We start from the raw sequence: 56,625 nt of genomic DNA, 5'->3' as shown, positions 1-56,625 counted from the left end.
CGCGAAGGTTCCACAGCCCCCCGCGGCTCCTGTGCCGGATGCCGCGCCCAAGCCTGCCTCCATCCCGGCTGCACCGCTGGCACCAATCAAGCGCGATGTGGCTTTTGAGGAGATCCGAGGTGAAGTTGGCGGTTGCGAGGTCATCGCAAACTGGGCCAACACGCGCGAAAAGTCTGCCGTCTGGTTGGCAAGGCTGGATGCATCCAAGGCCGAGAACAAGCTTGCTGGCCTGTCGCTAAACGCAAACTGGACGCCTGAGGCTGTGAATTATCCAAGGCCATCCTATCCTGCCGACGCGGCCAAGAAACGACTCAGCGGTGGCTGCATGGTCCTGTTCGATCTTGGCACTGATGGCGTTCCGCAGAACATGCTCGCAGAATGCACCGATCCGGTCTTCGAATCTTCGGCGGCAGCACTGAAGGGCGCGACGTTCAAACCGCTTACCAATAAGGCAGGCAAGCCTGTCGACGTCAAAGGCATCACATATCCGATGGAATTCTGTATCGCCTAGCGCGGACTGGATGACGATGCTTGGAACTTTCTGATCCGCCGACGCGTCTAATAGCAGGCGCGTCGGCTGTCAGGAGGATTCTCGATCATGGCAAACCCCAAACCGGTCGGGAAATCCACTCCAATCATTGGGGGTGTACTGACATTTGCCCTGTTTGGCATCCACCGTCTGTTCGTCGGTCAGATATATTCCCGATCCGAGGCGGTGAGCCTTGTGGAGGCGCTGTCGGATTCGTCCCTCTATTTCGGATCGGCTATCGCCAGCGCGTCGGCCACGATCCTTGCCCTTATGCTCACCATGCTCGGGATGATGCACAACAGCAGTGCCGACATCGGCATCTGGTTGTTCAAGCGCGTGCGCATGATTGCCTGGTTCGCCACGATCAGCCTGTGCAGCGCTGTGGCGCTTTTGACATTCTCATCCATTCCAATCGGGGAATTCGAAGATATCCCGACGAACTGGTATGTGATGTCGTATTACGCCATTGCCACGCTGATGGCTGTGCTGGCGGGTTTGCTGGTGACGAGCATCCTGTTGATCCTCGGCGCGGTCCGGTATTTGGTGAATCGGCTGGCGCCTGAAGTCGACTAGTGAGTCCTAGCGATCGAACAGTTTCGAAACGCTTTCCTCGTTCGCGATACGGCGAATGGCTTCGCCCAATAGCGGGGAAATGGGCAGGATGCGGATAGATTCCGATTTGATCGCATCTTCGGACGGCTGAATCGAGTCGGTCATCACCAATTCGTCCAGCACCGATTTCTCGATCCTCTGAACGGCATTGTTTGAAAGCACGCCATGCGTGACATAGGCAGAAACCGATTTGGCACCATGCTCTTTCAGGGCGGCGGCGGCGTTTGCCAGCGTGCCCCCGGAATCACACATATCGTCCAGCATGATGCAGCGCTTGCCGGACACATCGCCGATAATGTTCATGACTTCTGACTTGCCAGCTTCGGGGCGGCGTTTGTCGACGATGGCAAGGTCGGCCTCCAGTCGTTTGGCCAGCGAGCGGGCGCGCACCACGCCGCCAACATCCGGAGAGACCACCATGAGATCCTTGTTCCCGTAGCGCTCCTTGATGTCATCGACCATGACGGGGCTGCCGAACAGGTTGTCTGTTGGAATATCGAAGAAGCCCTGGATCTGGCCGGCATGCAGATCGACGGTCAATACGCGGTCGGCGCCCGCGCTGCAGATCAGGTTTGCGACCAGCTTGGCGGAGATGGGCGTACGACCATCCGTTTTACGATCCTGCCGGGCATAGCCGAAATAGGGGATGACGGCGGTGATGCGACGGGCCGAGGCGCGCTTCAGCGCGTCCATGCAGATCAGCAATTGCATCAGATTGTCATTGGCGGGGTAGGACGTGGACTGGATCACGAAGACATCTTCGCCGCGGACATTCTCGTCGATGCGGACAAATATTTCCTGATCCGAGAAGGTCTTCACCTCAGACCGCGTCAGGCGCGTGTCAAGATAATCGGCGATGGCTTCCGCCAATGGCCGGTTTGCGTTGCAGGAAAGCAGTTTCATGATGGAGCGCCCGTGCTGCCCAATTGGTGTCGCTTTTGTAACATAGGGCGGCGAGTCGCAACCGGACTCTTACGACTTTTTCAGAAAATTACAGCGCAAGCATGATGACTGAGGCATTTCGGCCATAGTCTGGCTCGCCCCGCTGATTGCGCCGCCGGTTGGAAAAATAGGAGTCTTTCAGCGCGCATGTGTCCAGCCCGGTGTCGTGAACGCTGTGGATGCCGAGCCCATCCAGCCTTTGTCGACAATAGCCCGGCAGGTCGAACTGAAACCGGTCTCCCTTGCCAGGCAAGAACAAGGCCGCGTTATGGGGGGAGGCGTCCAGGAAAGTGTTTCGGAATTCGGGGCCGACTTCATAACTTGCCTGCTGGATCGTGGGACCAATGGCTGCGCGAATCCGGCCAGCTTCGGCGCCAAGTTCAATCATCGCCGCAACAGTGGTGTCGAGCACACCTCCGATGGCGCCTTTCCAGCCCGCATGCGCCGCACCAATCACGCCCGCTTCGGCATCGGCAAACAGAACCGGCGTGCAGTCGGCCGTCAGGATGCACAGGGCGATTCCCGGAATTTTCGTCGCCATCGCATCGGCCTCCGGGCGCACGCTCCACGGTTCGGTGACATGTGCCACATCGGCTGAATGAATCTGGTAGCAGGAGAGCAGCGCGCGCGCGGACATGGCGGTGCGGATTCGCTCGCGATTGGTCGCGACGGCGCCGGGCACATCCCCTGAGCCTTCCCCGGCATTCAAACTGGTATAGAGACCACCCGAAACACCGCCCTTTCGGCCAAAGAATCCATGGCGGATCTCCGGCAGGCCTGAAAGATTATCACTCGTTTCAAAGGGGGGCGTATCGGTCATTGCCCTAGCCGTGGTTTGCTGCGGCGCGCCTGTCAAGCGCGCCGCCGCGATACCATTCAGAAGTGATAGGCGGACTCACCATGAGTTGCTGAGTCGAGGCCATTCTCCTCATCCTCGGTAGAAACCCGCAAAGGAATGAACAGCTTGATGACGAACAGGATCGCTCCGGTCATGATGGCCGAATAAACGGCGACGACTGCTACACCGAGCAGTTGCACACCAAACTGCGCACCGGTGGACATCTCCAGTCCCGGCGCCAGCGGACCTGCGGCTGCGAGGAATGGGATCAACAAACTGCCGAGAATACCGCCAACGCCATGCACGGCGAACACGTCGAGGCTGTCATCGATCTTCAGACGTTGCCGGATCAGGCCAACGGCTGCGTAGCAGACGCCTGCGGCCAGGATGCCGATAATGATGGCACCGACCGGGCCGACGGATCCCGCCGCCGGGGTGATCGTCGCGAGGCCTGCGACCATGCCGGTTGCGATGCCGACGAGTGTGGGTTTGCGAAAGCTGACCCATTCGATCAGCATCCAGACAAGTGATGCTGTGGCGGCCGAGATGTGTGTGACCAACATGGCCTGCGCCGCGCCATCATTGGCACCGAGGGCCGAGCCAGCATTGAAGCCGAACCAACCGACCCAGAGCATGGCCGCGCCAAGCATCACGAATCCCGGACTGTGGGGCGGACGCATATCCTTCGGAAAATGGCTACGACGTCCCAGCATCAGTGCGAAGACGAGTGCGGAGATGCCGGCTGTCGTGTGCACCACGATACCCCCTGCGAAATCGATCACGCCTTGCTGGGCCAGCCAGCCTCCACCCCAGACCCAATGGGCAACAGGCGCGTAGCAGAGCACGAGCCAGAGCGCGGAAAAGATCAGCACAGCCGCAAAATTCACGCGCTCCACGAACGCGCCGACAATCAGCGCCGGGGTGATGATGGCAAAGGTCATCTGGAACATGAAGAACAAGGGTTCGGGAATGGTCTGCCCGTCGAGTGGCGCGCCGGTGACGTTTGCAAGCATGCTCTTCGCGAACCCGCCGAGATAGCCCGTCGCGCCCGGACCGAAAGCGATGGAATATCCACACACCAGCCAGACCAGACTGACCAGGCAAGCAATGGCAAAGCACTGCATGAAAATGGAAAGCAAATTCTTCGCTTGAACGAGGCCGCCATAGAACAGGGCAAGTCCCGGCAGGGTCATGAACAGGACCAGCGCCGTGGCGGTCAGGATCCAGGCTGTGTCTCCGGTATCGGCATGGGCGGGCAGGGCAAGTGCCCCGATGGCGGCCACAACTAAGCCTGCGCGTGCAGCGCCTTTTATTGATTTCAGCATTTCACTCCCCGTTTTTTCGTCATTTCTGACGAAGCTCGAACGGTTCGTCAATCAACGAGCACCTGTCTCGCAGGGACAGGGAGTGTGCAGATATCCACGCGCTTTGGAGGTGTAACCACAAAGGCATCATAGATGCTGTAATCGCGTTTGGAGGTCTTCAGGTCTTCCCATTCTGCGCCGGGCGTTGCCATGACTTCCCAGCGTGGGCGCAAACTTTCGGGCATGTCAGCTGCGAGCCCGACAGACAGGATCTCATTGGCGGAGAGGGCCTGCGCGCGCGCCGCAAATGCTTTTTCGGATGTGTCCGGATTCTGGAAGGATTCTATCTTGTCCTCCTGCACAGGCTCCACGCGTTCCAGTCGGTTGATATGGGCCATGCCCGAAATGACCCGGCCAAATATCGTATAGTTCCGATCAAGATACCGGCGCTGACCGATGGGAACAAAGAATTCGGTCGAGCCGGTCTCCGGCGGGGAATTGCGCGCCATGCCAAGGGCGCCGGGACAATGCAGTAACCATTCCTGTCCGCTCTCTCGGCCAACTGCGAAGCCATTCCGGTGGCCCACCTGACCGGCGAACAGGTCCTCATTGCCCAGGGGCACGAAGCCGTCTGCGTCCACGGCCCGCTCGGCTTCCAGCGGTAGCTCGGCCCAATCTTCCAGAAGGTGTTCGAATTCGAGTCCTGCCTGCGCCACATGGCCATCGATCACGCGATAGAAATATTCGCCATTATAGAGATTGCTCCGGATCGCCTCACGAAACTGTGCCACATGTTTGGGGGCTGCCTCAGGGGCGAGTTCGATCATGACATCCCCTGTCACCGTTTTCACGACCACAAGATTTTCAGGGGCCACCTCACGCCATGGCGCCACAGGGGCCGGAGCGTCTACCATCTCGGAGGCGGGGGCAGTGCTCGGATCGGGCGCTGTTTCGCAAGCGCCCAATAAGGAGATGCCGATGGCAACTGCCATGAGAGATATCCGCACCATCTTTGTGTCCTTCCCAAGAAATCATCCGCCTGCTAAGCGCCGCTCATGTATCAGATAAGTGCAAAAGGCGCGCGGGCGCCAGTTGAAACGGCGTGGGACGCGCTGGCCTGGGCCGATCCGTCGCCAGCGGGCGCGGTTGATGCCAAGGAGGACAGCCGGACCAGTTGGCGGCTCGATGCGTTCGCGGAAACGCTCGAAGACGCCGAAGCCTGCGTTGTCATTATCGAAGAAGCCGCGCCGGATCTTGTCGCGCGGATCGAACAGGTGATCGAGCAAGACTGGGTGACGCTGTCACTCGAAGGCTTGCCACCGGTCAAGGCCGGACCGTTCGTTGTGGCGGGCAGCCACGCCCTCGCGCGCCAGTCACCGGGAAAGATTTCCGTGCTGATCGAGGCCGGCCCTGCGTTTGGAACGGGCCATCACGGCACGACGCTAGGCTGCTTGCTGGCGCTGGATGATGTGCGCCGCCGCCGGTCCATCGGCAAGGTGCTTGACCTTGGCACGGGCTCCGGCGTTCTCGCGATTGCTGCCCTGAAGGCGGGGGCATCCTCGGCGATCGGTACGGATATCGATCTCGATAGCGTGCGTGTGGCGAATGAGAATGCCCGCAAGAATCATGTCAACGGCTTCACCGCCTTGCATGTCACCGGTGCGAACACGCCGCGCATTCGTCAGGGCGGGCCGTATGACACCGTGTTTGCGAACATCCTGATGCGGCCCCTGATCGGGCTCGCACCGGATATTGCGTCTCTCACGGCGCCGGGCGGCACAATTATCCTGTCAGGACTGTTGCACCACCAAGCGCCGCCAGTCCGGAACGCCTTTACGTCCCGCGGGCTCGACTTCCAGACACGTATTCGCGAAGACGGGTGGTCGACGCTGGTGTTCCGGAAGCCGGGTTAAGCCCTGCAGGATCAGTAAGCGGCGCGGCGCGCCCAGCGCGCAGAACGGCGTGCCAGGATTTGCGGACGCTGGCTTTCGGCGCTCTGCAGCGCGTTCACGAAGGCTGGCTCAGCCATCTCGTTGACCATCAGCGAACGGCCCTGGCCGTTGAGGATTGCCATTTCTGGCGCAGTAATTGTGTTTTGACGTCTCATAGTGCGTCCCTCTTTTTGTATTGTGCGGCGCACAATTTTTTGTGTGGGCGCTATGTAGCGTAAAAACATAAACAAAAAAGCATAGAAAAGCGGAAATTTGCATGTATAAATGCATAGCTACGATGCGGCTTTCTATGGTCAAAACCACGCTTTCGCACTAAGTAGGGGACATGAGACAGACATTTGATATCAAGGGCGGTCCGCAGGACGGCCGGGCGCATCTGCCCCTCGTTCGCGAACAGCTTTCCACGCAGGGCCTCGACGGCCTTTATGTTCCGCATGATGATGAATACCAGAACGAATACCTGCCTGACGCCAATGAGCGCCTGGCTTGGGTGAGTGGGTTTACCGGTTCGTTCGGTTCTGCATTCGTCTTCACAGACCGCGCGGTGATCTTCGCCGATGGCCGCTACACGCTACAGGTCGCTGACCAGACCGACCCGGATCTCTGGGAAGTTCAGGCTGTGCCGGAGCCCGGCCCGTTCGGCTGGCTCAAATCGCAGGACATGACCGGCAAGCGCATCGGCTATGACCCGAAACTGATGAGCCCGAACGATGTCGCGGCCATGGGCACGGCCGCCAAGGCGGCTGGCGCTGAACTGGTCAGCGTCGCGAACAATCCTATCGACCTCGCCTGGGCCGACCGGCCAGACCAGCCCGCCGCGCTCGTCGTGCCGCATGAGGTAAAATTTGCAGGCGTCGCGCATGACGAAAAGCGTGTGCAGATTGGCCACGATCTCAAAGCCGAAAAGCTCGACGCGGCTGTGATCACGTCGCCGGCGTCCATCGCCTGGGCTTTCAACATTCGCGGCGGTGATGTCAGCTGCACGCCGCTGCCGCTCGGCCGCGCCATTCTGTTCGCAGACGGGTCAGCTGACCTCTTCCTTGATGAAGTGAAAGTGTCCGACGCGCTCCGACAGCATCTCGGCAACAGTGTCACGTTGCGCCCGTTGGCCGATCTCGAAAAGGGCCTTTCAGACCTGAAAGGCAAGACGGTCAGCGTTGATCCGGATGTGGCCTCAGCCTGGTTCTTTGACCAGCTCGAACAGGCTGGTGCAACGCCTGTACGCCAACGCGACCCGGTCGCTCTGCCCAAGGCTTGCAAGAATGACGCGGAACTCGCAGGCTCGGCCGCCGCCCATCTTCGTGATGGCGTGGCCCTGACGCGCTTCCTGCACTGGCTTAATACGGACGCGCAGAGCGGCGAGATCACCGAGATCGACGCCGCCATCAAGCTGGAGGAATTCCGCGAAAACCTTGGCGGCCTGAACGATTTGTCTTTCCCGACAATTTCCGGTGCCGGCCCGAATGGCGCGCTGCCGCATTACCGCGTTTCGACAGCCTCGAACCGAAAGCTGGAACGTGGCAGCCTCTATCTTGTCGACAGTGGCGGCCAGTATCTGGACGGCACGACAGACGTGACGCGTACGGTTCCCATCGGTGATCCGAGCGCGGACATGCGGCGTCACTACACGCTGGTCCTGAAGGGGCATATCTCGCTGGCTATGGTGCGCTTTCCGAAAGGCACGACCGGAACCCATCTCGACATTCTCGCGCGCCATGCGCTCTGGCAGGCCGGGCTCGACTACCAGCACGGCACCGGCCATGGGGTCGGCGTCTATCTCGGCGTCCATGAAGGCCCGCAGCGCATTGCCAAGGCGTGGAATTCCGTGCCGCTGGAAACCGGCATGATCGTCTCGAATGAGCCGGGCTATTACCGCGCCGGACAGTACGGCATCCGGATCGAGAACCTTCAATATGTCACGCCACCGGCGGCCATCGAAGGTGGCGAACTCGACATGTATGGCTTTGAATGCCTGACCTTTGCGCCCCTCGCGCGGGACCTGATCGATCTGGCTCATCTGACCAAGGATGAGCGGGACTGGGTCGATGCCTATCACGCGCAAGTCTACGAATTGCTGGCCGACCGTCTGGACGGGCCGGTAAAGGACTGGTTGCGCGCGGCCTGCATGCCGCTTTAGGCAGCCTATGAAAATCGGGCTTGTTCCTGTTTTGTTCTAGTGATAAATCATGGGCAGTAGACTCTTTGGAGACTGGCCATGATCCTTTCATTGTCGATACGTGATTTCGTCCTGATTGACCGCCTGGACATCGAACCGGGCGCCGGGTTTACGGCGCTGACCGGGGAAACCGGGGCGGGCAAGTCCATCATTCTCGATGCCCTGTCGCTTGCGATGGGGCACGGGTCCGACCGTGGGATGATCCGGGCGGGGCAGGACCAGTCGAGTGTGGCGGTTGAGTTTTCGCCCCCAGTCAGCCATCCAGTCTGGTCTGCACTGGCCGAAGCAGGCATTGACGCTTCGCCGGACGAGACCCTGATCATGAAACGCGTGATCCGCCGCAACGGCCCCGCGCGTGCCTTTCTCAATGACCTGCCGGTCAGCGCGGCGCTCCTGTCGGAGATCGGGGACCTCTTGGTCGAGATTCACGGCCAGCACGCGGCCTCCACCCTGCTGAAGCCATCATCTCACCGCCGTTTGCTCGACCAGTTTGCAGGCAATGAAAAGCTTTTGGACATGTGCGCGGCCACTCATGCTGCGATGGCGGAGGCCAGCGCCCGGCGTCAGGAACTTGAAGACGCGCATGCCGAAGCCATCGAACATCGCGAATGGCTGGCCGAGGCTGTGGCCGAGCTCTCCAGCTTGAATCCGCAGGAAGGCGAAGCCGCCATCCTGACAGAGCGTCGGACCCTGTTGATGCAGTCGGAACGCGTCACCGAGGCCGTGCGTGAAGCCGAAAATGTGTTGGAAAAGTCCGGCGTGGAAGATGCCTTGTCCAAGGCGGCGCGTGCCACCGAACGGATTTGCCGCTTGCCGGGATTTGAATCCTCTCAGGACACGCTGCCGGTTGCCGCACGTGCCGCCGCCGAAGCAGTCGAGCGGGCCTTGATTGAAGCGCGCGAAGCAGCAGGCGCGATCAGCCAGCTCGAACGGCTTGTCGATCATGATTCTGCTGAACTGGACGGCGCCGAGGCGCGGCTGTTCGCCTTGCGGGCAGCGGGCCGGAAGCATGGCTGCGATCCCGATCTCCTGCCAGACATGCTCACTTCATTGAGTGATCGGCTCGACCTGGTTGAAGCGGGCGAAGACGCGCTGATTGCTGCCCGCAAGGCTGAAGCATCTGCCCGGGCCGACTGGCATCAGGCGGCGGGCAAACTGAGCGCCGCCCGGCAGGCGGCCGCGTCGCAATTGGAAAAAGCCATCGCGCGCGAGCTGAAGCCGCTGAAACTCGGCCGCTCGGTGATCCGGGTTGCGATCACGCCGCTGGCAGAGGGGGAGGGCGGCCCGAACGGAATCGACTGGGTCGAATTTGATGCCGAGACCAATCCGGGCGCGGGCTTTGGCCCGCTTCGAAAGATTGCGTCCGGCGGCGAACTTGCCCGCGTCTCGCTCGCCCTGAAATGCGCCCTCGCCGAAGCAGGCTCTGCGCTGACGCTGATCTTTGACGAGGCGGATCAGGGCGTCGGCGGTGCGGTGGCGGCGGCCATTGGCGAACGCCTGATCTCGCTGGGTCAGACCCGGCAGGTCTTCGCCATCACGCACAGCCCGCAAGTGGCCGCGTCCGCTTCAGCCCAGTGGCTTGTGGAGAAGGAGCAGGATGGGGCTGGCGGCTCACGCATACGCGGGCTAGATGACAGCAGCAGGCAGGAAGAAATTGCCCGAATGCTGTCAGGCGCCGAAGTTACCGCTGAGGCCCGCGCAGCCGCCGGGAGGTTGTTGGAGGGTGCATGAGCGAGGCAACACCGGTCGAGAATCTGACGCCGGACGAGGCGGCCGCTGAACTCGCGCGCCTTGCGGCCCTCATCGCCGAAGCCGATGCGGCCTATTATCAGGAAGACGCGCCGGTCCTGACCGACGCCGAATATGATGCGGCTCGCCAACGCAACCTCGCCATCGAAGCCCGCTTCCCAGAGCTGAAACGTGAAGACAGCCCGTCCGACCGTGTGGGCGCGGTCGCGCAAGACGGCTTTGCCAAGGCAACCCATGCCGCGCCCATGCTGTCGCTGGACAATGCGTTTTCAGACGAAGACGTCACCGAGTTTGCCGGGCGCATCCGGCGCTTCCTCGGACTGGACGAGTCCGAGACACTGGAACTCACCGCCGAGCCGAAAATTGACGGTCTGTCGCTCAGCCTGACCTATGAAAAGGGCAAATTGAAACGTGCTGCAACACGCGGAAACGGGCTGGTCGGCGAAGACGTCACCGCGAACGCGCTGACACTGAATGACATCCCGACGAAATTGGCTGGCAAGGATTGGCCCGATTTCATCGAGATCCGCGGCGAAGTCTATATGAGCCATGCCGACTTTGCGGCTCTCAATGCGCGCGAAGACCAGGCGGGCCGCAAGACTTTTGCCAATCCGCGCAACGCAGCCGCCGGCAGCCTGCGCCAACTTGATACCGAGATCACCAAATCCCGGCCGCTGAATTTCTTTGCCTATGCCTGGGCGGCTGAAAGTGCGCCCTTCGCGGAAACGCAAAGTGAAGCGGTCGCCAAGTTTGCAGAATGGGGATTTCATACCAATCCCCTGATGGCCACCGCTGCAACCGTGGGCGACCTGATCGCAACCTACCGCAACATCGAGCAGCAGCGTGCCACGCTCGGCTACGATATCGACGGTGTGGTCTACAAGGTGAACCGGCTGGACTGGCAACAGCGCCTAGGCTTTGTCAGCCGCGCGCCGCGCTGGGCCATCGCTCATAAATTCCCGGCCGAGAAAGCCACCACGACGCTGGAAGAGATTGACATCCAGGTCGGCCGCACTGGCTCCCTCACGCCGGTTGCGCGCCTCACGCCCGTTACGGTTGGCGGCGTTGTGGTCTCGAATGCGACGCTCCACAATGAGGATGAAATCGCCCGGCTTGGTGTGAAACCGGGTGACTCGGTCGAGATCCAGCGGGCAGGGGACGTCATTCCGCAAGTCCTGCGCGTGGTGCAGGATGGCGGCGGCAAGGTCTGGCATATGCCGGACACGTGCCCGGTCTGTGGATCGGCCGCTGTGCGCGAGATCGACGACAAGGGCGAGGCCGATGTGCGCCGTCGCTGCACGGGCGGGCTCGTCTGTCCGGCGCAGGCAGTCGAGCGACTGAAGCATTTCGTCTCCCGCAAGGCGCTCGACATTGATGGCATCGGCGCGAAACAGGTCCAGCTCTTTCAGGAGAAGGGCGTGGTGAAAGCACCGCAGGACATTTTCCGATTGGCCGCGCGCATTGAGGCGGAAGGCCTGCCGCCACTTGAAGAATGGGAAGGCTTCGGAAAAGCCTCAGCGAAGAAATTGTTTGACGCGATCGATGCGCGCCGGACTGTGCCATTCGCGCGCTTTCTCAACGGGCTCGGCATCCGCCATGTCGGCCAGACCACGTCCCAGCTCTATGCCCGGCATTTTCTGAATTGGGCGCCTTTCTGGGAAACGGTCGTGCGCGCAGCCGAAGGCGGACAGGAATCCGAATCCTTTGCAGAACTCACTGGCATTGATGGCGTCGGCAAGGCGGCGGCGGGCGCGCTCGTCGATTTCGAGGCGGAGCCCCACAATCGCGACATGCTGAGCGCGTTGCTTGAAGAAATCAGCGTCGAAGCCGAAGAAGCTGCCTCATCGGACAGCCCTGTCGCCGGCAAGACGATTGTCTTCACGGGCACACTGGAGCGGGTGACGCGCGACGAAGCCAAGGCGCGAGCCAATGCGCTGGGTGCAAAAGTGTCGGGGTCTGTTTCGGCGAAGACGGACATCCTCGTCGCCGGTCCGGGCGCGGGCTCAAAGCTGAAAAAAGCCGAAAGCCTCGGCGTTCAGACGCTGACGGAAGACGAATGGTTTGAACTGATCGGCGGTTGATCCGCCGGGCGGTTATTTGCCGCCGGGAATAATCCGCTGCAACAGGGTGCGGCGGGTCTCGGCGTCCAGCGCTTCAGGGTCCAGCCCTTCATTGGTCAGCAAGCGATAGCTCATCTTGTACCAATCGCTATTGGGATAATTGTAGCCAAGCGTCGATCCGACCGCGAGCGCCTGATCCCGCAGGCCAAGCGTCAGATAGGCTTCGACCAGACGGTGCAATGCCTCGGGGGCGTGAGAGGTCGTGTCATAGGTCTTCACGACCGTGCGGAAGCGATTGACCGCAGACAGGGTCTGATTGTTGCGCAAATACCAGCGGCCAACCGTCATTTCCTTGCCAGCCAGCTGGTCGCGAACCATGTCGAGCTTCACGCTGGCATCACGGGCATACTGGCTGTCTGGGAATCGGCGGACCACGTCCACCAAGGCATCACGCGCGCGTTCCGTTGTTGCCTGATCTCGACCGACATCCGTGATCTGGTCGAAGTAGCTCGCCGCAATCAGGTAATACGCATACTCGGCCTCGGAGCCGCCAGGATGAAGCGCAAGATAGCGCTGGGCGCCACTGATCGCTTCGTCATAATTGCGGGATTGATAATGGGCGAAAGCCGTCATGACCATCGAGCGGCGGGCCCATTCAGAATAAGGGTGCTGGCGCTCGACTTCGTTGAACAGCAGGACCGCCTGATCAAAGTCGCGTTTGTCGAGTTCGCTAGCCGCCTGATTGTAGAGCGCCTCCACGGGGCGTTCGACATAGGCCAGTTCTTGACGGCGCTTGTCGCGCGACTGGCACGCCGTCAGCGTGAGGGCTGCAGTGGCAATGAGGAGGATCGGGAACTTGGAGGACAGTCGCATGGCAGGGCAGGCGCTTTCTGCTGTGATGATCTGGCTACCTGCTTAGCGCGAACCAGCGGGGTTTTCCAAGCAGGTTTCTCAGGGATCGGCGGGGCAACGCCTCAGACGGCGGCCGACCGGCGCGTGTCTATGCGGGTTGCGTCTGCCGTATCGGTTTCCCAGCACCAGGCTGAAGGCGTATCGAGCAGCTTGCGGACCAACAGATTGTTGATCGAGTGACCGGGTTGAACCGCTTCATAAATCCCGGCAATCGGTGCACCCGCCAGCATCATGTCGCCAACGGCATCAAGCATCTTGTGACGCACGAATTCGTCCTCTGAGCGCAAGCCCTCAGGATTCATGACTTCACCATTGTCCACAACGACCGCATTTTCCAGCGACCCGCCCCGGGCAAGGCCCATCGAGCGCAGCATATCCACATCGCGCGCAAAACCGTAGGTGCGGGCAAAGGCCAGGTCGCGGGCAAACATGCCTGGCGCGAGTTTAAGCGCCATCTCCTGCACGCCGATCAACGAGTCGTCATATTCAATGCGCGCATTGAGCGTCAGAAACTTGTCGTCGGAAGGCGACAGGCGTGCCCGCTTCGGGCCGTCTTCAATCTCGATCGCTTCCAGGATGCGAATGCGGCGTCGCGGCGCGGACTGGCGTTGCAGGCCAGCCTGCATCAACAGTTCGCAATAAACTGCCGAGGAGCCGTCCATGATCGGCACTTCCGGCCCGTCGATTTCGATGAGGAGATTGTCGATGCCCATGCCCGCGAGTGCGGCCATCAAATGCTCGACCACTGCCACAGAGACGCCATCATCATTGGTCAGCGTGGTGCCGAGTTGGGTGTCGGAGACGTATTCGGCATCGGCCTGAATGGCGGTATCGCCGCTTTTCACGTCGGTCCGGCGGAAAACGACACCTGTGCCAGCAGGGGCAGGCTTCAGGACGAGCTTCGCCTTCTTGCCGCTATGCACACCGACACCTGCACATACTGCAGGCCGCGCGATCGTTTGTTGAAATTCTACACTACCGGACAACACACCAACCTCCAGTTTCGGAGCTTAGTTTGGGGTGTATGTCTCCAGGATACAAAACACGGGTTGTTTCGGCGTATTACAAAGCGGGCGAAGACACCCGCCTCCGCCCTGTAATCATTGGTGATTTATTGTAACAATTCGCGGTCGCTGAGACTGCAATCGAATGCGAAATCAGTGATTGGCAGACCGGCGCAGGAAGGCCGGTATTTCGAGGTCTGCATCATCGAACGGGGCGGGTTCGGGGTGATCGTCCGGAGAGGACACGATTTGCGAGCCGGATTCGGCAGACGGAGCGTGATCATTCTCGCCCTGAGCGCCGCGGCGCCAGCCGAAAAGGTTCGAGAAGCCGGACGGACTCGGGCGGCCGTCTTCCTCGGCCGGAGCTTCGGTCTGCTTGCTGAAAACGGCGTCGGCCTGGATCTGGTCTTCGCCTTCACTGCCTTCAAAATGTTCTGCGGGCAGGGACTGTCCCGTGAAGTCGTCCCGCGGATCGACATCGCCTGAACGGAGCGGGGAGGCATGATGCAGGATCACTTTCGGGCGATCGTCTTCTTCTGCAGCCACTTCCACTTCGGTCTCCGATTCAACTTCGGCGACGGGCTCCACATGCTCTTCCTCAATCGGCTCTGCGATGGGCTGGCGCACAGTCTCTGCGACCGGTGCATCCTGCTTCAGAGATGGCATCACGGCATCGACGCCTGCGGCGACGACGGAGACGCGGATCTTGCCTTCAAGTTCGGTATCGAAGGCAGACCCCAGAATGATATTTGCATCCGGGTCGACCTCGCGGCGCACCTCATTGGCGGCCTCGTCGAGTTCAAACAGCGTCATGTCATAGCCGCCGGTAATATTGATCAGCACGCCCTTGGCGCCGCGCATCGAAATATCGTCGAGCAGCGGGTTGTCGATGGCCAGCTTGGCAGCTTCGAGAGCGCGGTTTTCGCCTTCGGCTTCGCCCATGCCCATCATGGCTGCGCCCATGCCGCGCATGATCGAGCTGACGTCGGCGAAATCGAGATTGATCAGGCCGGGCATGACCATCAGATCGGTAATGCCTCGGACACCGGAATACAGCACATCATCTGCCATGCGGAAGGCTTCGGCGAAGGTCGTACGGTCATTCGCGATGCGGAAAAGGTTCTGGTTCGGCACGACGATCATCGTGTCGACGTATTTCTGGATGCCAGCGAGGCCTTCTTCCGCAAAGGTCATGCGGCGCGTGCCTTCAAAACTGAACGGCTTGGTGACCACGGCGACGGTCAGAATGTTCATTTCCTGCGCGGCCCGCGCAATCACCGGGGCTGCGCCGGTTCCGGTTCCGCCGCCCATGCCAGCGGCGATGAAGACCATGTGGGCGCCTTCGAGGCGCTCGCGGATCTCATCCATGGATTCTTCGGCGGCTTTCGCGCCAATGTCCGGGCGGGCGCCTGCGCCAAGGCCAGAGGTCGTTTCCGGGCCGAGCTGGATGCGGTTTTCCGTTTTGGAACGGGAAAGGGCCTGAGCGTCAGTGTTGGCAACGATAAACTCGACACCTTGCAGGTTTGCCTCGATCATGTTGTCGACGGCATTGCCTCCGGCACCGCCAACACCAAAGACCAGGATCCTGGGCTTGAGTTCATGTGTCATTCGTCGTCCTCACCTTACCGCCATAAGCCCCATGCTGAAGCGCTAAAATGACGCGTTGCAGCTAAGAAGCGGTTAAGTGATTCGCGATTGGCATCAGAAATTTTCTTTCAACCAATGGAACGCCTTGTTCACGGCTCCGCTTCGGGCTTCTGCTCCGTATTCCTTTGACGCAATGCCAGCCCGTACTGCGTCTGCGAACCCCAACTCGGGATACAGTAGCAGACCTGAAGCTGTAGAAAAAGCTGGTGTTCCCAGTGTTTCGCCAAGGAACTCAGCATTTGTCGGACGGCCGAGCCGCACCTGCGCTTCAAGGATGCGCGTGGCGACGTCGCGAACGCCCGGCAACTGGCTCGCGCCGCCGGTCAGCACCACGCGGCGCGGCAGTACTTTGCGTACACCACTGCCTTGCAGGGTTTGCTGAACATATTCGAAGATTTCCTCGACGCGCGGCGCGATGATTTCAGCGAGCTTGCCCCGTTCCATCCGGGTGGCTTGCAGACGGCCATCATCACCCAGGCGAGGGGCCTCAATCCGTTCTGCCAGGCCCGGGCCTTCGAGGTTGGCGGTGCCATAGACACTTTTGAGGCGCTCGGCGGCGGCGAATGTCGTGCCGATGCCCTGCGCGATATCGGAGGTCACATGTGTGCCACCAGCTGGTATAAGGCCAAGCCATGCGGGCGAGCCGTTCAGATAGACCGAGACCGCCGTAACGCCGGCGCCCATGTCGATACAGATGGCACCATTCTCGATTTCGTCGTCGATCAGCGTGCCTGCACCGCTGGCAATGGAGGAGGGGATCAGGGCATCGACGCTGAGATGCGCGCGGCCGACGCATTCCACCAGATTCCGGACGATGGACTTGGGCGCGGTGACCACAGACAGCATCAGGCCGAGTGTGTCTGCGTACATCCCGGCGGGCTCACGCACGCCTTCCTGCGCATCCACGCGATAGGCAACCGGCCAGGCGGCAAGCACATCGGAGCCCTTGGTTGAGATCTGCGCCATGGCCTGAGCCTGAACCCGGCGGATGTCCTTGGGGGTCACCTCGCGGGCGCCGATCTCGGTGGTCGCGGTGACCAGTTGGCAATTCAGTTTCGGCCCAGTTATGCCCAGCATGACCTGATTGATCTGCTCGCCCGCTTCGCGCTCGGCATCTTCGACGGCCAGACGGATCGAGCGCTCGAGACCCTGCATGTCGGTAATCGTGCCGCCACTGAAACCGCGAGATTGTTGGCGCCCTGCGCCAAGGATCTGGAAATTGCGGGGGCCGGTGCCGTCATTTCGGCCTATCAGGCACGTGATTTTCGAACAACCGATGTCCAGCGCCGCAACGGGGCTGGACGTGCGCGACCCCACAAGAGGCTTACGCCGGGCCTGAACGTTTGCCATCAGCTCCGGGCCGCCTCTTTGCGTGCTGTGAAGTCAGGATCGTTCACCGGGTCCAGATAGACCCGGCCTTTATTGCGCAGGTCGATGGTCTCTAGCGGGCGCTGCATCAGCGCTGTGCGCACCTGCAGGGTCGACAGGCTGTCCAGCGCAGCCACCATCTGGTGATCTTCCGGCATGCGGACCGTTGCGCCGGAGACAAGACGCATGTCCCAGCGGCGATCATTGATGCGGGTAGCGATCGCGATGCGCGGCGCGACGTCCGGCTCAGCTTTGAGGGCAGTTACGAGGGCCGGGGCGGCCTTGGCGGCGCCGCGACCCGCCAGACGGATGAGGTCCTTGTGGTCATCGGCGCGGGCGTCCGGAATGACGCGACCCAGACCGTCAACGACGGTCCATGCTTTGCCGTCATGCCACAGCGCAACCGGCTCGGCGGCGTCCGCGATGATTACGACCTGGTCGGGCCAGAGTCGATGGACGCGCACATTCAGCACCTTGTGGGTGCCTTCGACCCGGCGACGGATGACATGCGGGTCTGCGCGAAACATGTTCTCGCCGGGCTCGATCATGGCGGCGGCGCGAATATCCTGTGCGAGGGCCGGATCCTGTTCCAGCCCGATGATGGACACGTCATTGACGGAAATGCCGACCGTGCGCGCCGTGTCGTCCATGAAGCTGGCAAAGCGGTTCTCGACCTGGGATATCGAGCCGCCCATCCAGGCAGCGGTTGCCACGACAATCGCCACAAGCATGACAAAACCAAAGACGACAGACGAAACGCGAACCTCTTCACCCGTCACTTCATCTACGATGACAGCAGGGCGGCGGCTCGCCTTCTTCTTGGACTTTGGCACAGTCTGATTGCGGGTTACCTTTGGCATGAAGCATCCTCGATCATCCAGGCGACCAGCTGTTCGAAGGACATACCAACGAAAGCGGCCTGTTCGGGGACAAGCGAGGTGGGCGTCATGCCGGGTTGTGTATTTGTTTCCAGGATCACGAGCCGGTCTCTCTTGTCGTCATAGCGAAAGTCGGACCGCGTCGCGCCCCGGCAACCGAGCGCCTGGTGTGCCTTGAGCGCAAATTCCATTGCGGCTTGGGTCACAGGGGCAGGCAGGTCTGCCGGGATCACATGCTGCGATCCACCAGCTTCATATTTTGCATCAAAATCGTAATAGTCTCTTAAGGTCGTGATCTCTGTGACAGCCAGTGCTCGGTCGCCCAGCACGGCCACGGTCAACTCACGGCCGGGGATGAATTCCTCGGCCATCAGATGGTCGCCATAATGCCAGTTCGGCCCGGTCAGCTCCTTGGCCGGCCCATTGGCACCCTCGCGCACGATCAGCACGCCAAAACTCGATCCTTCCGCGACCGGCTTGATCACATAAGGGGGCTTGAGGGGATGCGCGGCAGCCGCTTCTGCGCGGGTCACCTGCTTGTCTTCCGCAATCGGAATGCCAGCTTGCCGGAAGACCGCTTTCGACTTCAGCTTGTCCATGGCGAGCGCCGAGGACAATACACCCGAATGGGAATAGGGCAGGCCCAGCACTTCCAGTACGCCCTGCACACACCCATCCTCGCCCCAAGGTCCGTGCAGGCCATTCAGCACCGCGTCCGGTTTCGCATCGGTCAGTTGCGCAGCGAGGTCACGACCGGCATCAATTTCAACAACATCATACCCGGCCGTGCGCGCCGCACTTGCCATCTGCTTGCCCGAGGTGAGCGACACGTCCCGCTCGGACGACCAGCCTCCATAGATCACGGCAACACGTTTCATGAGATTTTCCTGCAAGCTGGCGTTCTGACTATACATCGCGTCTGCAGGGTTAAAGCGGCCTTAGCGTGGCAGCTACAAAACCTTTTCTCGGCAGGATGACAAAAAATATAGGTTTGGGCCTGTTGCTATATTTAGACTACGTATGTAGTCAATATCGATATTCGAGATAGACGCGGTGGTGAGACACCGGATTTTTTTCCAGACATCTGCGGGGAGGATACGCAGCGTGATCCCTTTCACACGGCTTGCCGCCAGTGCATGCTTCAGCTTGGCCACATCATTCATCGCCCTGTCGGCTGTGGCGGATATGGCACCGGAAACCACACCCGGTGCAACCATCTACACGATGGACGATTTCAGTCAGTATGCACCGCGCACGGCGCTCGAAATGGTTTCGCGCATTCCGGGATTTTCGATCCAGGGCGATGATGACGGCTCTCGCGGATTTGGTCAGGCCAGTGGGAATGTGCTGATCAATGGTCAGCGCGTATCTGGAAAGTCCAATGGGGCGACCGAGTCGCTGGACCGGATATCCGCCTCCAGCGTTGTGCGGCTCGAACTGGTCGATGCGTCAGCCTTTGAAATTGCCGGCCTGTCCGGGCATGTCGTGAATGTCATCACCAATGGAGATGGGGCGGTCTCAGGCACTTGGCGCTGGCGTGCCCGGTTCCGCGACAACCTCCCGCCGTTCTACAACGGCCTCAATCTCACACTATCCGGCGGGCAGGGGGATATCAGCTGGTCATTCAAGGCCGAGAGCAGCCCGGAGCGCGGCGCCTCCAACGGTCCTGAATTTGTCACCGACGGCGTCGGCAACCTGATACAGCGCCGTGAGGAAGACTTCACCTATGCCGCCGAATATGTCTCCGTATCCGGATCGGTTGGTTGGACGCCAGCCTCGGGGGCTATCGGAAATCTCAACGCAAAGACCACACTGTTCCAGCCAGACAGGAAAGAAACCTCGAAACTCTTTCCGGTTAACGGGCCAGAGGGGCGGCGCCTGTATGAGGGCGCTGAGGATGAAGTATTCGTGGAAGTCGGTGGCGATTATGAATTTGGCTTTGGGCCGGGCCGGCTAAAGGCAATCGGCCTGGTTCGCCGAGAGGACAGCCCCATCATTGACCGCGTATTCCGCGGTAATGTTGATGGGACGGATATTTCCGAAAGCCTGTTCACGCGCGATATTGAAGAGGGCGAATATATTCTCCGGACGGAGTATGGTTTTGCATTTGAGAATGGAAACGACTGGCAATTCGCGCTGGAAGGAGCCTTCAACTATCTGGACCAGCAATCTTCTCTTGCCAGTTCCGAAGGTGGCGGTCCGCTGGAGCTGCAGACTCTGCCGAACGCGAATTCACGGGTTGAGGAACAGCGCGGAGAAGTCTCCGTGACGCATGGTCGTCGGCTTTCCCCCTCAGTGACCGGGCAAGTTTCCATAGGCGCCGAAATATCGGAACTTTCCCAGTCCGGCGATGCGTCCAATGTGCGGACCTTCACCCGCCCCAAAGGCTTCGCCAGCCTGTCCTGGCAGGTGGATCCGTCATTGAAACTAGTCACTCGCCTTGAGCGGGAAGTGGGACAGCTGGACTTTTTCGATTTCGTCTCATCGGTCAATCTGAGTGCCGGGAATGGCGAGAATGGTAATCCCGAAATCGTTCCGGAGCAGAGCTGGCGACTGAGCGCCCAGGCCGAGAAGAATTATGGCGGCTGGGGCGCCGCGACGCTCGAAGTCTTCTATTCCGATATCGAGGACATTGTTGACCGTGTACCCATCGGGACGGGCGACGGTCCCGGAAACCTCGACTCGGCCTGGCGGGTCGGAGCGGAGTGGGACGCCACGTTGAAATTAGACAAAGTCGGTTTTGCCGGCGCGGAATTGTCCTTTGAAGGCGAGTATTTCGAGTCGGAAGTGAGCGACCCGCTCACCGGAGAGGTGAGGCCGATCAATGACAGTTCGAAATACTGGATGCTCGCCGAGATGCGCCAGGATGTTCCGAGAACGGATTGGTCCTGGGGTGTCGGGTTCGAGCGCTGGGAACGCAATCCGTATTATCGCCTGTCCGAGACAGGGCAGGAAGGGGCGCGCCCAGGATTTGGGTTCGCCTATGTCGAGCACAAGGATCTTTGGGGCATGACCGGTCAGGCCATGATCGGGAACGTCGCGAACCAGAATGACACGTTCCGCCGGCAATTGTACGACACCAATCGCCTTGGCAATGTCGTGCGCGTTGAAGACCGCGCGCGCGATTTCGGCCCGATCTTCACAGTCCAGCTGGAAGGCAAGTTCTAGGTTCGCGGTGCCCGATCAGGGGAGGGGAGGCTTGATGCGGCCGATGCGGCGCACTTCCCAGCGCAGCTTTACGCCCTGAGAGTCCCATACTTGCGCGCGAACAAGCTCGCCCAGCGCTTCGAGGTCTGCGGCTGTGGCATCGCCGGTATTGATCAGGAAGTTGCAGTGCTTTGGCGAAACCTGTGCGCCGCCGACCTTCAGGCCGCGGCAGCCCGCAGCGTCAATCAGTTTCCATGCGGACCGCTGGTTTGGCGTGCCGGGCGGGTCGGGGTTCGCAAACGTGGATCCGGATGTCTTGTCCTTGATCGGCTGCGTCTCGGCCCGGCGGGCCTGTAGGGCTTCGATTTCTGCAAGGATCGTGTCTGGTGCGCCTGTGCCGCTGCCTTCCAGGGTCAGCTTGGTGACGATCAGGTCAGTGGGCAGGTCGCTGTGTCGATAGGAAAACTGCGCTTCCGGCAGATTGCTGGCCCGGCCCGGCCCGCGATAGGCGATATGGGTGCCATCGCGCAGGTAGCCTTCAAGGCCGACCAGCACGTCCCGCAATTCCTGACCATAGCACCCGGCATTGGTGCGGGTCGCCCCGCCGAGCGATCCCGGAATGCCGGACAGGAATTCCAGCCCCCTGATGCCGTGCCGGGCGGCAGTCTTGGCGACGGACAGGTCCAGTGCACCCGGCCGCGCTGTTAGGGTCAAATCGTCCCCGGCTTCCACACTCCCCCAGTATTTTCCCATCAGGCGGATGACCACGCCCTCGATGCCGCCATCGCGCACGATCACATTCGAGCCAACGCCGAGTACGGTCACCGGAATGGCCGGGTCGAGCGTCTTCAGGAAGCCGGCAAGGTCGGCTTCGTCTTCGGGCAGGAACAGCCAGTCGGCCGGCCCGCCCACCCGGAACCAGGTATAGGGCGCGAGGTTCGCGTCCTTCAGCAGCTTGCCGCGAACAGGGGGAAGTGTCGTCATCATAGGGCCTAGGCGTTCGGGCACTTCCCCCTCCATGTCAAGCAGCGGGGGCGGAGGTCCGCTCACCATACCAGTCAATGTTGCGGGTCATGTACATGGTCAGTGCGATGGCCGCGAAACTTGCCAGAGCGCCCGCCAGCAAGGCATGGCTCTCGGCCCGCATCAGCACATAGATCAGCGTGTAGATGCCGGACAGGATGGCCAGCGCGCGCAGGCCATAGAGCCGTGAGCGGAATACGCTGGCCGCATAGGCGGCGGTCAGCAGCACGGTCATGCTTGCGGCGATCAGGAAGGCTCCGTCAAAGCCGATACGCTCCGACATGGCGAGCAGCAGGATGTAGAAGATCGTCTGTGCCAGTCCGACCAGGACATATTGCGCGGGGTGGGCGCGTGCGGCGCTGGTCACTTCGAACAGGAAGTAGGCGAGGAAAACGAAGCCGACAAACATGACGGCATATTTCAACGCGCGCTCGACGCTCTGATAGGGATTGCCTTCCTTCATGAACCGGACAGCCATGTCGCGACGGTTCCATTCGGTCAGTTCGCCAAGGTCGAGATTGGCCCCTGCGCCGGCAATGCCGCGGGCCAGATAGGGCACGCGCCAATGCGCCTCGAAGCCTTCCGACTGGCCGTCGCCTGCCGTATGGCGCTCGGGCAGTACGCCGCCTTGGAAGCTGGGATCATTCCAATTGCTCACAAGGTCGACCCGCGTATCCTTTGCAAATGGCGCGATGGATAGGCGTTCGGCCCCGGACAGGCGCATGTTGGAGGTCAAGGTGATCGGTGATGTGGCAGTTTCGAGACCAGCAATATGGCCGCCCGCAAGGGTCACACCGGAGGGCGGCACAGGTTGGTACTTGCCGGCATTGGACGCGTAATAGGGCGTTGGTTCGATGGCCAAGTCCGTTCCATTCGCTGTGACGGTGATCGCATCCCGGATGCCGCGCGTGTCCGAGACCCCGAGATAGACCCTGGCATCCGACCAGATCGGGGTGGCGTCGTCGGGCAAGGCGGCGCGCAAGGCCGCCGGATCGAATACAGCGTCCATGCTGATCGTGGCATCGAAGACAGGGATGGCGTGAATGCCGCGGGTACGCATCTGAACATCCACATCGGCCGAGGCGGTGCCGGTATCGGCATAAGCGACCACATAGCCGTAAACCAGTTCATTGTGCCTTGGGCCGAGGGTGCGTGAATAGGGTACGGACAAGACCGGTCCCAGCACGGATTGTTGGCCTCCGACCATTTCACTGACGTCGGCAAGCGCGCGATCCGCGCCCATGCGGCGATCCTGGACCACGGAATGTATGAAGAGGGCGGGAATGGCCATCAGGAGGGCAAGTCCGCAGACGAGCAACAATTTCAGGCCGACGGACCGTTGCGGCACAAGGCTCGCGAACGGCGATGGAGGTTGAGACGTATCGGTCATGTTTGGGGTCCCCAAAAAAAGATTGGAGACACGGTTTATGACCCGCTGGTCGCGGCGGAGGTGGGGCGCAGCCGGGGCCAGTCCAAGGTTACATTGCGGTCATCTTGTGACGTGGTTACCGGTTGGGCGATCCATCCTGATCCAACTCGTCGGAAATCTCGTCGGCCGCATCAGACACTTCATTCGCAAATTCGGATGTTTCCTCGGGCAGATCTTCCAGCGTCGCGTCCATGCGCGCGCCAGCGCCTTCGAATGAGCCTTCTTGCAGATAGAACCAGCCGAGTGCGATCACGAATGCGACGCAGAGGAAAGCGATGATGGCGGTGAGCGTGCGGCCCATGATGAGTCTCCTTGAGAGTATTCATCAGGGTGAACGCGGCGTTTACTACGAGGTTCCGATTTAGCGCTTTACCCGATCTATTTTACGAGGTGGAAAAGATCATCCACACAGTCTGCAATCGGTCGGCCAGCCGTATCGACTGTTCCTGAAATCTGGGGGTTCGGCTCCCAGATACGCTCGCGGCGTTCTTGAAGACTGGTAGGCAGCAAGCCGTCGATGCCCGTCTCACGAGTGCGCAGCCTCATGGCGGCTTCGTCTTCATTCGTACACACAATTTCGATCTCGATGACGCGCGTGCCTGTTTCCTGAGCGATGGCTCTCCAGCCCTCGCGTGCCGGTTCCACCGCATTAACGGCGTCGGCGATTACGTCTTTGCCTTCCAGAAGATGGCGCCGGGCATGGTCGTAGCCAATTTGGTATCCTTGCGCGCCGACATCAAAATCGCTGCTATTGACGTTGCGCAAATCCTGCTCGAATACGTCGACCCTGAGAAGGATAGCGCCTGAGAGGTCACTCAGGCCTTTCGCAAGCGTAGATTTTCCGGAGCCCGGCAAGCCCGACAGCACGATGAGCCGGGCCAAAGGACTAGGCCTTCTGCGTGGTCAGGGCGCCGTGGCAATGCTTGTACTTCTTGCCGGAGCCGCATGGGCAGGGGGAGTTGCGGGGCGTGCTGGCCCAGCTTTCCTCTGCTTGATGCAGGGCTGGTCCGGGCGGCGGCGTGTCGTCGCTCGACATCTCATTATGGCCCGTATCCGGATCAAGATGCGTTTCGCGCATTGGCGGAACAGGCGCCGGCGCTTGCGGCACAGGGCGGCGCTGTTGCGCTTGCTGTTTTTCTTCCGGTGTCTGAACCCGGATATGCATCAGTGAGCGGGTCACGGTCGCGCGCAACTCGTTCAGCAAATTGTAGAACAAGTTGAAGGCTTCTTCCTTGAACTCGTTCAGCGGGTCGCGCTGACCGTAGGAGCGCAGATGGATCACTGACCGCAATTGGTCGATCATCTGGAGATGCTCGCGCCAACGCATGTCGAGGACCTGAAGCAGGATTTGTTTTTCAATCCGCTGCATCTGTTCAAGACCGACTTGCTCTGTGATCGCCTCATAGACTTTGGCGATTCCATTGTGGACGCGCTCGGCCACTTCCTGATTGGCAACGCCTTCTTCGGCGGCCCAATCCTTCACAGGCATGTCCACGGCAAAATCATTGCGCAGGGCTTCGGCCAGCCCATCCATGTCCCACTGCTCGGCATAGGCCTTCTCGGGCATGGTGCGGGCGATCAGGCCGTTGATCACGTCTTCGCGCATATCAATGATCGTGTCGGAGACATTCTCGGCGCGCATGAATTCCATGCGCTGCTCAAAGATGGCCTTACGCTGATCATTGATCACGTCATCATATTTGAGGACGTTCTTCCGGATCTCGAAATTGCGCTGTTCAATCTTCTTCTGCGACGTTTCCATCGCCTTGTTCATCCAGGGATGGGTGATGCCCTCATCTTCCTTGATGCCAAGGCGACGCATAACATTGTCCATCCGCTCTGCCGCAAAGATGCGCATGAGGTCGTCTTCGATGGAAATGTAGAATTTGGACTTGCCCGGATCACCCTGACGGCCTGTTCGGCCGCGCAACTGGTTGTCGATCCGGCGGCTCTCGTGACGCTCGGTACCCAGAACGTAGAGGCCGCCAGCGTCCAGCGCCCGCTTTTTCTTGACCTCGATGTCGGCCTTGATCTGGCTGGTCAGCAGGGACAATTCGCCTTCGGTCAGTTCGCGGCCAAGCTTGGCTTCCTGTTCGGCCTTTTCCTGTTCGAGGCGCATCTCGAAATTGCCGCCGAGCTGAATGTCGGTACCGCGTCCGGCCATATTGGTGGCAACGGTAATGGCGCCCGGCACACCGGCATTGGCCACGATCTGGGCTTCCTGCTCATGGTGGCGCGCGTTCAGCACTTTGTGTGGAATCTTGGCGGTCGTCAGCAGGTTCGACAGGACTTCGGATTTTTCGATCGACGCCGTGCCGAGCAGGACCGGCTGACCCTTGGCATGACACTCGCGGACGTCCTTGACGATCTCGGCATATTTCGCACTTGCGGTGCGGTAGACGACATCATCCTCATCAATTCGCTGGATCGGCTTGTTCGTCGGCAGGTCGATGACACCGAGATTGTAGATATCGGCAAATTCGTCGGCCTCGGTCAGCGCCGTACCGGTCATGCCGGCCAGTTTGCTGTAGAGGCGGAAATAGTTCTGGAACGTAATCGACGCCAGGGTCTGGTTTTCCGGCTTGATGTCGACCTTTTCTTTGGCCTCGATGGCCTGGTGCAGGCCTTCTGACAGGCGGCGGCCTTCCATCATGCGCCCCGTGAATTCGTCAATCAGCATAACCTGACTGTCTTTGACGATATAATCCTTGTCGCGCGCATACAGTTTGTGAGCGCGCAATGCCTGATTGGCATGGTGGACGATGGAGATGTTCGCCGGTTCCCACATGGAGCCTTCCAGCGTGCCGGCCTCGGTCAACCAGCCTTCGATCTTTTCCGTGCCGGTTTCGGTATACGTGACCGAGCGCTGTTTTTCGTCGAGTTCGTAATCCTCATCCGTCAGGCGCGGCATCAGGGCATCAAGCGCCATATAGAGTTCGGACCGATCATCGGTCGGGCCGGAGATGATCAGCGGCGTGCGCGCTTCGTCGATCAGGATGGAGTCGACTTCGTCGACGATGGCAAAATGGTGTTCGCGCTGGGCCATTTGGTCCAGCGAGTATTTCATATTGTCGCGCAGATAGTCGAATCCGAACTCGTTGTTCGTGCCGTAGGTAATGTCAGACGCGTAGGCCTTGCGGCGCTCCTCGTCGGAAATGCCATGAACAATGATGCCGGTCGACATGCCAAGGAAGCCATAGACCTGGCTCATCCACTCGGCATCGCGCTTGGCGAGATAGTCGTTGACCGTGATGACGTGAACGCCCTTGCCCTCAAGCGCGTTCAGGTAAACCGCCAGCGTCGCGACCAGTGTTTTGCCCTCACCCGTGCGCATCTCGGCGATATTGCCGGAGTGCAGCACCATGCCGCCCATCAACTGAACGTCGAAATGGCGCATGCCGAGCGAGCGTCGTGCACCTTCGCGGACAACCGCAAAGGCTTCTTCAAGCAGGCTGTCGAGTGTGGCGCCATCGGCGAGGCGTTTGCGGAATTCGTCCGTCTTGCCGCGTAGGGCTTCGTCGGAGAGCGCCTCCATCATCGGCTCGAGCGCGTTGATCCGGTTGACGCGCGCGTGCAGCGGCTTCAGCTTGCGATCATTAACTGAACCGAAAATCTTGCGGGCAACAGAAAGCATATCAGGTAGCACCAATTGATCTGGGGCGACAAAACTCTAATCCTGACAGCGGAACCGGCAGAATATTTGTGGGTTCTCCCACAGCACACTCGCTGGCTGAAACCCCTCGACCAGCGTTCGGGTCAGACTTAAGAACGCCGCATTGGGGTGTCAATGCAGCGCCCTCAGCCTAAAGGAGACTTTACCGTGCTGCTTATGAAGCCCTTTTCCCGCGCTTTGCCTGCACTGCTTGCCGCTTCCGCGCTTTTATTGGTCCCCGCCTGTAACCGGCCAGTTGAAGAAGAACCCGTCATTCAGGTCGAGGCCGCAGCCGCCGTCACGGTGAATGGCGATCCGATTTATGTCAGCGAAGTTGAGCTGGAGGCCGTTGCGCGCGGCCTGATTTCACCGGGCGACGCGTTCGGCCCCGGCGATGAAAACTATGATCTCGTCCTCGACCAGCTGATCGACCAGAAATTGATGGCACAAGAGGCGCTGAACCGCCGGCTCGACAAGGGCGCCGCAGCAGAGCGCCGGCTTGAAGTTGCCCGCGAGCGTATTCTCGGAAATCTGCTCGTGGAGAGCCTGGTTGCGTCTGAAGTGAACGAGGACAGTATCGAGGCCATGTACAAGGAGCAGGTCGCCCTCCAGCAGGAGGACGACGAAGTCTCGATCGCGCATATCTTGGTTGAAACCGAGGAAGAGGCCCGGGCACTTCATCAGCAAATTCAGGACGGCGCCTCGTTTGAAAGCCTCGTCGTCTCCAACTCGCTTGATACCACCACGCGCATGGAAAATGGTGACCTGGGCTATGTCGCGCCAAATAATATGGCAGATCCGTTCCCGGTCGTGATCGCCAACACAAAGGTCGGCGAAATCTCTGAACCCTTCTTGTCTGCCGATGGCTGGCACCTGTTGAAGGTGAAGGATCGCCGAACCAGCCCACCCAAGACCCGCGCCGAGATGCGGCCGGAGATCGTGACCTTCCTGACGCTCAACCAGGTCAGCAAGATCTTGCGACGCCTGCGCACCGAAGCGCAGATCGAAAAGGGCGAGAAATCGACAAACATTGTCCCCGATGCTGCACTTTCGCTTGAAAGCGAGGGCGATCTCCTCAAAGAGCAGCCCGCATCTGATGAACAAGGACGTGAACTTTGAAACTGACCCCATCTCCCTTCGCCCCGGCTCGCTTTCCAGACCTGCCGGTCGTCAAGGGCGTGCGCGCGGCCACCGGTTCGCGCGGCTTCTACGCGGCACGTGGCATGACGCGCGATGATGTGTTCCTCTTCAGCTTTGAGGAAGGCACCCACTGCGCCGGCGTGTACACGCTGTCTCATACCGCGTCGGCGGATGTCATCTGGTGTCGGGAGGCCTTGAAGTCAGGTGCCGGCAAGGCCCGGGCCCTGATCGCCAATTCGGGCAACTCGAATGCCTTCACCGGTGCCAAGGGCGTGCTCAAGAACGAGGCCACCCTGAAGGCGCTGACCGAAACGCTCGGCGTGGAAAAGCAGGAATGTTTCCTCGCGGCGACCGGCGTGATTGGCGAACCCTTGCCAGACCCGAACTATGTCGGCGCGTTCGTGCCCGATCTTGCGGGCAAGCTTTCGGCTCCTGACTGGGAAGCCGCGGCACGCGCCTTCATGACGACTGATACTTTTCCCAAGGGCGCAGGGCTTGCGACCAAGATCGACGGCGTGAACGTCAATCTGGCCGGTATCGCCAAGGGCTCGGGCATGATCGCGCCCAACATGGCGACCATGCTGGCCTATGTTTTCACCGACGCCGCCATCGCGCCAGACCTGCTGCAAGGTCTGCTGGAAGAGGTAACGAACCAAACCTTCAACAACATCACGGTGGATGGCGACACGTCGACGTCCGACACGCTGATGGTATTTGCCACCGGCGCCAACGGCATGGCCGAGATCGCCACACGGGACGATCCCCGTTTCGCCGAATTCGCCGCCGCCTTGAAGCAGGTCTGCCTCGACCTCTCCCACCTCATCGTCAAGGATGGGGAAGGGGCCAGCAAGTTTGTCACCATCACGGTCGAAGGCGCAGTGTCGGAAACCTCCGCAAAGGTGGTCGCCTGTTCGATTGCCAACTCGCCCCTCATAAAAACGGCCATGGCTGCCGGAGACGCCAATTGGGGACGGATCGTGATGGCCGTTGGCAAATCGCTTGAGCCGATAGACATGGACCAGCTCGCCATATGGTTTGATGATGTCCAGGTTGCCTCTGCGGGCGGGCGCATGCCGGACTATAGCGAAGCAGCCGCCGGCGGGGTATTTGCCCAGCCGGAATTCACCATCCGTGTCCACCTCGGCGTGGGCGAGGCGTCTGCCACGGTCTGGACTTGCGACCTGACGCATGGCTATGTCGACATCAACGGAGCCTATCGTACATGACGCGCAGAATGGTGCTTGTGGTCGCCGCTGCGCTCTATGATGCCGAAGGCCGTATCCTGCTGGCTCAACGCCCCGCTGGCAAACCGATGGCGGGCCTCTGGGAGTTCCCGGGCGGAAAGGTCGAGACGGGCGAGACACCGGAGCGGGCGCTGGTGCGGGAATTACAGGAAGAACTCTCCATCATGGTGGACGAGACCTCTCTGAAACCGATCACTTTTGCCAGTCATGCTTATCCAGATTTTCACCTTTTGATGCCACTGTTCTCAACGGAGAGTTGGGAAGGCGAGCTTTCGCCCAGGGAAGGACAGGCCTTGGCCTGGGTCAGATCATCGGACCTTCATCTCTATCCGGCGCCTGCGGCAGACATTCCCCTGTTTGACGTGCTCTCGGGTAACTAGACAGACTCGGAGCGAACATGATGGCCTCGAACACAATGATACGCCGCTTCCTGCGTGACGATACGGGCGCAACCGCCGTGGAATACGGACTTCTGGTGGGACTGATCGCCGTTGCGATCATGGGCGGCCTCGTGGCCGTGGCCACATCCATCAACCAGACATTCACAACCGTTGAAACGGAAATGTCCTGATCGATCACTCGTCAGGTCTTGCGACCAGACGTCAGGAAGATTTGTGACTTCGTACAGCGTCGGCGAGGCTGACCCTGGCGCTTCCGGGTTTTAGCGGTTTGGGTTGGGAGTCTGCCGGGCTCCAGCCAGACATATGCACCACTTCAAATGATGCGCGCACACGCCCGTCTGGATCGCTATGGTCATTTGCGTAGATTTCCATGGCACGCATCAGCACACGGCGCGGCAGGGGCCGCATTGTCCCGGCTGCGAATGCCGCCCGCTCGCCCATCCCTTTCAAATCGGCCAGCAAGCCCATCGGTGATCTGTACCGAACCACAACCTGATCGCGATCAACGACTGGCAGGGCAAAGCCTGCCCGCTGCATCAGGCTTGCCATATCGCGCAGGCCGGGCAGGGGGGAGACACGTGCCGCGACGCCGCCGGTCAGTTCCGTTTCCGCCTCCATCAGGCTGGCCCGCAGCTCACTCAGCGTGCCTGCACCGAATAGCGCGCCCAGGAACAAGCCGTCCGGTTTCAGCGCCTGACGGATCTGCACCAGCGCACCGGGCAAATCATTCACCCAATGAAGGGACAGGGCCGACACGATCAGGTCCAGGCTGGCCTGTGGAAATGGCAGGCCCTCTTCATCCACCTGCTCTGCGTTCAGACCGCCGGCCCGGCTGAGCGCCACCATGCCGCTGGATATATCCCCGGCTTCGACAGACCCGACCTGATCGCTGGCCTGAAGCAGTTTGGCGAGTTGGCCATCATGTGCGCCGAGATCAAAGGCGCGATCAAAGGAATGAGACGTATCCGCCAACCGGTCCGCGATATCGCTCGACACGCGCGCTTTCAGGAAGTCATATTCTTTGAAACTGGCTGCGGCCCGGCTGCGATTACGGGCCACCCGTTCGCGGTCGAACAGGCGGGGCGGCGCAGAATTCGGGGGGACCGGGGAAGGCATGAGCAGCGATATGGACCACCGGGCCCGCATGGCAAAGGGGCTAATGCGCGGCGCGGCTGAATTTCTCTGGCCCCAACGCTCCCTCGTCAGTGGCCAGCGCGGCGCAGGCAAGGGGCCGCTCTCGCCGTCCGAATTCGCCGCCATCGGATTCCTTTCCGATCCTGTCTGCGAATGCTGTGGCCGGCCAATGGAGTTGGACCTTGGGCCAGGGGCGCAATGTGCACCCTGTATCGCCCGCCCGCCGCGTTGGGACCGGGCCCGCGCGGCGCTCGTCTATGAGGCTGCCAGTCGCCGCATCGTGCTTGACCTCAAACGATCAGGCCGCCGGGACGGGCTGCATGTCATGACCGGCTGGATGCACCGGGCGGGGGGGCAACTGGTCGCCGAAGCCGATCTGATCGTGCCCGTGCCGCTGCACTATACGCGCCTTGTCAGTCGAGGCTTCAACCAGTCAGCCTGGCTGGCACAGGGTATCGCCCGCCGTGCCGGCCTGTCCTGCCGCGTCGATGTCCTGAAACGCCGCCGCCGCACGCCCATTCAGGGTGGGCTCAGCGCGAAGGCTCGCCGTCGCAATGTGGCGGGGGCATTCAAAGTCTCTGACCGCGCTGCAACCCATGTGCACGACAAGCGTATCCTGCTGGTGGATGATGTCCTGACGACGGGCGCGACCCTGTCGGCCTGCACGCGTGCCCTGAAACAGGCAGGCGCGCGACAAGTCGACGTGCTGGTGCTTGCGCGCGTTGTGCGGGAAACGGATGTCACCATATAAAACCGGAAGAAACTATTCAGGAGCCCCTCAATGGCTGATGTCACAATCTATACGCGCCAGTTCTGTCCTTACTGCACGCGCGCTGTCTCCCTGCTGAAATCCAAGAACGTCAATTTCAATGAAATCGACGCCGGAATGGATGCGCAGAAAAAAGCCGAAATGGTCGAACGGTCTGGGGGCGGTCGCACCTTCCCGCAGATTTTTATCGGCGACAAACATGTCGGCGGCTGCGATGACATGATGGCACTTGAAAGGTCCGGGAAGCTGGATTCCCTGCTCGGCGCATAATCTGGGGCAGCCATGATCCGTTACGCGCTCATCTGTTCTGATTGCGACCATGACTTCGAGGCATGGTTTGCGTCGTCTTCGGCGTTTGACGACCAGTCCAGCCGGGGCCTTGTCAGCTGCGCGATGTGCGGCGGCGAGAATGTGGCCAAACAGATCATGGCGCCGTCTGTGCGTACATCCGACGGTCGCAAGGCCGCGCCGGATGAGGCGGCGATGGCGCGGGAATTTCTTGCGAAGGCACGCGACCATGTCTCGCGTAACTTCGACTATGTCGGCGACAGCTTCGCAGACGAGGCGCGTTCGATGTTCTATGGCGAGACTGACAACCGGCCGATCTGGGGCGAAACCTCTGCCGAAGAATCCGAAGCCCTGCGTGAGGAGGGTATCCCCGCAGCGCCCTTGCCACGGGCAATGACGCCCAAGCGGCCCAAATCGAACAAGCAACTAAACTGAACTGGAGCGCTTTGACGCGCTTGACCCTGCTTCGCCCTGATATATTACGCAGGTCACAAGGTTTTTGACGGGGAGTGCCCTAAATGGCTGCCAGTGAATATCATCGTGGAGACATGGACATCAGCGCCCAGAAGGCGACTTGGGATGGTTTCATGGTGGGAAGCATCTGGGGCAGCCTGCTCATCATCCTGACCGTCGGCTATGCAACGCTCGCCGTTGCCATTGGCATGAACTGGATGATTGCCCTCGGCCTGATGACCGTTTTCGGCATTGTCTCCGGCCTGGTCATGAATTTGGGTGGCCGCTGGATGGCCACTGTCGTGCTGATGGTGGTGCTGGCCTTGGTCGTCCAGCTGTTCATCGCACTGTTCGGACTCGTCCTTTAGAACACTCAGACCGACAGGTTTTCCGGTTCCTTGCAATCGGCGCATGTCGCGATGGCCGGATCAGCCTTGAGCCGTGTCAGCGGGATTCTGGCGTCACATCCTGTGCATAGGCCATAGCGCCCCGCTTCCATGCGGGCGAGGGCGGATTCGATCCGGGCCAACTGTTCTGCGTATTTCTCAAGGGAACCAGGCGGGCGCCGGATTCCGTCAGCACCTGCATCTTTTGTCAGGCGATCCAGTCCTGAAAGGGGAGGCATCGTCTTCATCTGGAATGATGCTGCGACTCCTTTAAGGGCTTGGCAAGGCGTTTCGGGCGATTGAGGGTAATCCATATCGACAAACACTAACGACCTGACGTCGATTGCCTACAAGGACGCCATGCCGATGCCCTCATCGCCCCTGATCATGACCTCTGTCACCAAGCGGTTTGGGACATTTACCGCCGTGGACAACCTGTCCCTTGAAGTGCCGGACGGCCAGATCATCGGCTTTCTCGGCCCGAACGGCGCTGGCAAATCGACCAGCTTGCGCATGGGACTCGGGATCATGGAGCCGGATTCAGGCGAGGTGGAACTGTTCGGTGCGCGACCGAATGTCCGCGCGCTTCAGCAGGTCGGCTTCCTCCCGGAAGAGCGCGGCCTGTACAAGAAGATGACCGCGCGCGACACGATCAGCCATTTTGCACGCTTGAAGGGCCTGTCAGCGCATGATGCGCGGACGCGCGCTGACGAACTGCTCAGCGCTGCGGGCCTTGAGGAATTCAGCCGCGCGCGCATCTCGAAATTGTCCAAGGGCATGGCCCAGAAGGTCCAGATCCTGTCCACGCTGGCGCACCGGCCCAAATTCCTGATCCTGGATGAGCCCTTTTCAGGCCTTGATCCGGTCAACCAGCAAGCCCTTGAAGATCTTGTCCGTGCCGAGCATGCACGCGGCGCGACCATCCTGTTCTCCACCCATGTCATGGAACATGCCGAACGCCTCTGCGACCGCATCGTGATGATGGCGCGGGGGCGCAAGGTTCTGGACGGAACGCTGAAGGAGGCCTTTGCCACGCTGGGGCAGGGGGCACGGATTTCCGTCGAGAACGGGTTTGATCTGTCGAGCGCACTCGGCCCGAAAGGGTTCGAGGCGGTCCGCACGACAGATGCCGGACATGGCGAGACCTGGCGGATCGATCTGCCGCCGGGCCGGGAGGCGCAGGACGCCTTGCGCGCCGCAATTGAGGCCGGCGCACCGATTACCGGCTTTGCGCCCGAAGAGGCCCGCCTGCGCGACGTGTTCGTGTCGCTGGTGGGCGAGGCAGATGCAGCCGCTCTGGCCGCATCGCTTGCAGAAGATGAGGCCGCCTGATGCGCAACATATTGCTGATCTTTCGCCGGGACTATCTTGGCTATGTAAAGGCCTGGGGCTTCTGGCTGAGCCTGGCGGCTGTGCCGCTCTTCATGATCATCGGTGCGGCGCTCGCCAGTTTTGCGGCGCAATCCTCGCCGGTGCGCTACTATGCCGTCATCGAGCCGGGTGGCATCTATGCCGAGGCGATCGAAGCCGAGTTCCAGCGCCGGGAAATGGCCAATGCGGAACGTACAAGCGAACTTGCCGAACAGCTGGACCTGCCCGTCATGAGCGAGGATGAAGCCCGCGCCGCCGCCGAAGGAGCCAGCATTGCCAGCCGGAAATTCATCCCGGTGCCTGCGCCCGCAGATTCCATTGACGGATTACGGCCCTATCTGCTCGGCGAAAAACTGGTCTCCGGTCCGCTCGGCGACAAGCCGCTCTTTGCGGCCTTTGTGCTGGCCGAAGATGGGGGCGAACTCGAATATTGGAGTGACGACGTCAATGTCGACCAGCTGCGCTATCTCGCCCAGGATGCCATGCTGCGCCTTGCCCGCCGCGATGCGCTCAACGAAGCCGGGCTTGGCGAAGACTTCCTCCAGAACGTGGATGATGCGGCCTTTGACGTGCCGGCACGCCGTATCCGCACGATCGAGGAACAGGATGCCACCGGCGCCGAAGTGACGATGGCCGACCGCGCGCCGATGTTCGTCGCGGGCGGGCTCGCCTATTTCCTCTGGCTTATGGTGTTCTCGATCATCCAGTACTTGTTGATGGGCACGATCGAGGAGCGCTCGAACAAGATTTTCGACACGCTGCTGACCTCGGTAAAGCTGCCGGAATTGCTGGCGGGCAAGATGCTCGCCGTGTTCGCGGTCACCTCCACCATGATGCTGTCCTGGGGCCTGTTTGCCTTTGCGGGCGGCACATTGGTCGCGACACAGATTCCGGGTGTTGGCAGCATTATCGAGCCATTCCTGGCGACGCTTGCCAATCCGGCCATCATCGTGCCGGGCCTGATCAGCTTCATTCTCGGCTATATCATGTACGGCATGATCTTCATGGCGCTCGGCTCGCTCTGCGATACGATTCAGGAAGCGCAGACCCTGCTCAGCCCAATGATGATCCTGCTCATGCTGCCCATGTTCGCGATTTTCATCGCCTTTCAGGATCCCGGATCGCCATTGGTCGACATCGCCTCATGGATCCCGTTCTTCACGCCCTTCCTGCTGATCCTGCGCATGCCGCATGATCCGCCGCTCTGGGAAGTGCTCGCCCAGATGGGCCTGATGGCCGGGTTCGCGCTGCTGATCCTGTGGCTGTCCACCAAAGTCTACCGCGCAGGCGCCGTCCACGGCGCCGGCATCGGCGACATGGGCGGCATGCTCAAGCGGATGGTCGGCCTGAAAGGGAAGGCGGTTTAGGGCGAAGCATTGGTGCGGCAGGTTGCATGATGAGAGTTCAAGCCGCAGGACGAGTATTCACATCGCATCTCTATAGAGCGGTGACAGAGCGGATTGCTTTTCCAATGAAGTGGTCGGCAATCGGCAAAAGCATCAGACCACCCACCAGACCTATGCCAATCATATACCACCGATATGGCTTAAGACTGTCAAAAGTGAAGAACGTCAGAAACCCAATAGCCGCGACGACATAGGCCGCCAAATCGAGTAAGACAAATAAAAGAGCCGCCAACATCCAGAGAAGTACAGCCATGGTTCCCCCAAAACTTGTTGACCCGTTTCTCCTCGCTCGGAGAGAGTGGTTCCGGCAATTGCTGAGTACCTGAATAGAGTCTTTCGCGATTGAAGCAACCTGATCAGGGCGATTTCAATCACTCGCTAACGTACGGATTGGCACCGAAAACGGCTCTTCCAATAGAAAAAGCCCCGACTGCTTGAATCTCTGTGACTGTCGGCGCAGCGCGCTTTAGGTTTTTACCGCAATCATCTCGACAGGTGCGATGAGGCCTGCGGCGATATTTGCCTCCATGTTTCCTACCTTCTCGGCTGTGCTGTGCTGCATCAATGTGTGAAGCCCGAGCGGTGGCGGACCGCCACGGGTCGCGTTGGCTTCCCGGATCTTGCGGAAGAAATCCAGTGCGAAAGCACCCCGGTTGTTCTCAGTCAGACACTCAAACCCGGCTGCCTCAAGCGCTTTCCTGTAGCCTTCCGGCCCGGTGAGCCAGCTCGTGTCGCGACTGCCGGCCCATGGCACTGGATAGGCCAGGTCGCCTTCGCCCGTTCGCATGATATCGTAAATGCCGAACCGCGCACCTGAGTCCAAGACACGGTGAACCTCGGCAAACAGGGCCTCCTTGGCGTCGATATTCATGCCGACATGCATCATGTAGGCACGCTGGAATTCGCGATCAGGAAAGGGCATGGACAATGCGCTGCCTTGCCTCAGAGACACCCGGTCGGACAGTCCCACCCAATCGCACAGCACCTGACCCGTCTCCACATATTCCGGTGTGAGGTCAATGCCTGTGACCTGAGCCTCATAAGTGGCCGCCGCAAACCGCGCCCCACCGCCAAGACCGCACCCGACATCCAGCACTGTCATGCCTGCATTAATATCAAGCTGGTCGAGAAAGTGCGTGCTGGCGACGCGGCCACCAATATGAAATTCGTCAACCGGTCCCAAATCGTCGACCGTGACCCTGTTCGGACCCAGTCCAAGATTCGACAGGCCGTCTTCGATTGCCTGCAGCAAATCGCCGTGGCGATAGTGCGCAGCAATCTGTTCATTGAGGGTCATGTGCGTGCCTGACTGTCAGCTTGCCGATGGCGATGATCTTGATCGCGACCACGCTCCAAATCAACTCCAAAAGCAAAAAGCCCCGCCAGCGCGAACTGGCAGGGCTTTTATGGAAACCGGTAATCCGGAGAGGCGTCTATACGATGCCTTCGCGCTGGGCGCGCTTGCGAGCCAGCTTGCGGGCGCGGCGAACCGCTTCAGCGCGCTGACGAGCTTTCTTCTCGGATGGCTTTTCGAAGTACTGACGGGCCTTCATTTCCCGGAACAGGCCTTCGCGCTGCATTTTCTTCTTCAGCGCGCGCAAAGCTTGCTCGACATTGTTATCGCGGACGACGATCTGTACGATTGTTCTTCTCCATTCGTTAGGGGCGTCGCCCCGATTCAATTCGGTTGAGGCCTACAGACCTCGGAAGCGGGGCCTATATCACGGCTCTGGCCGATTGGCCAAGCCCTTAAAGCCATCAGGTTCAGTTATGACACAAACACCGTCCGAAGTCCTCAGGTTCCGCTGGCTGGACGCAATGCTGCCGGACGTGCCGTTCGATGGCTGGACAGAGGCCACAGCGGCCAGGGCGGCCAAAAAGGCAGGCCTCAGCGAGGGCGAAAAGGCGCTGGCGGCGCCAAATGGCGTACCCGACCTGATTGACGCCTTCTTTGACCGGGCAGGGCAGGCGGCTCGCGAGGCGCTTGCAGATCAGGATATATCGGCCCTCAAGACGCCCGCGCGCGTAAAGGCGGGTGTTCTGGCATGGCTTGCTGCGCTGGAGCCGAACCGGGAAGCGGTCCGCCGCGCCGCCGTTCGGGGCTTGCTGCCCTGGGGCGCGGCCTCTGCGGTCCAGCGGACCTGGCGCATCGCAGACATGGTCTGGGACGAGGCGGGCGATACATCAGAGGATTACAATCGCTATTCCAAGCGCGGCCTGCTGGCGGCGGTGATCCCGCCGATCATCATGTATTGGCTCGACCAGCCGTCGGATGAACAGCTCGATACCTATATCGACCGGCGTCTCAGCCTTGCCTCGGGCATCGGCCGGAATCTCGGGCGAATTGCCAAGCCATTGCTTGACGTATTGCCGGTCTCGCGGCCCAATGGGTCCACGAAGGCGTAGGTTAATTGTCAGGGAAGGGTAAGTTGTCGGACAGAAGCTGAACAAACGCCCCAGGGGGCTGGGGGGGCTGATGGGTCCGGGGTGTCTGCTGAACACCTCCGTCCGACAATTAGAAGATGATTGTCGTCGGGGGCGGACGCAAGGCGTAAACATGGCAAAACTGCCCCAATTACCCCCGTTTTGCATTAAATCGCGGTTAGGCGAGCTTACCAGCCACCTTTTCGCGTCTCAGGAGAAACCAGAAAGGGAAAAATGGCTGAAAACACGCACCGGATAACGCCCCCGGAACCGCGAATCGCTTTTCACAAGACCGAACTCCAACCGATTCTCGACGTCTATGGCCGATTGGTCATGGCCGGCAAGGCAAGGGACTATGCCATTGGCATGCACAAGGACGTCGCGATCTTTGCCATTTTCAGGCGACACGCCGAAAACCCCACCTGGCGGATCGAGAAACAACCCCATCTCGCAAACATGCAGGGCCAGTATGTGGTCTACGGACAGGCCGGTCAGGTGCTGCGCCGCGGCCGCGAACTGTCGCAAGTCCTGCGCGTTTTCGACCGCAGCCGTTTCCGCGTCATTGAGTGAAATTCGATCGAATGCGTTAACACGCTGTTAACTAAAAAATTCTTGCGGAACGTTCTGGAACATTATAGGAACATGCTCATCAGAACGGAGCATGAACATGGGTATCGACGTAAGATTTCGGGGACGGTCAGGCAAAGCCTGGGATTTCAAACGCGTTCCATTGGATGCGCCTTGGGCGCGCACGGCAGGCGTGGCATTGTTTGCCGCTCCGGACACATATGGATGGCGCATCATCCGCACGATTGAATTGTCGGGCAAGCCAAACGACGTCCAGCCAATCTGGGCACTCGCCGATGCCGAACGCTACGGCGCGCGGGCGGTCTTCCTCGCCACGGAATTCGATGCGCGCACGCGCCGCCTGATCGTGAACGATATCGAGGCCGGCTTCAGCCCGGTCTGCGTAACGGATCGCAGCCGGGCCGACGCCGCACCCATCGCGGCCTGATCTATTCGATTTCCTGACCCGGCCTGTTCAGGGCGGCCTGTGCTTCGGCCGTTTCTGCCAGCCGGGTCAGTTGTACGAATTCCGCGCGATAGCCGAATTCATCCGGGCCCTTGGCGCCATTCGCCAGATTTCGGATTTCCTCCCAGCCGAAACCGGTGCCGAGGGCCTCTCCCCCTTTCAGCATCTCGCCATAGCCTGCCACCGCCGTGGCAAAGCGCGCCCATTGCGGGGCGGCGGCTGTGCTGGCCACACGGTCGGAAAGGGTGACAGGACGCTCCAGCAGGATGGAGTCCTCCGCGCCGGGGGCCTTGTAGCGCAGTTTCACAAACGCATATTCCCCGGACGGATCGCTGGCCGACGTATCCGTGTCACCATAGCGCAGCGGATCGATCTGAGCGGCGTCTGAGCCAACCGGCGTGATCTCATAGATCGCGGTGACACTCGTGCCCGCGCCAATATCGCCGGCATCGACCTTGTCATTGTTGAAGTCTTCCCGGTCCAGCATACGGGTCTCGTAGCCGATCAGGCGATACTCGGCGACGCGCGCCGGATTGAACTCCACCTGGATCTTCACATCATCCGCAATCGGAAAGATATTGCCCGACAGGTCATCGGCCAGAATCTTGCGCGCTTCGCTCAGCGTATCGACATAGGCCGCCGTGCCGTTTCCGGTCTGGGCGATCTTCTGCATCATCGCATCATTGTAATTGCCGCGCCCGAAGCCGAGCACGGACAGGTAAATGCCGGTCTCGCGCTTGCGAGAAACGAAATCCTCCAACTGTTCCGGGTCGGAAATGCCGACATTGAAGTCTCCATCGGTCAGCAGCATGACGCGATTGACGGCATCTTCCTTCAGGCCCTGTTCGGCCAGCGAATAGGCAAGGCGCAGGCCTTCACCGCCCGCGGTAGAGCCACCGGCTTTCAATTCTTCCAGCGCCGCAACAATCTTGCGCTTCTCGCTGACCGGTGTCGGCTCCAGGATTTCCCCGGCGGCGCCCGCATAGACGACGATGGCGATCGTATCGGTTGGCTCCATCTCCTCCAGCATCAGCTTGATGGCCTGCTTGGCCAGCGGCAGCTTGTCGTCGGAGAACATGGATCCCGACACGTCCATCAGCAGGGTGAGATTGATGGGCGGGCGGGCATCGCGGTCAATGTCCCGGCCCTGAATGCCGATCTGCATCAGCTCGCGTCCCTCGGCAAAGGGCGACGGCATCACATTCACCTGGGTCGAGAAGGGGGCCTCGCCTTCGGCGGGCTGGGGATAGGTATAGTCGAAATAATTGATCAGCTCCTCGATGCGCACGGCATCCTTGGGCGGCAGGATGCCGTCTTCGAGAAAGCGCCGCACATTGGCATAGGAGGCTGTGTCGACATCAATCGAGAAGGTCGAGACCGGTTCTTCGCTGACCAGCTTGACCGGGTTCTGCTCGACATCCTCATACTGGTCCCGGAATTCGGGTGCGGGCGCCAGGATCACTGGTGCGGCCATTGCTTTGCCGAGCATGGCCCGGGATTCCATCACCATTTGCGGCGGTGGCGGAGCAGGGGGCGGTGGGGGCGGCGCGGATGAGTCCTGCTGGCTGCCCGTGACAGTTACCGTTTGCAACTCCGCGTCGCCTGCCTGACCGGTCTCACTCGTTTCACAAGCTGTCAGTATTGCGGCGGCGGCCACTCCGGCCAGAACCATTCCTCGCATGCGCATGATGTCCCTCCTCATTGCGTCCTTGAGGTGACAGAATGGTAAGCCGCGCATGGCGTCAATAAGGCGAAGCCCGGATAGTTTGTGGCAAAAAGCCTAGTTCGACAGGTCGACTTTCGAAATGTACCAGCGCTCCACATCTCGTTCGAGCAGGGAGAGGGGGCGCGGTCCGCCGCCAAGAACAACGGCGTGGAATTCTGCCAGATCGAAATCGGGGCCGAGCACGCGTTGGGACCGTTCGCGCAGATCCAGTATGCGTTGCGCGCCCACCCAATAGGCGGCTGCCTGTCCGGGCCAGACGGCATAGCGGTCCACTTCCTGGGCCATGGCCTCTGGCGATTGTCCCGTCGTCTCAGCGAGGTAGTCGATTGCCTGCTGGCGGGTCCAGTGATCGCGATGCATGCCCGTGTCTGCCACGAGGCGGGCGGCGCGGAACAACATGGATTGCAGGAACCCGATCCGGCCCAGCGGATCATCCGTATACAGGCCGCGATCATGCGCGAGGATTTCGCCATATACAGCCCAGCCTTCGCCATAGGCTACATTCCAGATCATCTGACGGATCAAAGGCAGGTTGGCGGTCTCTGCGGTGAGAGCGCTTTCCAGATGGTGCCCCGGAATCGTCTCGTGGAAGACCAGCGTCGCCAGCATGAAGTCCGGCCAGTCCGTCATATCACTGAGATTGATTTCGAACTGGGCCGGGGCCGAGCCATTGGCCGGGGCCGCGCTGTAGAAGGCCGATGGGGCAGATGCTTGCAGAAAATCCGGCACGGCACGGATCGTCACGCCCGTCCGCGGCATGCCGGGCATGATTTCGGCCATGTTCGTCTCTGCGCGAACCATATGCGTCCGCATGCGTGCCAATAGGGCCTCGCGCCCTTCCGGCGTGTCTTCGTACAATTGGCCGTCGAGTAGTGACAGGGCCGCCAGCCGTTCGGTCAGCGTGCCTTCAACCAATTCCTGTGCCTCCAGCGCGGCCATCAATTCTTCGGTCAGTTGGGCCACTTCGGCCAAGCCCTGTGCGTGCAGGGCTTCGGCGGTGATCCCTTCATCCGTATAGGCCGTCAGGGCAGCGTCATAATAGACATCCCCGCCGGGCAGTTGCCAGACGCCGGGCTCTTCCGGCGCGTCGTCCATCAGCGCCTCCAGCGCGGCGGCGAACTCGGCATAGGCAGGCAGCACGTCATTGCGCACAAGCGCGTCGACGCGGGCGGCGAGTTCTGTCTGCTCCTGCAGGCTGAGGCCATCCGCGCCTGAGGCGAGATTGTTGAAGGTCGTGACCAGCAAATGTGCCTCGGCGGGCCCTGCGCCGATTGTTTCCGCCAGTGTTTGCATCCGCTCCAGCACGAATACGGGCGGCACGATGCCGGCGCGGGCATCAGCCTGAAGACGGCGGCGCTCGTCCTGCAACGCACCGGGAAGCTGCGCCAGTCGGCTGACATAGTCGCGCGCATCTTGAGCGGTGCCAAACGGATGCGCGCCGGTCAGCAGGTCCGGCACATCAATATACGCCCCGCGCATATGATCGGCGACATAGGGATAGGCGTGGCCAAGACCGGTCTGGCCATGACCGGCGACAAACAGGGATTCCGCGGTCTCATACGCCTGGATAACCGTGTCGAGGTGCCGGGCCTGTTGCCCGCCTTCGACCGGGCGCGGCGCGGCCAACAAGGCTTCCAGGATTTCGAGCCGTTTGACACGTGTCCGCTCAAACGCGGCCTGGGAGCGGTCGGTGAGATAGGCGTTGAAATCATACCCGGTGGCGTCCTCGGACAGGCCCAGCCGGGTCGCCATTTCCGGATTGTCAGCAAGTTCATTCGCGGCAATCGAGGCCATCAGATCATCAACCTGGCGCGCAATCCGGCGGGGTGTGCCCGCATCGTCCACAGCCGGCGTACAGGCAGCCGCCAGCGACAGGACAGCCAGTCCGCTGAAAGCGCCTTGGAAAACAGATCGCATTGAGGCTGGGAAGCGCAGTTTCATTGGAGAAATATGACCTTTTCCTGACTGTAGTTCCCACGCTTTGGGGTGTTGTGGGCTGTGGCTATTTCCGGTAACGATCCGGCAACAATTTCGGGAGTCTCCAACGTGAACACAACACCTGCAACCCCGCCAGCGGGCGGACAGCCGAACCTTTCCGGCACCGTGATGTTCTACAAGCAGCCTCAGCCGCTGTCTGCAGAAGCTCATGCTGGCCTTGGCGTCAAACAGATCGAACAACCTTTCGCGTTCCTGCGGGAGTCCCATGCTGTACCGGTAACGGTTTCCGAATTCGGAAGAGCGGCGAGTTTTTACCCGCTGATCTTCGTCGGCGAAGAACGCACACCAGTTGCCGTGATGGGCATCCGTCAGGGCCAGAACCTGTATGTCGACAATAACGGATTCGTGGCTGACGACCATTACGTGCCGGCCTTTGTGCGCCGCTATCCATTCGTCTTTGCGTCTGATGAAGGCTCAGACCGTCTGGTCCTGTGCGTCGACCGCGCCGCGCCGATGGTCAGCAACCAGCCGGAAGTGCCTTTCTTCGAAAACGGCCAGCCGAGCAAATTCACCAATGACGCCATTGAATTCTGTAAGGAATTCGAGCGCCAGCGTCAGGCCACCGTCGAATTCGGTCGCATCCTGAAGGATATGGATCTGCTGGAGCAGAAGACGGTTTCCTTCCAGCCGCGCGACAATCAGGGCAATCCGGTTGGCCAACAGCAGAAGATCGCTGACTATTGGGCCGTTTCCGAAGACAAGCTGAACGCGCTGCCAACCGAGAAATTCCTCGAACTGCGCAGCAATGGTGCCCTCGGCGCAATCTATGCGCACCTGATTTCGCTGATGAACTGGCAGGTCGTGATCCAGCGCGCGGTCCGCATTCAGGCGACCGAGGCGGTCGCAGCGCCCGTCAACTAGGCTTCACGCCCATCGAATAGGAAAAGCGGCTCCATCCGGAGCCGCTTTTTTCTTGCGCGCCATGCCATGGTCACTGTGTCATCACGTTTGAGCGAGGCCCTTCATTCTGCGACCAATCGCAGGCATACGGGCACACCAGTACATATGCCGCCTAAAGGACCTCTCATGATCAGAGCTCTCATCCTGCCGTTTCTCGCCGCCCTGATGGCGATGATGCCGGTTGCCTACGCCCAGCCCGTCGATGGGGGCCGGGCCATGGTCGAGCTGATTACCGAACGCGAACGCGTTGAGCCCGGTGAAACATTCTATGCCGCGATCAAGATGGACCTCGATGCGGGCTGGCATGTCTATTGGCGCAATGCCGGGGATGCTGGCCTGCCGCCGCAAGTCGATGTGCTGGACGGCAGTGACATTACCGAAGCCTCCATCGGCCCCTTTGTCTGGCCCATTCCTCATCTGCTGCCGGTCGTGGAAGGGGAGATCATGGATTATGGCTATGATGACCGCCTTGTCCTGCCATTTCCGCTGACCATTCCCGCCGATGCGATGGGCAGCGTGCAGCTCAATCTCCTCGCTGATTATCTGATCTGCGAAGAAATCTGCATTCCCGAAACCGCCGAAGTGAGCCTGACCTTGCCCGTCGGCCCCAGCGAGCCGCACATCGAAGATGGCATGCTGATCAGCAAATGGATCGCGAAAGCGCCGCGTGATTTTGATGGCGAAGCGCGTATCGACGCCAGCAGCAGCCTCTGGAAGCTAAGCCTGAAAACCGAAGGCGGCTTCGATCCCGGCTCCAACATCCGGTTCTACCCCTTTGGCCATGAAATTAGTCACCCGGCAGACCAGCCGCTCAGTTTTGGCAGCGATGGGGCCACGCTCAGCCTCACGCCTGCCGATGACAGCCTGGAAGCAGCACTTGAGGGCATTGTCGTCGTCGAGACCCCGGACGGAGACCGCGCCGGCTATACGATTGCCGCCGAGCAGGGGAGTGTCTTCGAGAATACGGCGGGCATCGCCGCCCGGTCGGCATCGTCCGGCGCAGGTGGCCAAAGCCTGATCGCGCTCGCATTGGCGGCGGTGATTGGCGGCCTGATCCTGAATCTGATGCCCTGCGTCCTTCCGGTGCTCTCCATCAAGGCGATGGGCATGGTGCATGCGGTCGCGTCCGGCCATGAAAGCGAAGTGCGCAGCCACGGGCTCTGGTATACGGGCGGCGTCCTCCTTTCCTTTGCCGCGCTTGCCGCCGCCATCATCGCGATCCGCGAAGCTACCGGCACGGCCAATCTCGGCTTCCAGCTGCAGAACGGCCCAACCGTGGCCGTGCTGACGCTGATCATGTTCGTCATCGGCCTCTGGCTGCTTGGCATGTTCGAGCTTGGCACGTCGATCCAGAATACCGGCAGCAGCCTCGCCTCGCGCAGTGGCTCGATGGGTGCCTTCTTTACGGGCGTGCTCGCCGCTGTGGTGGGTGCGCCCTGTATCGGGCCCTTCCTCGGCGCAGCGCTTGGGGCCGTGCTGGATCGTCCGGCGATCTCGGTCCTGATTGTCTTCCTCGCCATGGGGCTTGGCCTGGCATTGCCCTATCTGGTGCTCAGCTTCGTGCCGGGCCTGTCGCGCCTACTGCCCAAGCCGGGGCGCTGGATGGAGACATTGAAGCAGTTCTTCGCCTTCCCGATGTTCCTGACTGCGGCGCTGCTGCTGTGGACGCTTGGTGCGGTCTCTGGCCCGGCGGCGGTTGCATGGACCGTGGCGGGCGGCACGCTGATCGCCTTCGGCATCTGGCTGGCCAAACGCGGCGGGGGCGCGCTCGCCAAGACAGTCGCCGCGATCGCGGTGATCGCGGGGCTTGTCTATCCCGCGCTGACGGCGAACTCGTCGGTGGCGGCAGGGGAGGGCAACGCCCAGTATGCGGAGAAATATGAAACTGAAGCCTGGAGCCCGCAGCGTGTTGCGGAACTCACCGCAGAGGGGCGCCCGGTCTTCGTGGACTTCACCGCAACCTGGTGCGCCACCTGCCAGCTCAACAAGGCGACGACGCTCAAGTCAAAAGCCGTCCAGAATGCTTTTGCCGCGCATGATGTGGCTTTTCTCGTGGCGGACTTCACCCGCAAGGATCCGGTCATTGCCGAGGAGCTGAAGCGGCGCCAGCGGGCGGGCGTGCCGATGTATCTCTGGTATGCCGCCGGGGCGACCGAGCCGGAAATCCTGCCGGAAGTGCTGTCTCAAAAGCTTGTGATTGGACTTGTCACGTCTGAGTGAGCATGATGCGAACTCCACGACATATTGGAGGATCCCGCATCATGATGAGCCGACGCAACTTTTCCCTCGCTGCTGGCATGGCCACCGCTGTGGCACTCAGCGCTGGCGCCCTGATCGCCTCGACGGCCCAGGCCGCCCCCGATGCAAGCGAGCCCATGATCGCCCCGGAGTTCACCGGCACGACCGCCACCGGCGAGACGGTCTCCCTGTCGGATTATGCCGGCAAGCGGGTCATCCTCGAATGGACCAATGATGGCTGCCCGTTCGTGCAGAAACATTATGCCGTGCCGCCTGCCAATATGCAGGGCCTCCAGACGGATGCGTCCGAGAGCGATGTCGTCTGGCTGTCCATCATCTCCTCGGCCCCCGGCAAGCAGGGCCACCGCACCGGCGCGGAAATCCTCGACATGAATGAAGGGCGCGGCGCGACGCCTGAGCATGTCATCATTGACGAGAGCGGAGACATTGGCCGCCTCTACAAGGCCAAGACCACGCCGCACATGTTCCTGATCACCGAAGACGGCACCATCGCCTATCAGGGCGCAATTGACGACACGCCATCCGCGCGCGTCTCCGATATCGAAACGGCCACCAATTATGTCTCCGCCGCCATGCAGAGCGTGGCTGCGCGCGAACCGGTCGAAGTCGCCAGTTCCAAACCCTATGGGTGTTCTGTGAAATACTGACGAGGGATACAGCAAACCCACTGCGTTCAATCCGGCACATGTCGAAACTGTCGCTTGAACCGGGTGGCAATGCGCCTTACACGCGCTCGCCATGCTCCAGATTGTGCCCGAAACCCCTGAACTCCATGCCGATGCGATCGAAGACCTCTTCGCGCGCACCTTCGGCTCGGGCCATTTTGCCAAGACAGCCGAGCGGTTGCGGGAATATTCCCATTCCCTGCCAGAGGTGAACCGCGTCGCGGTGCTGGATGGCAAGGTGATTGCCGTCTGCCGCGTCTGGCCCCTGAAAGTCGGCCCCAGCCGGGATCGCGCCCTGTTCTATGGCCCGGTCGCCGTTGGCCCGTCGCACCGGGGCAGCCGCCTTGGCCTGACCGTGACGGGCGAGGCGCTGGAGGCTGGCAAGGCCGCTGGCTGGCCCGCCGCCATTCTGATCGGCGCGCCCGCCTATTTCGGCGAGATCGGCTTTACCGTCACCCCGAAGCACCAGCTCATCTTCCCCGGCCCGCAAGACCCCGCCCGCGTCATGGTGAAAAGCCTTGCGGGCGACGCCGCCCAGCTTTCCGGCCGCGTCACCGCCGCCTAGCCACACTTCCCGCTTCTTTGACGTTGGGGCAGGGGCGCTAGGGCTCATGCAACAAAAGATCAAAGGGAGGCCCCGGCCATGAATTATGATGACGTCGTCAAATCACGCCGCAGCATTCGCGGATATCTCGATAAGCCGGTGCCGAAAGAGCTGATCCGCGAAATCCTCGAAATCGCCATGCGCGCGCCCACCTCGATGAATTCCCAGCCCTGGAATTTCTATGTCGTGGCCGGTGAGGTGCTGGACCGGATCCGCAAGGGCAATGTCGAGCGCAATGTCGCCGGCGTGCCCGACAGCCGCGAATTCCGCATGGGCCCGCCCTATGCGGGCGTCCACCGGGATCGCCAGGTCGAGATCGCCGTCCAGCTGTTCCAGGCAATGGGCATTGAGCGCGGCGACAAGGAAAAGCGCATGGACTGGGTGCTGCGCGGCTTCCGCCAGTTCGACGCGCCGGTCTCCATCGTCATCACCTATGACAAGGCGCTGGCGGGCGGCGACATCCCGCCCTTCGATTGTGGCGGCGTCGTCAATTGCATCGTCAACACGGCCTGGTCGCGCGGGCTCGGCTGCGTGATCAATTCGCAAGGCATCATGCAGAGCCCCGTCGTGCGCGAAGAGGCCGGCATCCCGGACGATCAAATCATCCAGACCTGCGTCGCCATGGGCTGGCCCGACGACACCTTCCCGGCAAACGCCGTCGTCTCAACACGAAAGTCCGTAGACGAAGCAGCGACGTTTCGGGGGTTTTAGGAGAACATCTCTTTGGTTTCAGTGCGAGTTAGATCATCATTGCTAGCGGACTGCATGAATGGAGCATCGCTGAGCTTCTTGTGCAAGTTGAGCATTCGTTTTTCTGCTTGAGAAACAAACGTTGCGTATAAGATGGGCCGTATAACCACATTTTCCCCTTCCTTTCGCTCATCCCCCTCGCCTCGTTCAATCTGATTGCCGAGAATAAATGCCCGCACTTTTGTTGAATCGTCGATGTACCCTTTGCTTTTCAGTTCTTTGATGTATTTCCACGCTTGGTTCTTTTCAGAGGAGCCAAGCGAAACGCCCGGTCTCTTCAACTCGACGATCACCACTGCCTCTGAACCGACCTCGTTGCTTTCGCTATCAAATTTTGCGCGTGCATAAATCCCGACAGTGCTGTCTGGCAGCACTACAAAGTCCGGTCGATTGAGAGAGCCTTTTGACTGAGAGCCAAACAGCCTCTTTAGTACAGTCGTCATGCCTCTGTTCGAAGTGTACTCAATGCTCTCGTACTCAGGTCCAAATATCCACAATGATTTCTCGATAAGTGGCTGCAGATCTTGAACTTCATCAGTATCGTGATCCTCAGTTTTTTGCCGAATATCTTCGATGAGTTTTAGCCTGTATCGAACTTCATCAAGTGCTGCCTTTGCGGTTCTTAAAGTCCATTCCTCAAGAATATTGTTCCAAGCATCAACGTCATCTGGTGATAGCTCGCTCAATTTGTCTAGTAGACTGTATTTTGACTCGGCTAACTCCATGGAAGCTAGCAAGCCCATCACTTGACTAATTTGCTTTTCGCCAAACGTGGGGCACTTTTCAATCAACTCATCAAGCATATTGTCCCAGCGGTCTTGGCTGAGTTGCGGAAGCTCAGCCACTTCACTGCGAAAGGTTTGTTTCACCTTCTCTTTTGTTTCTTTTCTCCGTGCGCGAAGTAAGTGAGATATCGTATCTCGAATTGCGTTATGAATAATATCTTGGGCGGTTGAGACTTGATCTGCATTCTTGTCAAAATCAGACCAGTCGGGAAGGACCCAAGGCTTTAGAAAGTCCGCAGTTACTATAAAGCTGTAACGTCTAGCTTCTTCTGTGCGGCCATCAATAAATTTCCCGTCGAACGCTGTCCAGTCTGCCTGTCCTACCAAGCGATTTTGAACCCACCATGCTATTCCATGTTGCTTTGTTGTTCGATCGGATTTTTGAGAGTCAATCACTCTCAATTCCGCAACTCCAAGCGTGGGTATGTCCACTTCTTTAACTTCAATGGCGCCTGGCGGAATGTCTTCAAACGTAACCTTAATCTCGTCGACCGAAACACTGAAGCTCGGGTCAAGCAAGAATCGCGTACTAAGAATCGAACGAACTTCTTCAGAAGTTAATTTAGATGGAATGACGCGTTCGCCGATGATTTCAGTTCCGTGTCCATCGACATCAGATCGTTCTTGAACGATCTCTACTGAAATCGGTTGCGTCGAGCCTTCACTGACACGGAATGTGGTTTCGTTGGCGTCTCGCCAAGTTCGAACTAGATAGGGTGAAGAGAAGAGAAATGCCGCGTGCCGTCCTCGGCCATTTTGACCATAAACTTTACGAGGGAGAGCGTTCATCAATTCAGGGGGCGGATCGATTTCCGGGCCTTGAGTTTCTAGTCTATTATAATCCAAAGTCCGCCAGATTTTTTGGAATTCGTTTCGCGTCATTCCAATACCATCATCCAAGATGCGAAATGGTGAGCCCGCTTCTTCGCTCGGCCAAGAAATCGAGACCTTTGTTGCATACGCATCCCAAGCGTTCGCTACCAACTCAACTAATGCTGTGGTTGGATCTGACATTATCTGTCCGGCATGCTTGCCTAGGAAGCGTTTGTCGAAGAGCGTACCTTGTTTCGACATACTCTATGAGCCTTTTCTTATTTTGGTAGAGTAGAAAGACTACGGGAAGTAATCATATTCAACAAGATTGTTTTGTTTAAGCGAGAGGTGTCGGTGGTTGTGGGACTTGGGAGAAATAGAGGGAGGCTGTGTTGAAGTTCCCCAAGGAATAAGCACACGGAAATGACCGAGTATCCGCCCCAATCCGTCTGATACCTCCCGCCCATAGACTCTCCTGCATGAACGGGATGGCGGCATTCATCGAACAGGGGCTCAAGGCCGCGCAGGGCGCGGTGCTGGATGTGCGGGCGCAGGCCGGGCTGCATCTGGAGCCGGACTCGGTGTCGCGGCGCGTGCGCGCCAGGGTGCGCGGGCGGCTGAAGGCCATCGAGACGATTGTCCGGCGGCTGATCATCCTGATGGCGGCGGCGCTGGACCTGCCACCCCTGCCGCAAGCCAGTCCCGGCCAGACCGGCGCGGCGGCCTCCACTCCGCGCCCGGCGCTTGCCGACACGGTAGAGGATGTTACGGACACTTTTGGGACCAGTTATGGACCAGTCCATCGCCTCAATCTGACCGGGCGGCGCGCCGCCGGTCTCATGGACTGGCAAGACGCCTTTGCGGGGAAGGGGGCCGCGCAGACGCTCGCCGCCGGGCCGGTCCCCGCCGCGCCGCTGATCGCGCACATCATCGCGCTGCAACGCCTGCTGAAAGATCCCGCGCCGGCCGCCAAACGGCTCGCGCGCCATCTGGCGCAGATGAAGGCAAGGCAAGAGCCGCGCCCTGTCTGCCCGCCCAGCGCCGGCAATTTCCGCCTCGGCGCAGAGCTGGGCAGCGTGGCCAGCGCCCTGCCGGGCCTTGTCAGCCGCGCCGTCGCGGACTGGCCCGACACGTCCTGAGGTGTCCCTGAATTTTGTCTGAATGCCGGTGCGCTATCCGCGACTCCGGTCGCAGGCACAGGCGGCGAGCTTCGCTCTCCTTCGACTTCGCTCTCCTTCGACTTCGCTCAGGATGAGCTGATCTCTTGAGGCGGCTTACGGACTCATTCCGCCTCCCTTGCTGACTCATCCTGAGCGAAGTCGAAGGATGAAGCCACCGGGAGCAGAAGCCCGGCGCTTGCGCTTCGGGCCTTCTCGGGGACATCGCATTGCGATGTCTGACCCCTCGAAGCCTGAGCGAAGTCGAAGGATGAACGCGGCAAGGGAACCTACTTGTCCTCGAAGAAGGAATAGACCGCATCTTCCGGATGGCTCGCGCCAATCGGCGTGCGCGGGCCAAAACGCTCGGCCTCTGTGCCCGGCGGCAGCGGCATTTCCTCGGTCCAGTCGAACACGACGAGCCGGTTCAGCACGCGCCACTCGCCATCGCGCTTCACGAACCAGTCGAGATAGCGCCCTTTCATGTCCCATTGCTGCATCTGGCGGTCGGCGCCCGGCTGGCGCTGGAAGGCAGAGAAATAGCTCTCCACCGCCGCGCCGCCCTCGCGGAATTCGATCAGGATGTTGTGGATCTGGTGAATGCCCCGCTCGATATAGGGCAGCGTCTTCATCGCCCAGTCGACAAAGCCCGACGCGCTGCCCTGGTAAGGCCCGTGATGATCGGTGCCATCCGGCCAATAGGCCGAACGCAGCATTTCCTCATCCGCCCGGTCGATGCCGCGCGCATAGCGAAACAGGCAATCCCGGATCGCTTCGCGCGCCCACAATTCCTCGACTTTCTGTTCCAGCGTCAATTCGGCCATGGCGGCGCTCCCTGTTTGATTGCCTGCTAGGTACAGGGCTTTTCCGGATTGTAAAACAGGTCAGAGCGGCCTGAAATGGGGCGGTGCCAAATATGCACTGGGCGGGCAAGTGGGTCACCACGCCTTCGCCAGCGTGCATTTGGGCGAAACGTGCTTCACCGGACAAGTCCTTGTTACAGCTGTGAAATTTGAAGATTTCGCCCGGATGAACGGGCAGGTCTCCGTGCAAGTGAAAGTGACTGTAATTCGCATAAGGAGCAGTTCGCCGCCGACTTTTCCGGGCCGTCTTGTCCGCCCCGCCTGCTTGCGTCAGGACAAGGCAAAAATGACGGAGGTCTCCCATGCTGAAACTGAACCTGCTGGCTGCGAGCGCTTGTGTCTTCGTGACCGAAAGCCTCGCAGAAACACGGGTCATCGGCGAGGCGGCCATTTCCAGCGGGCTCCATGATCGCGGCGAACAGATCGGCCCGCTGACGCTGGAAACAGAACTCCTGCTGGAGACAACCGGCGCGCATGGCACACTTTATGGCGGACTCTATCGCCTGACTCCCATCGGCGCAGACCAGGCGGCCTTTGCGGACGAGACCGACTATGTCATCGGCTACCAGTTCGACACCCAGGGCGGCAGCATGGACCTGACGGCAAGCTGGCTGACCTATCCGGGAACAGAGGATGAAGAAAGCCTGGAGCTTGCCGCAAGCTTTACGTCCGACTTGCCCTACAGCCCGGCGCTCACCGTGTTTCACGATGCCACGCTGGGCGATTTCGGCGCCGGAGTCTCCGCCGGCCCCTCCTGGAAATCTGGTGCATGGGATGCCTACGTCCTTGCCCGCGCAGGCTTTGTCGATGCCGGGGACGAGTCCGGCGACCGATCCTATGCAGGCCTCGAACTGGGCGCGGCAAGGCCACTTGGCCAGCAGGCCGAAATCGGCCTCTACGCGCGCTACGACATATCCGACGCGGACAGTTTTGCCCGCGAGATAAATCAGGGCGTGGTGACCGAGTTTGCCAGTTCAGGCTTCGCCGTCGGTGCAGTGATCGGCGTGGCGATCCCCTAGATCACCGTCCTTCACGTCGCCAGGCGAGCAGCAGCAGGCCAATCAGCAGCGCCGCCGCAATCACCCCCGGCAGCAGGGGCTGGCTGCTAGACGAGCGCACCGCATAAGCGCCGCGCTCTCGCAGGCCAAGCCAGTTGCCGTCCGCCGAGTTTCCGCGCGCGCTGGTGCGCCGAATGTCCGGCAAATTCGTGCCGTTGGCATTCAGGCGGAAGACGCCGCCACTGGTCGCATCTGCCAAAGGCTGCAACACTTCGGTCGTAGACTGAAGGTCTGCATATTCCTTCGGATTGGCCGGCCCATTCAGGGCGACCGCTTCCAGCCCGCCCGCTTCGGCGCGGTAGAGGCCGAGCTGGTCAATCGGCGCCTCAGCCACGAACCGGCCCGGCCCGTCCTGGCGCCATTGCGGCTCGAGGAAGCTGCCTTCCGGCGTCTCGACCACCAACGGCGGTGCGCTATCCAGCAGCGTACGCAGTTCCACGCGCGCTGTATCGCCTTCGGCCACAAGATTCAGCTTGCGCTCTTCCAGTTCCGGCTCCTTCATCATCCAGTGGACAACGCGGCGCATCAATTCGGCAAACGGTCCGCCGCCATCATGCCCACGCGCCCACAGCCAGATCTGGTCGGTCATCAACATGCCGACGCGGCCATCGCCCACGCGGTCCACGATCAGCAAGGGTTTGCCGCGCGGCCCGCTCATCAGCACGTCTCCGGCTTGGGCTTCGGCATCGATATAGCGCATCCAGCCGCCCCATTCGCGGCTGGCCAGCGGCATGGTCACGGCGTGACGCAGGCCTGGCTCGGTCAGCTCCGGCGTGTACTCCCCGGTATAGATATCGCCCGTAGGGGAGGCAGGCAGCACTGAAGCCAGCGGCGAGCGCGCAAGGCTGCCCGGCCCGGCAAAGGGTTCGCCGGCGGCAATGAACAGCGCGCCGCCTTCGGTCACATAGCGGGACATATTGGCGAGGTAAGACTGGGTGATCACACCCCGGCGCTCATACTGATCAAAGATGATCAGGTCGAATTCTTCCAGCTTCTCCTCGAACAATTCCTCGGTCGGGAAGGCGATCAGGGCGAGCTCTTCGGTCGGCGTATAGTCCAGCTTGTAGGGCGGGCGCAGGATGGTGAAGTGGACAAGGTCCACGGATGGGTCGGATTTGAGCAGGTCGCGCCAGACCCGGCCCGCCTGGTTCGGCTTGCCGGTGACGAGCAGCACGCGCAGCCGGTCGCGCACTCCAGAAAGGGTCGCCGCCGTGCGATTGTTGGCCAGTGTCAGCTCCTCGCGTCCCTCTGGCGTCTCGACCACGATGACATTTTCGCCGCGTCGTTCAATCTCGATCGGTACACTCGTATTCTCGCCGGGCGTCACATTCAACCGGCGCGGGGTGCTGCCATTGACAGACAGTTCAATCTCCACCTGCCGACCGTCTGGCAGGTCGGGATCATCCACCCGCACGACCAATTCAGCCATTTCGCCCACGATGCCAAAGTCCGGGGCATCGACAATCGACACGCGCCGATCACCCCGGTTGGGGTCGCCTACGATCAGCCCATGCAAAGGGGCGATATGGCGTTCGTCAGAGTCCGGTTCCGGCAAATCATGAACCTGTCCGTCAGTGATCAGGATGGCGCCTGCAATCCGGTCGCGGGGGACATCAGCCATCAGGCCTTCCAGCGCGCCATAGAGATTGGTGCCATCCGCACCCGGATCGCTCTCCAGGATGCGCACTTCCAGGGATGGGTCGGCTTCCAGTTCAGCATTCAGCGCGGCGAAAGCCGCTGAGGCCGCCGCTTCGCGTTCGCCAAACTCCATGCTTTCGGACCGGTCGAGAATGATCGCCGCCACCGAGGGCAGGGGCTCACGCTCTTCCTGTACGAGTGAGGGGTTCGATAATGCCGCAGCCAGCAAAGTCAGCGCCAGCCCTCGCGTTAGCCACGCTTTGCCGCGCAGAAACGCATAAGCGAGCCATGCCAGCGCAGCAAGCGCCACGACTGCCCACAGGATCGGCCAGCCAAGAAAGGGCTCAAAGCCGAGGCGCGTTGCGTCAATCATTGCGGCCCTCCATCGGGAATGCGGGTCGGAATGCGGACCGGGCTTTCATCCGGTGCTTCATCTGCGTCGCCATTGCCGAGACGTTCCAGCAGGGCCGGGATGTGCACCTGGTCGTCCTTATAGTTTCCAGTCAGCACATACATGACCAAATTCACGCCGAAGCGTCTCGCCATTTCACGCTGTTGCGCTCCGCCGTCCACGGAATAGAGGTCGCGGCCCTGTTCATCCACGGCCCAGGCCGAAGCCCAGTCGGCATCGCCGATAATGAGGCGTGAAACGCCGTCGCCGCGCGGTGCACTGGCATCGCCCGCCTGCTCGATCCAGAGATTGCGCTGCGCATAGCGCCCCGGAAAGTCGTCCAGCAAATAGAAGGTTCGCGTCAGAACATGGTTTTCGCCCACCGTCTGCAAGGGCGGTGCATCAAGCCCTTCCAGCAAGGTCTCCAGGCGGGTCACATCGGTCTGTGTTCCAATCGTTCCGCCTGCGCGCGTATCAATCACCAGCGCCCCGCCAGAGCGCAGGTATGTATTGAGGTGGGCAATCGCAGTGTCCGACAGCGGCGGCATGGAGTCGGGTATGTTGAGATAGATCAGCGGGTACAGCTCAAGCGCGTCGGTCTCCAGATCGACACTATGGGGATCAGCAGGTTCGACGGACGTACGCAGGCGCAGGATATTGGACAGACCGAACAGGCCGGCGCGCGTACGCGCATTGAGCGAACGGTCAGGTGTTTCCACATAGGCCAGGCGCATCTCCAGCGCCGCGTCGATCTCCTTCTGGGTCGCGTTTCCGTTGGACGGCAGTCGGATCGTCTGCGGATTATTGTCCACCCGGCGATAGGTGCCGTCCGGCAACAATTCATACTGGAAGGGTTGGGCCGCCGCATCCGGTGTCGGCACCGCGACCAGCGCGCCACCAGCCACCACACATGCCATCGCTGCGCCCTTGCCAAACCGGCGCAGCCGTCCGGCCACGAACAGGGCGATGAAAAGGTCCAGCGCCAGCAATACGGCAGCAAGGGTCAGCAACGGCCCTGCAAGGCGCAACGACCGGGCCTCGGCATCGCCCAGCAGACGAGCCGAAATTGGCCAGTTCGCGATCAGCTCCGGCCGCTTGCCGGCACCCGCATTCAGGGCGCGCGATCCGGCTGGCCCACGATAGAGCCCCGGTGGGTGAGCTTCAGACGGTTCGGTCGTTGCAAAATCGGTGGCCTTCAAGGGCGCGGCATTGGCCCCCGCGGCCGACAGGCGCCCATAGCCGTCCAGGGTCAGGAAAGGGGCGTAAGCCCCCTCCGCATCGCCGACGGATTCGCCACGTCCGGCTGCAATCGACCGGCGCAGTATCTGCGAGAACGTGCCGGAATAGGCAAGGTCGGCCCAGTCCGGCCCGGCGGTTGTGTGGAACAGAATCAGCGTGCCATCGCCGCGCATGTCGGCGGTCACCAGCGGAGAACCATCTGCCAGTCGCGCCCACGTCTTCGATGCGAGTTCCGGCCCCGGCCGCGCGAGCACTTGCTGCTTGATGCGCACGTCACCGGGAATGGGCAAGCCTGCAAAGGGGGAGGTCTCCGGGAACGCCGCCATGGCTTGCGGCTCATCCCAGGCCAGCGCTCCGCCGAGCGCGCGAGAAGACCGGCGCAGCGCAACCGGCAGCAGGTCATCGCCCTGCGCGGCGAGGCGCGGACCGGCAAACCGGATCAGCGCGCCGCCTTCCTCGACCCAAGCGTGCAGCAATTCGGCATCCTGCGGCAGGATCTGCCCGATAT

General features: G+C 60.6%; 54 protein-coding genes (2 of these 54 running past the window's edge). 27 read left to right on the top strand and 27 right to left on the bottom strand.

Going from position 1 to position 56,625, the window contains the following annotated elements:
- Window positions 1–511: the 3' end of a peptidoglycan DD-metalloendopeptidase family protein gene (locus CFA77_RS15280; protein ID WP_206991418.1), read on the top strand. The gene continues 1,400 nt to the left of window position 1, outside the view; only the last 511 of its 1,911 coding nucleotides appear in the window; its start codon lies beyond the left edge, outside the window; its stop codon occupies window positions 509–511.
- 87 nt (window positions 512–598) lie between these two features.
- On the top strand, window positions 599–1,102 hold the full coding sequence (locus CFA77_RS15275) for a hypothetical protein (protein ID WP_206991417.1): 504 nt from the start codon (window positions 599–601) through the stop codon (window positions 1,100–1,102).
- 6 nt (window positions 1,103–1,108) lie between these two features.
- Here the strand turns inward: CFA77_RS15275 and CFA77_RS15270 are convergent, their stop codons facing one another.
- From CFA77_RS15270 to CFA77_RS15255, 4 genes are all read right to left on the bottom strand, one after another.
- Window positions 1,109–2,044, bottom strand: a complete 936-nt coding sequence (locus CFA77_RS15270; RefSeq protein ID WP_206991416.1) for a ribose-phosphate pyrophosphokinase — start codon at window positions 2,042–2,044, stop codon at window positions 1,109–1,111.
- Between the two features lie 88 nt (window positions 2,045–2,132).
- The gene (gene pgeF / locus CFA77_RS15265) at window positions 2,133–2,903 is read right to left on the bottom strand and encodes a peptidoglycan editing factor PgeF (protein WP_206991415.1); all 771 of its coding nucleotides are present in this window, start codon (window positions 2,901–2,903) and stop codon (window positions 2,133–2,135) included.
- A 56-nt stretch (window positions 2,904–2,959) separates the two neighbouring features.
- The gene (locus CFA77_RS15260) at window positions 2,960–4,246 is read right to left on the bottom strand and encodes an ammonium transporter (protein ID WP_206991414.1); all 1,287 of its coding nucleotides are present in this window, start codon (window positions 4,244–4,246) and stop codon (window positions 2,960–2,962) included.
- Window positions 4,247–4,293: 47 nt separating this feature from the next.
- A complete protein-coding gene (locus tag CFA77_RS15255; protein WP_206991413.1) occupies window positions 4,294–5,217 on the bottom strand; it encodes a peptidylprolyl isomerase in 924 nt (307 codons plus the stop codon).
- A gap of 63 nt (window positions 5,218–5,280) precedes the next feature.
- Between CFA77_RS15255 and CFA77_RS15250 the strand changes: the two genes are divergently transcribed.
- Window positions 5,281–6,138, top strand: a complete 858-nt coding sequence (locus CFA77_RS15250) for a 50S ribosomal protein L11 methyltransferase (RefSeq protein ID WP_206991412.1) — start codon at window positions 5,281–5,283, stop codon at window positions 6,136–6,138.
- Window positions 6,139–6,149: 11 nt separating this feature from the next.
- On the opposite strand, the gene CFA77_RS15245 is transcribed toward CFA77_RS15250, so the two are convergent.
- The gene (locus CFA77_RS15245; protein WP_206991411.1) at window positions 6,150–6,332 is read right to left on the bottom strand and encodes a hypothetical protein; all 183 of its coding nucleotides are present in this window, start codon (window positions 6,330–6,332) and stop codon (window positions 6,150–6,152) included.
- Between the two features lie 170 nt (window positions 6,333–6,502).
- Between CFA77_RS15245 and CFA77_RS15240 the strand changes: the two genes are divergently transcribed.
- The 3 genes from CFA77_RS15240 (at window position 6,503) to ligA (ending at window position 12,183) form a co-directional block, all read left to right on the top strand.
- The gene (locus CFA77_RS15240; RefSeq protein WP_206991410.1) at window positions 6,503–8,314 is read left to right on the top strand and encodes an aminopeptidase P family protein; all 1,812 of its coding nucleotides are present in this window, start codon (window positions 6,503–6,505) and stop codon (window positions 8,312–8,314) included.
- A gap of 78 nt (window positions 8,315–8,392) precedes the next feature.
- Window positions 8,393–10,084, top strand: coding sequence for a DNA repair protein RecN (gene recN, locus CFA77_RS15235; RefSeq protein ID WP_206991409.1), 1,692 nt, complete (start codon window positions 8,393–8,395; stop codon window positions 10,082–10,084).
- Window positions 10,081–12,183 carry an NAD-dependent DNA ligase LigA gene (gene ligA, locus CFA77_RS15230; RefSeq protein ID WP_206991408.1) on the top strand — a complete coding sequence of 701 codons (2,103 nt, stop codon included), beginning with the start codon at window positions 10,081–10,083 and terminating at the stop codon, window positions 12,181–12,183. Before recN ends, ligA begins: the two co-directional genes overlap by 4 nt.
- A 12-nt stretch (window positions 12,184–12,195) precedes the next feature.
- Here ligA and CFA77_RS15225 read toward each other — a convergent pair whose 3' ends face one another.
- The 6 genes from CFA77_RS15225 to CFA77_RS15200 all read right to left on the bottom strand — a co-directional run bounded on the left by CFA77_RS15225 (window position 12,196) and on the right by CFA77_RS15200 (window position 18,849).
- A complete protein-coding gene (locus CFA77_RS15225; protein ID WP_034815037.1) occupies window positions 12,196–13,035 on the bottom strand; it encodes an outer membrane protein assembly factor BamD in 840 nt (279 codons plus the stop codon).
- A 101-nt stretch (window positions 13,036–13,136) separates the two neighbouring features.
- Entirely contained in the window at window positions 13,137–14,060 is a 924-nt protein-coding gene (gene lpxC / locus CFA77_RS15220; RefSeq protein ID WP_206991407.1) for a UDP-3-O-acyl-N-acetylglucosamine deacetylase, read from the bottom strand.
- Window positions 14,061–14,231: 171 nt separating this feature from the next.
- Entirely contained in the window at window positions 14,232–15,686 is a 1,455-nt protein-coding gene (gene ftsZ / locus CFA77_RS15215; RefSeq protein ID WP_206991406.1) for a cell division protein FtsZ, read from the bottom strand.
- Between the two features lie 93 nt (window positions 15,687–15,779).
- Window positions 15,780–17,075 (bottom strand): cell division protein FtsA, encoded by a 1,296-nt coding sequence (gene ftsA, locus CFA77_RS15210; RefSeq protein WP_206991405.1) that lies wholly within the window; start codon window positions 17,073–17,075, stop codon window positions 15,780–15,782.
- Window positions 17,075–17,953, bottom strand: coding sequence for a cell division protein FtsQ/DivIB (locus tag CFA77_RS15205; protein WP_206991404.1), 879 nt, complete (start codon window positions 17,951–17,953; stop codon window positions 17,075–17,077). The genes ftsA and CFA77_RS15205 overlap by 1 nt, the downstream gene beginning before the upstream one ends.
- Complete coding sequence (locus CFA77_RS15200) at window positions 17,941–18,849, bottom strand: D-alanine--D-alanine ligase (RefSeq protein ID WP_206991403.1); 909 nt, start codon at window positions 18,847–18,849, stop codon at window positions 17,941–17,943. Before CFA77_RS15200 ends, CFA77_RS15205 begins: the two co-directional genes overlap by 13 nt.
- 226 nt (window positions 18,850–19,075) lie before the next feature.
- Between CFA77_RS15200 and CFA77_RS15195 the strand changes: the two genes are divergently transcribed.
- Window positions 19,076–21,139 (top strand): TonB-dependent siderophore receptor, encoded by a 2,064-nt coding sequence (locus CFA77_RS15195; RefSeq protein WP_206991402.1) that lies wholly within the window; start codon window positions 19,076–19,078, stop codon window positions 21,137–21,139.
- A gap of 15 nt (window positions 21,140–21,154) precedes the next feature.
- On the opposite strand, the gene murB is transcribed toward CFA77_RS15195, so the two are convergent.
- From murB to secA, 5 genes are all read right to left on the bottom strand, one after another.
- Window positions 21,155–22,105, bottom strand: coding sequence for a UDP-N-acetylmuramate dehydrogenase (gene murB, locus CFA77_RS15190; RefSeq protein WP_242517407.1), 951 nt, complete (start codon window positions 22,103–22,105; stop codon window positions 21,155–21,157).
- Between the two features lie 34 nt (window positions 22,106–22,139).
- Window positions 22,140–23,531 (bottom strand): cell envelope integrity protein CreD, encoded by a 1,392-nt coding sequence (gene creD / locus CFA77_RS15185; RefSeq protein WP_206991401.1) that lies wholly within the window; start codon window positions 23,529–23,531, stop codon window positions 22,140–22,142.
- Between the two features lie 115 nt (window positions 23,532–23,646).
- Entirely contained in the window at window positions 23,647–23,871 is a 225-nt protein-coding gene (locus CFA77_RS15180; protein ID WP_034815061.1) for a hypothetical protein, read from the bottom strand.
- A 77-nt stretch (window positions 23,872–23,948) separates the two neighbouring features.
- Window positions 23,949–24,452, bottom strand: a complete 504-nt coding sequence (locus CFA77_RS15175) for an AAA family ATPase (RefSeq protein ID WP_206991400.1) — start codon at window positions 24,450–24,452, stop codon at window positions 23,949–23,951.
- A gap of 4 nt (window positions 24,453–24,456) precedes the next feature.
- Window positions 24,457–27,204, bottom strand: a complete 2,748-nt coding sequence (secA, locus tag CFA77_RS15170) for a preprotein translocase subunit SecA (protein WP_206991399.1) — start codon at window positions 27,202–27,204, stop codon at window positions 24,457–24,459.
- 195 nt (window positions 27,205–27,399) lie between these two features.
- Here secA and CFA77_RS15165 point away from each other — a divergent pair, with 195 nt between their 5' ends.
- From CFA77_RS15165 to CFA77_RS15150, 4 genes are read left to right on the top strand one after another with little or no spacing between them, the layout of a single operon-like run.
- Entirely contained in the window at window positions 27,400–28,341 is a 942-nt protein-coding gene (locus CFA77_RS15165; protein ID WP_242517549.1) for a peptidylprolyl isomerase, read from the top strand.
- The gene (argJ, locus tag CFA77_RS15160; RefSeq protein ID WP_206991397.1) at window positions 28,338–29,588 is read left to right on the top strand and encodes a bifunctional glutamate N-acetyltransferase/amino-acid acetyltransferase ArgJ; all 1,251 of its coding nucleotides are present in this window, start codon (window positions 28,338–28,340) and stop codon (window positions 29,586–29,588) included. The genes CFA77_RS15165 and argJ overlap by 4 nt, the downstream gene beginning before the upstream one ends.
- Window positions 29,585–29,986 (top strand): (deoxy)nucleoside triphosphate pyrophosphohydrolase, encoded by a 402-nt coding sequence (locus tag CFA77_RS15155; RefSeq protein ID WP_034815068.1) that lies wholly within the window; start codon window positions 29,585–29,587, stop codon window positions 29,984–29,986. The genes argJ and CFA77_RS15155 overlap by 4 nt, the downstream gene beginning before the upstream one ends.
- A gap of 17 nt (window positions 29,987–30,003) precedes the next feature.
- The gene (locus CFA77_RS15150) at window positions 30,004–30,177 is read left to right on the top strand and encodes a Flp family type IVb pilin (RefSeq protein WP_242517406.1); all 174 of its coding nucleotides are present in this window, start codon (window positions 30,004–30,006) and stop codon (window positions 30,175–30,177) included.
- 31 nt (window positions 30,178–30,208) lie between these two features.
- On the opposite strand, the gene CFA77_RS15145 is transcribed toward CFA77_RS15150, so the two are convergent.
- Window positions 30,209–31,123 (bottom strand): methyltransferase domain-containing protein, encoded by a 915-nt coding sequence (locus CFA77_RS15145; protein WP_206991396.1) that lies wholly within the window; start codon window positions 31,121–31,123, stop codon window positions 30,209–30,211.
- Between CFA77_RS15145 and CFA77_RS15140 the strand changes: the two genes are divergently transcribed.
- The 4 genes from CFA77_RS15140 to CFA77_RS15125 all read left to right on the top strand — a co-directional run bounded on the left by CFA77_RS15140 (window position 31,122) and on the right by CFA77_RS15125 (window position 33,019).
- Window positions 31,122–31,892 (top strand): ComF family protein, encoded by a 771-nt coding sequence (locus CFA77_RS15140; RefSeq protein WP_242517405.1) that lies wholly within the window; start codon window positions 31,122–31,124, stop codon window positions 31,890–31,892. The two genes, CFA77_RS15145 and CFA77_RS15140, sit on opposite strands and share 2 nt — an antisense overlap.
- 30 nt (window positions 31,893–31,922) lie before the next feature.
- Window positions 31,923–32,180 carry a glutaredoxin 3 gene (gene grxC, locus CFA77_RS15135; protein ID WP_206991395.1) on the top strand — a complete coding sequence of 86 codons (258 nt, stop codon included), beginning with the start codon at window positions 31,923–31,925 and terminating at the stop codon, window positions 32,178–32,180.
- A gap of 12 nt (window positions 32,181–32,192) precedes the next feature.
- Entirely contained in the window at window positions 32,193–32,633 is a 441-nt protein-coding gene (locus tag CFA77_RS15130) for a DUF1178 family protein (RefSeq protein ID WP_206991394.1), read from the top strand.
- Window positions 32,634–32,716: 83 nt separating this feature from the next.
- The gene (locus CFA77_RS15125; RefSeq protein ID WP_034815077.1) at window positions 32,717–33,019 is read left to right on the top strand and encodes an aa3-type cytochrome c oxidase subunit IV; all 303 of its coding nucleotides are present in this window, start codon (window positions 32,717–32,719) and stop codon (window positions 33,017–33,019) included.
- A gap of 5 nt (window positions 33,020–33,024) precedes the next feature.
- Here the strand turns inward: CFA77_RS15125 and CFA77_RS15120 are convergent, their stop codons facing one another.
- Window positions 33,025–33,276 (bottom strand): hypothetical protein, encoded by a 252-nt coding sequence (locus CFA77_RS15120; protein ID WP_206991393.1) that lies wholly within the window; start codon window positions 33,274–33,276, stop codon window positions 33,025–33,027.
- Between the two features lie 121 nt (window positions 33,277–33,397).
- Here CFA77_RS15120 and CFA77_RS15115 point away from each other — a divergent pair, with 121 nt between their 5' ends.
- Together CFA77_RS15115 and CFA77_RS15110 are read left to right on the top strand one after the other, a co-directional pair.
- On the top strand, window positions 33,398–34,369 hold the full coding sequence (locus tag CFA77_RS15115) for an ABC transporter ATP-binding protein (protein WP_242517404.1): 972 nt from the start codon (window positions 33,398–33,400) through the stop codon (window positions 34,367–34,369).
- On the top strand, window positions 34,369–35,775 hold the full coding sequence (locus CFA77_RS15110) for an ABC transporter permease (protein WP_206991392.1): 1,407 nt from the start codon (window positions 34,369–34,371) through the stop codon (window positions 35,773–35,775). Before CFA77_RS15115 ends, CFA77_RS15110 begins: the two co-directional genes overlap by 1 nt.
- 70 nt (window positions 35,776–35,845) lie before the next feature.
- On the opposite strand, the gene CFA77_RS15105 is transcribed toward CFA77_RS15110, so the two are convergent.
- From CFA77_RS15105 to rpsU, 3 genes are all read right to left on the bottom strand, one after another.
- Entirely contained in the window at window positions 35,846–36,067 is a 222-nt protein-coding gene (locus CFA77_RS15105) for a hypothetical protein (RefSeq protein WP_206991391.1), read from the bottom strand.
- Window positions 36,068–36,280: 213 nt separating this feature from the next.
- A complete protein-coding gene (locus tag CFA77_RS15100) occupies window positions 36,281–37,111 on the bottom strand; it encodes a class I SAM-dependent methyltransferase (RefSeq protein ID WP_206991390.1) in 831 nt (276 codons plus the stop codon).
- A gap of 136 nt (window positions 37,112–37,247) precedes the next feature.
- The gene (gene rpsU / locus CFA77_RS15095) at window positions 37,248–37,457 is read right to left on the bottom strand and encodes a 30S ribosomal protein S21 (protein ID WP_156947899.1); all 210 of its coding nucleotides are present in this window, start codon (window positions 37,455–37,457) and stop codon (window positions 37,248–37,250) included.
- Window positions 37,458–37,584: 127 nt separating this feature from the next.
- Here rpsU and CFA77_RS15090 point away from each other — a divergent pair, with 127 nt between their 5' ends.
- The 3 genes from CFA77_RS15090 to CFA77_RS15080 all read left to right on the top strand — a co-directional run bounded on the left by CFA77_RS15090 (window position 37,585) and on the right by CFA77_RS15080 (window position 39,253).
- Window positions 37,585–38,220 (top strand): COQ9 family protein, encoded by a 636-nt coding sequence (locus tag CFA77_RS15090; protein WP_206991389.1) that lies wholly within the window; start codon window positions 37,585–37,587, stop codon window positions 38,218–38,220.
- A gap of 252 nt (window positions 38,221–38,472) precedes the next feature.
- Window positions 38,473–38,808 (top strand): DUF2794 domain-containing protein, encoded by a 336-nt coding sequence (locus CFA77_RS15085; protein ID WP_206991388.1) that lies wholly within the window; start codon window positions 38,473–38,475, stop codon window positions 38,806–38,808.
- A gap of 97 nt (window positions 38,809–38,905) precedes the next feature.
- Window positions 38,906–39,253, top strand: a complete 348-nt coding sequence (locus tag CFA77_RS15080; protein WP_206991387.1) for a hypothetical protein — start codon at window positions 38,906–38,908, stop codon at window positions 39,251–39,253.
- A gap of 1 nt (window position 39,254) precedes the next feature.
- On the opposite strand, the gene CFA77_RS15075 is transcribed toward CFA77_RS15080, so the two are convergent.
- A complete protein-coding gene (locus CFA77_RS15075; RefSeq protein WP_206991386.1) occupies window positions 39,255–40,958 on the bottom strand; it encodes a VWA domain-containing protein in 1,704 nt (567 codons plus the stop codon).
- Between the two features lie 93 nt (window positions 40,959–41,051).
- On the bottom strand, window positions 41,052–42,938 hold the full coding sequence (locus tag CFA77_RS15070; RefSeq protein WP_206991385.1) for a DUF885 family protein: 1,887 nt from the start codon (window positions 42,936–42,938) through the stop codon (window positions 41,052–41,054).
- Between the two features lie 105 nt (window positions 42,939–43,043).
- On the opposite strand from CFA77_RS15070, the gene CFA77_RS15065 reads away from it, so the two are divergent.
- From CFA77_RS15065 to CFA77_RS15045, 5 genes are all read left to right on the top strand, one after another.
- On the top strand, window positions 43,044–43,856 hold the full coding sequence (locus CFA77_RS15065; RefSeq protein WP_242517403.1) for a SapC family protein: 813 nt from the start codon (window positions 43,044–43,046) through the stop codon (window positions 43,854–43,856).
- 165 nt (window positions 43,857–44,021) lie between these two features.
- Window positions 44,022–46,115 (top strand): protein-disulfide reductase DsbD, encoded by a 2,094-nt coding sequence (locus tag CFA77_RS15060; RefSeq protein WP_206991384.1) that lies wholly within the window; start codon window positions 44,022–44,024, stop codon window positions 46,113–46,115.
- A 41-nt stretch (window positions 46,116–46,156) separates the two neighbouring features.
- On the top strand, window positions 46,157–46,801 hold the full coding sequence (locus CFA77_RS15055; protein WP_242517402.1) for a redoxin domain-containing protein: 645 nt from the start codon (window positions 46,157–46,159) through the stop codon (window positions 46,799–46,801).
- Between the two features lie 91 nt (window positions 46,802–46,892).
- Window positions 46,893–47,384, top strand: coding sequence for a GNAT family N-acetyltransferase (locus CFA77_RS15050; protein WP_206991383.1), 492 nt, complete (start codon window positions 46,893–46,895; stop codon window positions 47,382–47,384).
- A 78-nt stretch (window positions 47,385–47,462) separates the two neighbouring features.
- Entirely contained in the window at window positions 47,463–48,134 is a 672-nt protein-coding gene (locus tag CFA77_RS15045) for a nitroreductase (protein WP_206991382.1), read from the top strand.
- Here CFA77_RS15045 and CFA77_RS15040 read toward each other — a convergent pair.
- Window positions 48,131–50,032, bottom strand: coding sequence for an ATP-binding protein (locus CFA77_RS15040; RefSeq protein ID WP_206991381.1), 1,902 nt, complete (start codon window positions 50,030–50,032; stop codon window positions 48,131–48,133). The two genes, CFA77_RS15045 and CFA77_RS15040, sit on opposite strands and share 4 nt — an antisense overlap.
- Window positions 50,033–50,250: 218 nt before the next feature.
- On the opposite strand from CFA77_RS15040, the gene CFA77_RS15035 reads away from it, so the two are divergent.
- Window positions 50,251–50,910 (top strand): hypothetical protein, encoded by a 660-nt coding sequence (locus tag CFA77_RS15035; RefSeq protein ID WP_206991380.1) that lies wholly within the window; start codon window positions 50,251–50,253, stop codon window positions 50,908–50,910.
- A 308-nt stretch (window positions 50,911–51,218) separates the two neighbouring features.
- On the opposite strand, the gene CFA77_RS15030 is transcribed toward CFA77_RS15035, so the two are convergent.
- Window positions 51,219–51,752 carry a nuclear transport factor 2 family protein gene (locus tag CFA77_RS15030; protein ID WP_206991379.1) on the bottom strand — a complete coding sequence of 178 codons (534 nt, stop codon included), beginning with the start codon at window positions 51,750–51,752 and terminating at the stop codon, window positions 51,219–51,221.
- Between the two features lie 341 nt (window positions 51,753–52,093).
- Here CFA77_RS15030 and CFA77_RS15025 point away from each other — a divergent pair, with 341 nt between their 5' ends.
- Complete coding sequence (locus CFA77_RS15025) at window positions 52,094–52,810, top strand: hypothetical protein (RefSeq protein ID WP_206991378.1); 717 nt, start codon at window positions 52,094–52,096, stop codon at window positions 52,808–52,810.
- Between the two features lies 1 nt (window position 52,811).
- Here the strand turns inward: CFA77_RS15025 and CFA77_RS15020 are convergent, their stop codons facing one another.
- Together CFA77_RS15020 and CFA77_RS15015 are read right to left on the bottom strand one after the other, a co-directional pair.
- Complete coding sequence (locus tag CFA77_RS15020; RefSeq protein WP_206991377.1) at window positions 52,812–54,860, bottom strand: hypothetical protein; 2,049 nt, start codon at window positions 54,858–54,860, stop codon at window positions 52,812–52,814.
- On the bottom strand, window positions 54,857–56,625 hold the 3' portion of the coding sequence (locus tag CFA77_RS15015) for a DUF4159 domain-containing protein (RefSeq protein ID WP_206991376.1). The gene runs 1,096 nt beyond the window's last position; the window shows 1,769 of its 2,865 coding nt (coding positions 1,097–2,865); the start codon falls outside the window, past its right edge; the stop codon is at window positions 54,857–54,859. The genes CFA77_RS15020 and CFA77_RS15015 overlap by 4 nt, the downstream gene beginning before the upstream one ends.

It is taken from the genome of Hyphomonas sp. KY3, from assembly GCF_017309975.1.
GTDB lineage: Bacteria > Pseudomonadota > Alphaproteobacteria > Caulobacterales > Hyphomonadaceae > Hyphomonas.
The sequence above is the reverse complement of the archived record's forward strand: the minus strand, read 5'-3'. Positions and strand labels throughout refer to the sequence as shown.

Bases quoted from the DNA above. Each gene is read 5' to 3' on its own strand.
- CFA77_RS15275 (WP_206991417.1), top strand. From the start codon at position 599: ATGGCAAACCCCAAACCGGTCGGGAAATCCACTCCAATCATTGGGGGT.
- CFA77_RS15270 (WP_206991416.1), bottom strand. From the start codon at position 2,044: ATGAAACTGCTTTCCTGCAACGCAAACCGGCCATTGGCGGAAGCCATC.
- pgeF (WP_206991415.1), bottom strand. From the start codon at position 2,903: ATGACCGATACGCCCCCCTTTGAAACGAGTGATAATCTTTCAGGCCTG.
- CFA77_RS15260 (WP_206991414.1), bottom strand. From the start codon at position 4,246: ATGCTGAAATCAATAAAAGGCGCTGCACGCGCAGGCTTAGTTGTGGCC.
- CFA77_RS15255 (WP_206991413.1), bottom strand. From the start codon at position 5,217: ATGGCAGTTGCCATCGGCATCTCCTTATTGGGCGCTTGCGAAACAGCG.
- CFA77_RS15250 (WP_206991412.1), top strand. From the start codon at position 5,281: ATGTATCAGATAAGTGCAAAAGGCGCGCGGGCGCCAGTTGAAACGGCG.
- CFA77_RS15245 (WP_206991411.1), bottom strand. From the start codon at position 6,332: ATGAGACGTCAAAACACAATTACTGCGCCAGAAATGGCAATCCTCAAC.
- CFA77_RS15240 (WP_206991410.1), top strand. From the start codon at position 6,503: ATGAGACAGACATTTGATATCAAGGGCGGTCCGCAGGACGGCCGGGCG.
- recN (WP_206991409.1), top strand. From the start codon at position 8,393: ATGATCCTTTCATTGTCGATACGTGATTTCGTCCTGATTGACCGCCTG.
- ligA (WP_206991408.1), top strand. From the start codon at position 10,081: ATGAGCGAGGCAACACCGGTCGAGAATCTGACGCCGGACGAGGCGGCC.
- CFA77_RS15225 (WP_034815037.1), bottom strand. From the start codon at position 13,035: ATGCGACTGTCCTCCAAGTTCCCGATCCTCCTCATTGCCACTGCAGCC.
- ftsZ (WP_206991406.1), bottom strand. From the start codon at position 15,686: ATGACACATGAACTCAAGCCCAGGATCCTGGTCTTTGGTGTTGGCGGT.
- ftsA (WP_206991405.1), bottom strand. From the start codon at position 17,075: ATGGCAAACGTTCAGGCCCGGCGTAAGCCTCTTGTGGGGTCGCGCACG.
- CFA77_RS15205 (WP_206991404.1), bottom strand. From the start codon at position 17,953: ATGCCAAAGGTAACCCGCAATCAGACTGTGCCAAAGTCCAAGAAGAAG.
- CFA77_RS15200 (WP_206991403.1), bottom strand. From the start codon at position 18,849: ATGAAACGTGTTGCCGTGATCTATGGAGGCTGGTCGTCCGAGCGGGAC.
- murB (WP_242517407.1), bottom strand. From the start codon at position 22,105: ATGATGACGACACTTCCCCCTGTTCGCGGCAAGCTGCTGAAGGACGCG.
- creD (WP_206991401.1), bottom strand. From the start codon at position 23,531: ATGACCGATACGTCTCAACCTCCATCGCCGTTCGCGAGCCTTGTGCCG.
- CFA77_RS15180 (WP_034815061.1), bottom strand. From the start codon at position 23,871: ATGGGCCGCACGCTCACCGCCATCATCGCTTTCCTCTGCGTCGCATTC.
- secA (WP_206991399.1), bottom strand. From the start codon at position 27,204: ATGCTTTCTGTTGCCCGCAAGATTTTCGGTTCAGTTAATGATCGCAAG.
- CFA77_RS15165 (WP_242517549.1), top strand. From the start codon at position 27,400: ATGAAGCCCTTTTCCCGCGCTTTGCCTGCACTGCTTGCCGCTTCCGCG.
- CFA77_RS15155 (WP_034815068.1), top strand. From the start codon at position 29,585: ATGACGCGCAGAATGGTGCTTGTGGTCGCCGCTGCGCTCTATGATGCC.
- CFA77_RS15150 (WP_242517406.1), top strand. From the start codon at position 30,004: ATGATGGCCTCGAACACAATGATACGCCGCTTCCTGCGTGACGATACG.
- CFA77_RS15140 (WP_242517405.1), top strand. From the start codon at position 31,122: ATGAGCAGCGATATGGACCACCGGGCCCGCATGGCAAAGGGGCTAATG.
- CFA77_RS15145 (WP_206991396.1), bottom strand. From the start codon at position 31,123: ATGCCTTCCCCGGTCCCCCCGAATTCTGCGCCGCCCCGCCTGTTCGAC.
- grxC (WP_206991395.1), top strand. From the start codon at position 31,923: ATGGCTGATGTCACAATCTATACGCGCCAGTTCTGTCCTTACTGCACG.
- CFA77_RS15130 (WP_206991394.1), top strand. From the start codon at position 32,193: ATGATCCGTTACGCGCTCATCTGTTCTGATTGCGACCATGACTTCGAG.
- CFA77_RS15125 (WP_034815077.1), top strand. From the start codon at position 32,717: ATGGCTGCCAGTGAATATCATCGTGGAGACATGGACATCAGCGCCCAG.
- CFA77_RS15120 (WP_206991393.1), bottom strand. From the start codon at position 33,276: ATGCCTCCCCTTTCAGGACTGGATCGCCTGACAAAAGATGCAGGTGCT.
- CFA77_RS15115 (WP_242517404.1), top strand. From the start codon at position 33,398: ATGCCGATGCCCTCATCGCCCCTGATCATGACCTCTGTCACCAAGCGG.
- CFA77_RS15110 (WP_206991392.1), top strand. From the start codon at position 34,369: ATGCGCAACATATTGCTGATCTTTCGCCGGGACTATCTTGGCTATGTA.
- CFA77_RS15105 (WP_206991391.1), bottom strand. From the start codon at position 36,067: ATGGCTGTACTTCTCTGGATGTTGGCGGCTCTTTTATTTGTCTTACTC.
- CFA77_RS15100 (WP_206991390.1), bottom strand. From the start codon at position 37,111: ATGACCCTCAATGAACAGATTGCTGCGCACTATCGCCACGGCGATTTG.
- CFA77_RS15090 (WP_206991389.1), top strand. From the start codon at position 37,585: ATGACACAAACACCGTCCGAAGTCCTCAGGTTCCGCTGGCTGGACGCA.
- CFA77_RS15085 (WP_206991388.1), top strand. From the start codon at position 38,473: ATGGCTGAAAACACGCACCGGATAACGCCCCCGGAACCGCGAATCGCT.
- CFA77_RS15080 (WP_206991387.1), top strand. From the start codon at position 38,906: ATGGGTATCGACGTAAGATTTCGGGGACGGTCAGGCAAAGCCTGGGAT.
- CFA77_RS15075 (WP_206991386.1), bottom strand. From the start codon at position 40,958: ATGCGCATGCGAGGAATGGTTCTGGCCGGAGTGGCCGCCGCCGCAATA.
- CFA77_RS15070 (WP_206991385.1), bottom strand. From the start codon at position 42,938: ATGAAACTGCGCTTCCCAGCCTCAATGCGATCTGTTTTCCAAGGCGCT.
- CFA77_RS15060 (WP_206991384.1), top strand. From the start codon at position 44,022: ATGATCAGAGCTCTCATCCTGCCGTTTCTCGCCGCCCTGATGGCGATG.
- CFA77_RS15055 (WP_242517402.1), top strand. From the start codon at position 46,157: ATGATGAGCCGACGCAACTTTTCCCTCGCTGCTGGCATGGCCACCGCT.
- CFA77_RS15050 (WP_206991383.1), top strand. From the start codon at position 46,893: ATGCTCCAGATTGTGCCCGAAACCCCTGAACTCCATGCCGATGCGATC.
- CFA77_RS15045 (WP_206991382.1), top strand. From the start codon at position 47,463: ATGAATTATGATGACGTCGTCAAATCACGCCGCAGCATTCGCGGATAT.
- CFA77_RS15040 (WP_206991381.1), bottom strand. From the start codon at position 50,032: ATGTCGAAACAAGGTACGCTCTTCGACAAACGCTTCCTAGGCAAGCAT.
- CFA77_RS15035 (WP_206991380.1), top strand. From the start codon at position 50,251: ATGAACGGGATGGCGGCATTCATCGAACAGGGGCTCAAGGCCGCGCAG.
- CFA77_RS15030 (WP_206991379.1), bottom strand. From the start codon at position 51,752: ATGGCCGAATTGACGCTGGAACAGAAAGTCGAGGAATTGTGGGCGCGC.
- CFA77_RS15025 (WP_206991378.1), top strand. From the start codon at position 52,094: ATGCTGAAACTGAACCTGCTGGCTGCGAGCGCTTGTGTCTTCGTGACC.
- CFA77_RS15020 (WP_206991377.1), bottom strand. From the start codon at position 54,860: ATGATTGACGCAACGCGCCTCGGCTTTGAGCCCTTTCTTGGCTGGCCG.